Source organism: Brooklawnia cerclae, from assembly GCF_011758645.1.
Classification (GTDB): Bacteria; Actinomycetota; Actinomycetes; order Propionibacteriales; family Propionibacteriaceae; genus Brooklawnia; species Brooklawnia cerclae.
Genome location: NZ_JAAMOZ010000001.1, coordinates 1 through 57,671, shown reverse-complemented (window position 1 = coordinate 57,671; position 57,671 = coordinate 1). Strand labels below are relative to the sequence as shown.

Sequence of the window (57,671 nt, the reverse complement as noted above, 5' to 3'; positions counted from 1 at the left end):
CGCCGGTTGAGCCTGTCGAAACCGACACGAGCCTGCCCCCTACGCCGGTTGAGCCTGTCGAAACCGACACGAGCCCACCGTGGACAGTCGTGGTCTCGACATGCTCAACCGTCGCTGGGTGTTGCGTCGCGCCCGCGGTGCGTGTACTTTCAGGGTCAGCAGTTCGGAACCGTTTCCGCAAAGACGTGGCGGAAATCCGGCTGCCACGCCTGGCCGCGGTGCAGCGCCCGGGTCGATGTCCTCAAGCCAACGAAGGAGTGCCACAGGACGATGAACAAGCACAGAGCAGTCAGAATGCTGGCCGCAGGCATTGTGGCGATCTCCCTGAGCGGGGCGCTCGCCGCGTGCGGTTCGGGCAGCAGCTCCGATGACTCGGCCGGGAAGGTCTACTACCTCAACTTCAAACCGGAGCAGGCCCAGGACTGGGAGGCGCTGGCCGCCGCCTACACCGACGAGACCGGCGTCGACGTGACGGTCCAGACCGCCGCGTCCGGCACCTACGAGACCACCCTGAAGTCGGAGATGGCCAAGTCGGACGCGCCCACGCTCTTCCAGGTCAACGGGCCTGTCGGGCTGGCGACCTGGAAGGACTACGCCGCCGACCTCACCGACACCGCCATCTACGAGCACCTCAGCGACCAGAGCATCGCGCTCACCAGCGACGACGACAGTCAGGTGCTCGCGATCCCCTACGTCATGGAGACCTACGGGATCATCTACAACAAGGCGCTGCTGGACGAGTACTTCGCTCTCCCGGGCGCCGCGGCGACCTCGGTCGACCAGATCACGAGCTTCGATACCCTGGCGGCCGTCGCCGAGGGCATCCAGGCCAACAAGGACACCCTCGGAGTGGCCGGGGCCTTCACCTCTGCCGGCTTCGACTCGTCGTCCGACTGGCGGTTCAAGACCCACCTGGCGAACATCCCGCTGTACTACGAGTACAAGGACGACGGCGTGACGGGCCAGCCCGCCACCATCAAGGGCACCTACCTCGACGGGTACAAGGACATCTTCGACCTGTACATCAACAACTCGACCACCGAGCCCTCGCTGCTGTCGAGCAAGACGATCGACGATGCCACGTCGGAGTTCGCTCTCGGTCAGGCCGTCTTCTACCAGAACGGCACCTGGGCCTACAACGACATCAAGGGCCAGTCGGTGCCGGACGACGACCTCGGGATGCTGCCGATCTACATCGGCGCACCCGGCGAAGAGGATCAGGGCCTGACCACGGGTTCGGAGAACTACTGGGTGATCAACAACAAGTCGTCCGAGGCCGATCAGCAGGCCACCAAGGACTTCCTCGAGTGGGTCATCACCTCTGATGCGGGACGCGACTCGCTGGCCAACACGATGGGATTCGTGACGCCGTTCGACACCTTCGGCGACTACCAGTCGACCAACCCGCTCGTGCTGGCCGACGCCGAGTACCAGGCAGCCGGGAAGACCGCGGTCACCTGGAACTTCACCACGATGCCGTCCGAGCAGTGGAAGAACGGTGTCGGGCAGGCCCTGCTTCAGTACGCGCAGGGCACCGGTGACTGGGACGCGGTCCGGTCGGCGTTCGTCGACGGCTGGGCGACCGAGTACGAACTCGCCCACGCCAACGCCTGACGGCGGCGGCTACTCCCACCAGCGCGTGGGTGCGGGAAACCCGGGGGGTCCCGCACCCACGCCACACCGGCAAGGACGTGGATAGATGAAAAGAACCCTCATCCGCTGGGGCTGGCTGTTCACCGGCCCGACGCTGATCGCCTTCATGATCGGCTTCGTCGTGCCGTTCGTCCTGGGCGTGTACCTCTCGTTCACCCGCTTCACCACGGTCACCAACAGCACGTGGGTGGGGTTCGACAACTACCTGGGCGTCTTCGCCGACGGGACCTTCGTCCACTCGCTCTGGTACACGGCGGCGTTCGCCATCGTCACCACCGTCGTCATCAACGTCGCCGCGTTCGCCGTGGCCTACATGCTGGTCAAGGCGTTCCGGGGGGCGAACCTGTTCCGTTCGGTGTTCTTCATGCCCAACCTGATCGGCGGCATCGTGCTCGGCTACATCTGGATGCTGCTGCTCAACGGCCTTCTGGGGATCTGGGCGCGCTCGATCACGTTCAGTGCCACGTACGGGTTCTGGGGCATGGTGGCGCTGATGTGCTGGCAGCAGATCGGCTACATGATGGTGATCTACATCGCCGGCCTGCAGTCGATACCGGGCGAACTCATCGAGTCCGCGGAGATGGACGGAGCGTCCCGGTCACAGACCCTGTGGAACATCATCATCCCGTTGGTGATGCCCTCGATCACGGTCTGCACGTTCCTCACGATCACCAACGGGTTCAAGATGTTCGACCAGAACCTCGCGCTCACCAACGGCGCCCCGTCGCGGCTGTCGGAGTTGCTGGCGTTGAACATCTACAACACCTTCTACGCACGCACCGGCTTCGAGGGGGTCGGCCAGGCGAAGGCGGTCGTGTTCCTGCTGATCGTGGCCGTGATCGCGCTGATTCAGAACCGCCTCGCACGCTCCAAGGAGACCCAGGCGTGAACAAGCCCAAGCATCCGCTCCTGTGGACGATCGTCTTCACGATCGTCTCGATCGCCTACATGTATCCGATCGTCCTGGTGATCATCAACTCCTTCAAGGGCAAGGTCTTCATCTCGTCCGAGCCCTTCAGCCTTCCCGACGCCGAGACGTTCGTGGGCTGGGAGAACTACACGCGTGGCGTCGCGCTGACCGACTTCTTCTCGTCCTTCGGATGGTCGCTGGTCATCACGCTGGGCTCGGCGGCCTTGATCCTGCTGTGCACGTCGATGACGGCGTGGTGGATCGTCCGGGCCGACACCCGGTACGCGAAGACCCTCTACACGACCTTCCTGCTCAACCTCGTCGTCCCCTTCCAGATGGTGATGTTCACCCTGTCGTGGCTCACCGACTTCCTGGGGCTGGGCAACCCGTTCGGGCTGTGGATCATCTACCTGGGCTTCGGCGCGGGCCTGGCGGTGTTCATCTTCACAGGCTTCGTGAAGTCCATCCCCCTCGAGATCGAGGAGGCCGCGACCATCGACGGCTGCGGGCCCGTCCGGACGTTCTTCCAGGTCGTCCTGCCCATCATGAAACCCGCTGTCATCACGGTCGGCATCCTCGAGGTCATGTGGCTGTGGAACGACTACCTCCTGCCCTACCTCACCCTCGACCTGAAGCACTACAAGACGATCCCGATCGCGGTCCAGTACCTCAAGGGCGGTTACGGGTCGATCGACATGGGCGCGATGATGGGCATTCTGGTCCTGGCGATGATCCCGGTCATCGTCTTCTACCTGGTGTCCCAGAGACACATCATCAGCGGAGTGGTCGCCGGCGCCGTGAAAGGCTGAGAGAGACTTGGTGGCGTCGGTTCGCCGCCGTGCCGGGTCTCCCGGCACCGATCCCGCACCCGATAGGGGTTCAGCTTGGCCAGCATGACGATCAAGGAACTCGCCCATATCTGCGGCGTCGCGGTCTCGACCGCTTCACGGGCGATGAACGACCGCACGGGCGTCAGTCAGGAGACCCGCGCGAGGATCCTCGAGGCCGCGGCCCAGCACGGATACGTTCCCAACTCCAGCGCACGCAGCCTCAAGATCACCTCGACCCGAGCCATCTCCGTGATCATCCAGGGCGAGCCGAGCAGGCTGCTCATCAACGTGCTCCAACTGCTGGAGGAGGAGTTCGCGGCCGCGGGATTCACCACGACCCTCACGCACGTCCCGGTGCGCCGCGCGCATGCCGCGACCGTCGAGCGCATCGTGCGCGAGGGCAAGTTCGGCGGCGTCGTCTTCCTCGGACGATACGGCGACGGGGAGCCCGCAGGCTCGTCCGAGCTGACCCGGCAACTGGCCGAGATCGACGCGCCGATGATCTTCTGCACGACATCCGACTACTCGGGAACCTCCTACCCCCACTCCTCGGTCTCGGTGGACGACTACGCCGGCGGCCTCGAGCTGACCAATCACCTGACCGCGCTCGGGCACCGCCGGATCGCCTTCGTCGGCGGAGATTCCGAGCAGGGACGCGGGCACGCCTGGGCGCTCCGCCTCGCCGGCTACCGCAGCGCCCTGGAGAGCAAGGGGATCTCCGTCGATCCCGGGCTCGTCATCGCTCCGTCGCTGCCCGCCCAGCTGTACACCGTGGAGAACGGGTACGAGTCCACGCGCGCCTGGCTGTCGCGGGGACGCGTCGATGCGACCGCGCTCATCGCCAGCTGCGACGCGGTCGCCGTCGGAGCGGCCCGGGCCCTGCACGAGGCGGGTATCGCAGTCCCCGCCGACTGCTCGCTGATGGGCTTCGACGGCCTCGACATCGGCCACTACCTCGTCCCCCGGCTCGCCACGATCGCCCAGCCGCTGTCCGAGATCGCCGCCGCCACCGCCCGGGTGCTGCTGGCGACGATCGACGACCCGGCGCGACCCACCGAGCAGGTGCGCATCCGCGGCAGGTTCCTACCGGGCGAATCCGTGACGAAACCGCACCCTGCGGCCGTGTGAAGCGTTCGAAAGCGGTAGACCGCCTCGTACATTCGCCGGATCGGCGTTGAAGCGGGAGCGACGTCCTGCAAGAATGGCGATATTCGTATACGGAAATATGGCCACAAGGAGGAGTTCGTGGACATCGGGATACGTGACTTGCGGGACGGTCTGAGCCGGCACCTGGCTTCCGTTCGCAACGGGCACACCATCACCGTCACCGACCACGGCCGCCCCGTGGCACGGATCGTCCCCATCGGCGCGCCCACCAAGCTGGAACAACTGATCGCCGAAGGCAGGGTGACCCCCGCACGCCAGCACCCCCGTCCGCTGCCGCCGCCCATTCAGGCAGCCGGGACGGTCAGTGACCTCGTGAGTGATCAGCGGCGGTGATCGTCTACCTCGACACCTCAGCGGTCGTACCGATCCTGATTGCCGAGCCTTCCAGTGAGATGTGCCGCCGCATCTGGGACGGCGCCGACCGGCGGGTCAGTTCGCAGTTGGCCTACGTCGAGGTTGCCGCGGCTCTGGCCATGGCCGAGCGTCGAGGACGCCTGACAGCCGAACAGCACGACCAGGCGTGGGCCAACTTCGTCGCCCTCTGGCCGGATATCGACGTCGTCGACCTGACGGACGAGCTGGCGGCCCGGGCAGCCGACCTGACGCGCCCGAGGGCTCTGCGTGGCTACGACGCTGTGCACTGCGCGTCGGTCGTCATGATCAACGACGCCGATGTGATCGCCGCGAGTGGCGACGCGCAACTGCTGACGGCATGGCAGGACCTCGGCGTGACCACACTCGACACGCATCAGGACTTCTCATCCCCACCGGGCGGCCAGACCCGTCGCCACTAGCGGCGACGGGTACACGCGAAACCGCGACGACCGACCGCTACGCGAGGTTGGTGACGAGCAGCAGCTCGCCGTCGTCCGAGACCTCGACGTCCACCCGGCCGGCCCCCGCAGCCACGAATCCCGACTGCGCCTGCCCCAGGTGCACCTGTGAGCCCCCGGCGCGAAGCGTCGCCTCGCCACGCGTGACGAGGGCGACGGCGAACCGCGGACTCGCGGGCAACGGATCGGCGCCGGGCCTCACCCGGAACACCTCGAACGTGGGCGCCACCTCGGCCGACAGCAGCCGGTCGAGCCCCGGTGCCACGGGCTCGGGACGATGGAAGTACCGTTCCCGAACCTGGGCGGTGGTCAGGTTGGCGTAGTCGAAGACGTCCATGCAGAAGTCGAGGTCACGGCCCATGAAACGCGCCGGCGGGGGCACCTCGATGCCCTCGCGGACGAACTCGCAGCGCACCACCCAGTCGCTGGGCTCCATGATCTCGACCAGCGTGATGCCCTCCCCGATGGCATGCGCCACGGCCCCCGGGATGTGGACGATGTCGCCCACCCTGACCGGCACGGGATCGAAACAGGCATCCATCGCAGCGATGTCCTGTGTGACGACGATCCGCCGCCACTCCTCGCGCGAGGACAGGTGCTGAAACCCCAGCCTGATGTAGGCATGCTCCGGGTCGCGGGCCGCCAGCACGTAGTAGGCCTCGAACTTCCCCCACTCCGAGTCCAGCCGCGCCCTCGAGAACTCCCTCGTCGGGTGGGCCTGCATGTGCAGACGCATGGACGAGTCCAGCAGTTTCGTGAGGAATCCGAGACTGTCGCCGTACCGCGCGCGATGCCCGGCGCCGAGGAACCATCCCGGGTCGGAGGCGATGAGGTCGGCGAACGCCACGGGTTCGCCCCCCGGGACGCGGACCCGCGCGAGCCCCTCACCGGGGATCTCGGGCAATCCCGGGTTGCGCGCCTCGACGAGCGATCCGACCCAGTCCTCGGGACGGTCGCCGTCGACGGGACGGGACGCACCCAGCAGCCGGTCGATGCCGGCACCGCCCCGGTAGTTGCGGCGCACCCGGTTGGGCTCGAACACGCAGAGGGCGGGTGAAGCGGTCATGAGACCTCCTGAAGCGCCCGCAGCACCGTCGCGGGGCTGTCGAGCATGAGGGCGATGGCGAATTCGAAGACGACCGGGGAGCATTCCAGCCCGGCCTTGGCCTGGGAGAAGGCGACCGCTCCCACCTCGGCGACGGACTCGTCCAGCTGAAGTTGGCGATACCTCTTGAACACCCCCGCTCGTCCCTGAGGCGGGCGATGAGCCGCCTCGTGGACGTGGAAGAGTTCGTGGGCCAGTGCGACCTCGGTCACGCGACCGGCGAGTTCCCGTGCCTCCACCACGAGCGACGGGTCCGCCTCCGGCCCCGCCCACCACTCCTCCAGGCGGGCCAGCAGCCGCACGTTGACGTCGATGGAGCGCGTCGCCTCGTCGAACACGGCCAGATACGGATAGGCGGTGGGCTCGGGCTCCTCGACATCGGCGACGGGCACCTTCTCTGAGGCCAGCGCGTCGCGCACGGAAATGCCGCGGAAGGCCTCGTCGGCGTCGGCGGCCGACCGGATCCCGCGTTCGATCAGTGCGAGCCGATCGGCGGCGGGCAGACGCCTGGCCGGCCCGGACTTGCGAAGAGTCCAGGCCAGCCAGGCCACCGGGTCGGTCTCCCGTACCCGGTGCAGCAGTTCCGCGGAGTCACTCACCGCGTGGTCACAACTCGTTGCGGGCGGCCACCACGATCACCGGCTCGTCCGGTGCGATGTCCTCGAACTCCGAGGCGAACAGGCCGGTGACCTGATCGAGCTCGGGCAGGCCGGAGTAGTCCACCAGCCGGCCACCGGCGATGATGTACACATCCGGATTGAGCACCATCTGCATCGAGTAGTTGCCCGTGTTGTTCCACGCATGGACGATCGCCTCGCTCGCGTCCTGCGGCGTGACGGTGTCGGCCTGGGCGTTGGCCCGCTGCACCTTGATGAAGCCCCGGGAGTCGACCACACGCAGGGCCTGACGTCCTGCCTTGTCGGCCGTCAGCACACGGAAGTAGCCGTTGTCGGCCGTCACGTCGACCTGCGAGGGCGCCACGCCCATCGATTCGGCCGCCAACTCGACGGCCTCCTCGCGGCTGCAGTTCTTCGACAGGTCGGTGGTGCGCACCTCTGTGGAGCCCATCGCGATCGCCGTCACGGTCTGGGCCTGGTCGTCGATCTCGATGAACAGGTCGATCGTCTCCTCGACGGCGCCCGCCCTGACGGCCAGTTCCCTGGCCTCCCGTTTGAGCTGGACGATGTCGTCCGGCGTGGGATTCGGGATCGTCCGTTGCACCATCTCGCGCACCATGGCCAGCGCGACGCCGATCGAACTGATCACCTCGGCGTTCTCGGGTATCTGATACGGGTGACCGGTGAGCTTGCCGGTGTACTTCAGCAGGGTGGACGCGCCGCCCCCGGCCCCGACGAGCACGACCTGGTCGGGTTCCAGCTTGTACTTGGCGAGCAGTTCGTCCACGACCGGGATGATCTTCTCGCAGCTGCGCCGCAGGATCGCCTCGGCGGTCTCCTCGATCGACGCCCCGATCTCGTCCGCGAGCAGCTTGACCGCCGCGCGGCTGGACTCGTAGCTGCCCCTCGAGTAGTCGCCCTCGTCCAGCAGGCCCGCGGCGTTCGCCGCGCACGTGTTGGTGATCGCGCAACTCGACCCGTCGTTCAGGCGGATCGCCACGTAGTCCTCCGGGTCGCCCGGCCTCGGCTGGAAGCGGTAGAGGCTCGCCCCCTCGAACAGCGAGGGCTCCGTGAAGGCCGCATACGGCAGATCGGCGATGTGCGCACTCCTCGGGCCTACGTCGACGATCTCGTGGTCACCGGCCCGCACCATCGAGCCACCCGCCACGCCAAGCACACGCACGTCGAGCGAGTTGACATAGGTGCGGTGGCCACCGATCACCGAGTAGTCGACGGCCGGGCGGGCGTCCTTGATCACGCCGATGTTCGTCGACGTGCCCCCGACCTCGAAGTAGACGCCGTTGGACGCCCGCAGGTACATGAGAGCACCGACCACCGACGCCGCGGGGCCCGACAGCATGGTGAGAATGGGCTTGTGGCGCATCTCCTCCACCTGCATGACGCCACCGTCGCCGCGCATGATCATGAGCGGCACCGTGATGCCCGCTTCGCGGACACTCGCCTCGGTGCTGTTCGCGGTCTCCAGCATCTTGGGCAGGATGGACGCGTTCAGCGCGGCCGTACGGGTGCGGGTCTTGAGCCCGTACAGCTTGGTGATGTCGGACGCGGCGGTCGCGCCCATCCCCTTGGCTTCCGCGGCGTCGGTGATCAGCTTCTCCTCCGTGGCGTCGTCCACCCCGAACGCCTTCGACGCGACGATCACCTGCGCACCCTGCTCGGCCATGTGGTCGACCAGGGACGGGGCGGTCTGCCCCGTGACGTCCTTCACCAGGGCGTAGTCGCTGAGCACATGGATCGATTTGCCGGTGCCCAGATCGATGTCGTCGATCCGGGTCTGGCGCTTGCTCATGAAACCCTCGATGCCACCCTTGCCCATTCCCAGGACGCCGACCGTGGCCACATCGCCCTCCAGGAGGGCGTTGGTCGCCTGCGTCGTCGAATGGGCGATGAAGATCACTTCGTCGGGTGAGATGTCACCGTTGCGCAGACACTCCTGGAAGGAGTCGACGACGCCCTGGGCCACCCCGCGGGGATGGTGGTGGGTGGTCATCACCGATCCCTTGGAGATGAGCTGGTTCGTCGCGTTGTCGATGGCGACGGCCTTGGTGTGGGTTCCCCCGACGTCGATGCCGATGCGGACTTTGCGGTCAGTCATGGATTCCGGCTCCTCACACCGCCAGCGTGAAGTACGCCAGCAACTCCATGATGATGCACATCAGCCAGCCCCATGGGAGACCGGTCTTGATGTACGTCCTCGGCTCGACCTTGGCGTAGCTCAGACCCCACATGCCCCACGACTGGGTCGGGCAGGTGTTGGCGACGATGGCCACGGGCGGGATGAGGAACAGGCCGAACAGGAACCAGTCGGAGAAGATGCCCAGCGCCTGCAGCACCGCGACGGTCGCGGCGCCGGAGCCGTAGATCATCAGCGGGCCACGGAACAGAGCCAGCGGCGCCAGGATGCCGAACGCGATCACCAGTGCCAGCATGCTGTGCGGGATGATGCCCCCGAGCAGATGAGAGAGGATCGGCGAGACCTGCGTGGCGGCGGCCTGGAAGATGTTGACGCCGTACAGCATGCCGATCAGCAGGCCCGACTCCGAGATGCCGTCGTGCAGTGTCTTCTGCATGACGTCCACCACGCGCTTGTAGCTGGTCATGTTCTTGGTCAGCAGGATGCCGGCGAAGATGCCCAGGATGAACGCAGGAACCGGCTGCCACTTGAAGACGGCGACCATGACGATCGGGATGAACGGCACGATGAACGAGTAGACCGGCACCTGGCTGGACGAGTCGGTGATCCTGGCGGCCCAGGCGTGCCGTGCGAGCCCACGCGTCTTGGCGCGCACGCTGTGGAAGACGAGGAAGACGATCGTCAGCAGCACGTGGATCGCCGTGGCGATCAGCGCGAACCGGACGTAGCCGTTCTCGTTGTAGTTGACGTTGAAGAACGCGTAGAACTGGCTGACGTACGCGATGTTGAGATACATGCCCCCGGCCACCGAGAACATGTAGGACGACAACGCGACGTGCTTGGGAACTCCCATCGAGAACATGATGGGCAGGACGATCATGCCGATGGCCATCACGGACCCGACGCCGAAGGCGCTGGTGAAGATGGCCGTGCACACGACGATCAGCAGGATGGAGGTCAGGAGGGCCTTGTCGCCGGCCAGTTCCACGACCTTCTTGATTATCGATCCCGCGATCCCGGTGTCGACGATGATCTTGCCGAACCAGGCGCCGAAGACGATGATCGCGATGGTCGCCCCGTAGTTCGCGACCGATTTCTGGAACACGTCGGTGACGACCGTCCCGATCGGGACCCAGCCGATCACGCACCACAGGACGGAGATCGCGAGGAACCCGAGGAGCAGGTTTCCCCCTCGGAAGCAATAGACGATGAGGCCGATGAAGGTCAACAGCAGCAGGATTCCCTGCACGGTGGCCAAGGCAGAACTCCCTCCACGAGACAACAGCGCCGCGCCGGGTGACCCTCGTGGTCACGTGTACGGCGGGCGGCGCCGCCACAGCGATGTGTGATTCAGTTTGGATGCTACGACTGCCATATCAGTTCGGTCAATCGGGCCGGCTCCCCGCGAGAGCACCCCGTCGCGGGCCCGGAGATGACTGCGCCATCCATGAACCGGCAGGCACAGACCGTCGGCACCATGCGAGTATTCGGAGGTGGACAACAACCGCCGGGGCGTCTGGTACGGCTTCATCGCGTATTTCCTATGGGGCATGTTCCCGCTCTACTTCCAGTTGCTGACCCGGTCGGGCGCATTCGAGATCGTCGCCTACCGGGTGATCTGCTCGCTGGTGTTCTGCCTGCTCGCACTCGCGGTGCTCCGGCAGTGGCGGCAGGTGCGCCGGGTGCTCGCGAATCGGCGCGCGACCATCGTCCTCGCACTGGCCGGCATCCTCGTCGCGGGAAACTGGACGCTCTACGTCTGGGGTGTGAACAACGGCTTCGCGATCGACGCCGCCCTCGGTTATTTCATCAATCCCCTCGTGAACGCCACCTTCGGGGTGGTGCTGCTGGGTGAGCGGATGCGTCGTCTGCAATGGGTGGCCTTCGGCATCGGGACGCTGGCCGTCGTCGTCCTCATCGTCGCCTACGGCCGTGTCCCCTGGGTGGCCATCGGCCTGGCGCTGACCTTCGGCCTGTACGGTCTGCTCAAGAAGCGGGTCGGGGCCGCGGTTCCCCCGCTGGCCGGGCTCACCGTGGAATCGTGCGCGGCCACCCCGTTCGCCATCGCCTACCTTGCCTGGCTGGCAGCGGTCGGCCAGGGCACGGTGAACCCGCTCAGCGGCTACGGGGCGCTGATGGCGCTGGCCGGCCCCGTCACGGCCATCCCCCTGCTGCTGTTCGCGGCGGCCACCGCACGCGTCCGGCTGTCGACGATGGGCATCCTGCAGTACGTCGCCCCGATCCTGCAGTTCCTCATCGGATGGCTGATCATCGGCGAGCAGATGCCCCCGGCGCGCTGGCTCGGGTTCTCGATCATCTGGGTCGCCTTGGTGATCTTCGTCGTCGATGCCCTCCGCGACCACAGCGCGGGACGCGACGTCCACGCCGACTGACCCGGCCCCAGCCATCGTCGGCCACAAAGGTCTGGATGCCTGAACCCAGTTGAACTTAGGCTGTGCGCGTGAAACGGAGCATCTTCACGCGTCGCCGCATCGCGCTGGGGACGGCGGCCGTGGTCGTCGTCGGGCTGGCCGGCGCCACCACCGCGTACGCCACGTACTTCTCGGGCCGCGGGCTGCCGGGTGTGACCGTGGCCGGGACCTCGGTCACGGGGCAGACGGCCGAGCAGGCCGCCGCCGCGCTGTCGCAACGCGCCGCGGACGTCGGCATCGACGTGACGCTCGATGGCCGGACGACCACGTTCACACTGGCCGATCTCGGCGCCGTCGTGGACGCCGAGGCCACCATCGCCAACGCGTTCGAGGCCAACGGCCAACTCGGCAGCCGCCTGTCGGCGCTGACCGCCGGCCGTGACGTGCCGATCGTGGTCAGCTTCGACGACTCCAGGGCGCAGCAGGTTGTCGACGGCCTGGTCGGCGATGCCAGCGCCCCGGCGAGAGACGCGACCGTGTCCGTCGCCGCCGACGGTGCGTCGTTCGCCGTCACCCCTGCTCAGGCAGGCATCAGTGTGGACGCAGGGCCGCTGATCGAGGCCGCGACCGCGGCTGCGGCCACCCTGACGTCGACCGACGTCGTCCTGTCGCCCACATCGGTCGAGCCGCTGGTGTCGACCGAGAAGGCGCAGAAGGTGGCGGACGCGGCCAACGGCCTGGTGTCACTGGACGTGGCCGTCGACGGAAGAGGCGAGATCCACGCCGCGTCGGCCACCGAGAAGGTCGGCTGGGTGGCACTGCCTGCCCTCGACACCGCCGACCCGCAGCCGGCCGTCGACGGGGCACGCGTGGGCGCCTGGATCGCCTCGGTCGGCGAGGCCACCGAGATCGCGCCCGTCGCGGGCGTCCGCAACGTGAACGAACGCGGCGAGGTCGTCTCGATCTCGCAGGAGGGCCAGACGGGTTACGCGGCCACCAACACCGACGCGGTGACCAGCGAGGCCGTCGCCGCCCTGCAGGCAGGAGTCCCGTATTCGGGTGCGCTCAGTTACGACGCGACCGAGCCGACCTACGAGGACCGCCTGATCGCCGAAGGCGCGCAGAACCTCGTCTACCAGGCCGCGCCGGGCGAGAAATGGCTCGACGTCGACCTGAGCTCGAACTCCGTGACCGCCTACGAGGGTGCGACAGTCGTGTCCGGCCCGATGGCCATGGTCCCGGGGATGCCGGAGATGCCGACCCCCACCGGCACCTTCCGCGTCTATCTGAAGTACGACGTGCAGACGATGCGCGGCACCAACCCGGACGGGACGCCCTACGTGGCCCCGGGTATCCCCTGGGTCACCTACTTCACCGGATCGATCGCCTTCCACGGCGCACCGTGGCGCGACTCGTTCGGCTGGAGCGGCCCGGGAGGATCGCACGGCTGTGTGAACCTGCCCGTCAGCTCCGCGAAGTTCATCTACGACTGGGCCCCGATGGGCACCGTCGTGGTGAGCCACTACTGACCCCGCCAGTACGCCCGGCTCCTCCGCCGGGGCGTGGACGCCGGCCGCCCGGGTCGACTCGCCGCACCCCGCCGACGGTCAAGACTTGACCGTGATGTGCCTCATATAAAGCCGCCCGCATGAACCGGACGCCTGCTAGATTCTGAGCGACCCGTTCGGTCGGACCATTCTCTTCGCTCGAGAGTTCCGAAAGCGTGTTGTCATGGAACGACGACGTTCCCCAAGGCTCCTGGCCGCGTCGGCAAGCCGACCACCGCTGCCCCGCACCGCCACGTCGTGGCCGACAGGGAACCGCTTCCGCCGAATCCTCGTGCCCGAGACGGTGGCACCCCTACCAGATCGCTCGCGGCATACCCACGGACGGACCAGTGGCACCGGTTCGACGACGGGTTGCTCCCACCGGCAACGAAGCCGGATCACCGGAGCACACCCCTCACAGTTAGGAAACTCCCGTGGGAATATCCACCGCGGCACTCGTGTCGCTCATAGCGCTGGCCGTCATCGTGATCATCTCCTGCTTCCGGGACATGAACGTCGGCATCCTCGCGATCGCCGCCGGCATCGCCATCGGCATGGCGTTGCTCGGCATGAAGTTGTCGGAGACCTTCGCGAGCTGGCCGATCAGCCTGTTCATGACGTTGACCGGCGTCACCTTCATGTTCTCCTGCGCGCAGGTGAACGGCACGATGGAGAAGCTGACCGCCCATACCGTGCGGCTGGCAAGGACGAACACCGCGTTCATCCCCCTCACGCTCTTCCTCCTGGTGACCGCGATCACCACGATCGGGCCGGGCAACATCGCCACCGTCGCCCTGCTGGCACCCACCGCGATGGCGATCGCCGGACGAATCGGGTTGCCCGCCTTCGCCATGACCCTGCTGATCGTCGGGGCGGCGGACGGCGCCGCGTTCTCACCCATCGCGCCGACCGGGATCATCTCCAACAGCCTGATCGCCGCCATGGCCCCGCAACTCGGGATCACCGAGGACCAGCTGCCCGGGATCGGCTGGAAGATGTACTTCAACTCCGAGATCGCCCAGAGCGTCGTCAACCTGGGAGGGTTCTTCCTGCTCGGCGGCGGGGCCTGGATGCGCAAACAGAAGAGCGGCGGCATCGACATCGACGAGATCGCCCCGAAACCCGAGCCGTTCACCCCGAAGCAGTGGTCCACCCTGGCCGGGATGGTCGTGCTCATCGTCATGGTCATCTTCTTCAAGTGGGACGTCGGGATGACCGCCTTCTTCATCAGCGCCGCGTTCCTCCTGCTGGGCATCGCCGACGACTCGCAGGCGATCAAGGAGATGCCCTGGGGCGTCATCGTCATGGTCTGCGGCATGTCGCTGCTGATCGGCATCATGGACCAGGCCGGAGGCCTGGCGGTGATCGCCAACTCGATCGGCGCCATCTCCAACCCCATCACCGTCACCGGCGTCCTCGCCCTGGTCAGCGGTGTCGTCTCGGCCTATTCCAGCTCGTCGGGCGTGGTCATGCCCACGTTCCTGCCGATGGTCCCGGGCATCATCCAGGAGATCGGGGGAGGGGACCCGATCTCGCTCATCTCGTCGATCAACGTCGGCGCCCACCTGGTCGACACCTCTCCCCTGTCGGTCTTCGGCGCGCTGTGCCTCGCGTGCGCCGCCGAGCACGAGGACAAGGCCAAGCTCTTCCGTCACCTGCTGTTCTGGGGCCTGTCGATGGCGGTGGTCGGAGCGATCATCTGCCTCGTCTGCTTCGGAGTGCTCGGGCTGTGACGGCCTCGATCCGGTTGCCCCGGGCGCATCCGCGCGGGGCAACCGGGTAGGCTCCCGGCAGTTCGCGCAGAGCAAAGGTCGTAGCCTCGTCGGGTGTCGGGCCACGAGGCGTCTGACCGCCGCATAGGCTATGGCCATGCTGATCAATGCGTACTCGACGCGGCGCGGCAGCTGCACCCACAGCTTTGCCGACCCCGCCGAGCGCGCACGTTGGACCGCCGGGGACGGGCCCGACCAAGCCTTCGAGGACCACCTGCGCGACTTCGAGGACTACGTCGAGGCGGCGGCCGCCGGAAGTGTCACGGTGGGCACCGACGCTCTCCTACGGCATGTCCGCGACGTGCAGCGCTGGTACTCGTTCACCATCGACGCGGACGATCCCGACCAGCTCTCCGACCTGACCAGCTGGGCGAAGCAGGCCAACGCCGTGCTGGTGATCGACGGTGCGGTGCTGGACGGACGCGGTCGTCCGCTGCTGCCCGGCCCGCACGGGGACGCGTCCGGCGAAGTACCCGTGGTGCCCGAGGCCCGCGAGCGCGGCGAACGGGTTCGCCAGTGGCTCGCGAGCGCCAGGAGCATCCCCGTGCCGGCGGCGGTTCCCCCGGTGCGCGCCGAGAGCGAGGTCGTCCCCCGATCCGCCGAGGCCGTCGGGCTGCGCATTCTCGCCCTCGTCCTCGTCTCGGACTTCGCGTCCTCGCTGGCCGGGGGGAACCCGCTCGACCCCGAGGCCATGCAGTGGTCGTTCCCGCAGGGGTTCGCCGCCATGAGCCCGGCCGAGCGCGACCTCTTCGAGCAACGGGACGAGCAGCAGGCCCTGCAACTGACCTGGAGAATCGAATCGGCCCTCGAGCTGCTGTGGGCCATCGATCGCACCACGCTCGAATGGCCGTCGCACAGCTGCACGACCGATCAGGTGAAACAGCTCGTCCTGTCGGCCGGCGAGACGGCCTTCCTCGAAGAGCTGGAGTTGCGTCCCGTCGGCGAGTTGCTGGACGAGTACGAATGCCTGCACTCCATGGGATGGGCACTGACCGAGCAGCAGCTGTACGGCGGCACCGTGGTGCCCGACACCGACGGCGAGGTCGTCGCCGAGCGCCTGGCCGCGATCAGCTGGCTCACGAACGGCTCGCTGGCCTGGGACGACGCCGACACCTGGGATCGCCTGCTGCAGGGCCCGCTGGCCTGAGGCTCCGATCCGGGACGCGGGCAGACCTCTCGCCCGGGCCCACCGGGCCCAGCTTCGCTCTTGTTCACGCGCACCCCCACCCCGTTCACGCACCCCCACCCCCGTTCACGCGCCCTCACCCCGTTCACGCGGCCCGCCTGACCTCGCGCGGGCGCCGTCACTTCCCGCGGGTCGTACAACGCCCGCGGGAGCACACAGCACCCGCGTGAAGAACACGAGACCCGCGCGAGGTCAGGCGGGCCGCGTGGAGAAGGCCAGCTGTCCGGCTGCGCAGCGCCGGGATCACCTACAGCCGCCAAAACCACCTGCAGCCGGGGCCACCCCCACAGCCGGCGCCATCAGGCCACCGTCTACAGCCGACGCCGGCTACAGCCGAGTTCGCCTACAACTGGGGAAGGTGCAGGCGGCGCAGCACCGGGTTGAGCAGATCGAAGTACTCGGTGATGTGCATGATCCTGGCCGCGAGCGTGAACACCGCCACGAACACCAGCGCACCCAGGCCGAGAGCGAGCGCCTGCCAGGCCCATGCCTCGCCGAACGACAGCACCAGGACGCTCGTCCCCCAGGCCGCCAGCCCCCCGATCACGGACGCCAACCCCAGCCGCACGTAGAGCCGGAGCACGTCCGACAGGCCCAGGCCGCCCACTTGGCGCCGCGCGTACCACACGAACACGAGCGCGAGCGTGGTATTGCTCACCAGCATCCCCAGGCACAGGACGGCCATGCCGTTGTGCGCGGGCACGGTGAGTGACAGCAATGCGAAGGTGACCTGGATACCGGTCGACAGGCACTGCATCCACAAGTTGGTGCGGCCCTGCTCGGTGGCGAAGCAGTACTGCTGCTGCAAGGTGGCGATCGTGTACGGCAGAGTGCTGGACGCCATCACCATCAGCAACGCAGCGGTCGCCGACGCCTCGTCACGGTCGAGGGTGAAGTAGATGACGCTGACGATCGGTCCTGCGAGGCTGATGAGCACCGCGCTCGCTGGGATGATGCCGACGGCAGGCAGAGTGAGGCCCTTGCGCAGGAGCGCCTGCATGCCGAAGGCATCGTCCCCCGGCTCGTCGCGACGCTGCCAAGCGCGCGCCAACTGTGGGAACAATGCCGTCAGCAGCGAGATCCCGATGAGGGAGTACGGCACCTGGAACAGGCTCAGCGCATTCTGGTAGGCCGCATAGCCGGGTACGTAGATCTCGTCCCCGGCATTGATCGGAAGGTAGGTGGCCACCTTCATGATCAGCAGCCCGCCGCCCTGGGCGATGACGAGCGCGAGGAAGGTGAGCCCCGCGAACCGTCCCACCTGCCCGAAGCCGTAGCCCCGCAGACCCCAGCGCGGCGACCACCGGAAGCCGGTCCGTCGCAGGAAGGGCAGCAGGACGATCGTCTGGATGAGGATGCCGAACGTTGCCGTACCCGCCAGCACCCAGACCATCTCGGAGGTCCAGACCGTGGGATCGTCCTGCTGACCCCACAACCGCAGGAAGACGATCTCGCCGATGATGGCCACCACGTTGTTGGCCACCGGCGCCCACCCGTACGCTCCGAAGCTGCCGCGCGCGTTGAGGATGTTGCCCAGCACGGCGAAGACACCGTAGAAGAGCACCTGGGGCATGCACAGGAACGCGAAGGAGATGGCCAGGTGCAGCCCCGGCCCACTCAGCGAGGTGAACACCCGGATGAACACGGCCGCCCCGGCAGTGCAGAGGGCCGCCACCGCAATGACAAGCATGAACGTGGCTGTCAACAACCTGTCGACGTAATCCTTGCCGCCGTCCGGCCGCTTCATGGCCTTGGTGATCTGGGGTACCAGGATCGCGTTGAGGATGCCTCCCGACAGCAGCACGAGGATGAAGTTCGGCAGAGTGTTCGCAGCCTTGAAGGCATCGGCGGCCACCGACTGGCCGAGCACCCATGCCTGGAGGGTCGCGTTGACCATGCCGAGGACGCGGCTGGCCAGCGTCCCCGACGCCATGAGGATGGAGTTGCGTCCCAGATTCTTGCGATCGGCCTTGTCGATCGACTCGTCGAGCGACTCGGGGACCTCCGTGCCCTCGGGCTCGCCGACAGGGGCCTCACCGGTGTCGACGGCACGTTGCGCGACCGAGGGATGCGGCCCGGAATGCAGGGGCCGGTACGCCCGCGAGCCGATGTCGTGCCGGACGACGGGCGCGGGCGGGACGAAGTGGGCGATCGTCGGGTCGATGACGGGCAGATAGGCCGTCTCGTCCGGATCGAAGTACCCCTGGTTGAAGTAGTCGGCCCGTCGGGCGGGGGGCCCCGCGTGCGACCCTCCCGGCGTGGCTCCTTCCCGGAAGCCGCGTCGGGGGGGCGTGGGGGGCCCTTCGGTCACCGCCCCGTTCCCGCGTAGACGACAGCCTCCTCGGCCCCGTCCAGGCCAAATTCGGTGTGGGCGGCCTGTACGGCCGCATCGACGTCCGCCGCGTCGACGACGACCGATATACGGATCTCCGAGGTGCTGATCATCGATATGTTCACACCCACTCTCGCGAGCGCTTCGAAGAACCTGGCCGTCACACCGGGGTGCGTCCGCATGCCCACGCCGACCACGGCGACCTTGCCGATCTGGTCGTCATAGCGCAGCTCGGCGAAGCCGATCTCGTCGCGGGCCGCGTTCAGCGCGTCCACCGCCCGCTTGCCGTCGGTCTTCGGGATGGTGAAGGTGATGTCGGTGGCGCCGGTCGCCACCTCCGAGACGTTCTGCACGATCATGTCGACGTTGATGTCGCTCGCCGCGATGATCCGGAAGATCGCGGCTGCCTTGCCCACCTGGTCGGGCACGCCGGCGACCGTGATCTTGGCCTCGGTGCGATCGTGGGCGACCCCGCTGATGACTGCCTCTTCCATGGCGTTCCCCTTCTTCAGATCGGCGTGACCGGTCACGATCGTCCCCGGGTTGTCACTGAACGAACTGCGCACGTGCACGGCGACCCCCTCGCGCCGCGCGTACTCCACACAGCGCAGGTGCAGCACCTTGGCGCCGCACGCTGCCAGTTCCAGCATCTCCTCGTAGCTGATCTCGGGGATCCGGCGGGCACCCTTGACGATGCGCGGGTCGGCGGTGAACACGCCGTCCACATCGGTGTAGATCTCGCAGACCTCCGCCCCCAGCGCGGCGGCCAGAGCGACGGCCGTCGTGTCGGACGCGCCGCGGCCGAGCGTGGTCACGTCCTTCGTCGCCTCCGACACCCCCTGGAACCCGGCCACGATGGCGATGTAACCCAACGACAGTGCCTTCTCGATGCGGCCGGGCGTGATGTTGATGATGCGGGCGTTGCCGTGCTGGGCGGTCGTGATGACCCCCGCCTGGCTTCCCGTATAGCTGAGCGCCCTCGCCCCGAGATCGTTCAGCGCCATGGCGAGCAGCGCCGCGGACTGCCGCTCGCCGGTGGTGAGCAGCATGTCGAGCTCTCGCGGCTTGGGATCGGGGCTCACCTGCTGCGCGAGGTCCATGAGATCGTCGGTCGTGTCCCCCATCGCCGAGATGACGACGACCACATCGTTGCCTGCCTGCTTGGCGGCAAGGATCCGCCGGGCGACACGCTTGATCGAGTCAGCGTCCGCAACAGACGAACCGCCATACTTCTGGACGATCCGTTTGCCGGTTCGCTCGTTCTCCGCCATTCGTTCCTCCTCGACAACGGGAGCAACTCTATCCGGTCGGCCGCGGGCGACTCACTATCGCTGGGCGTTGCGTGGCCGGATGGCCCGAACATCGCCCCGGGTAGGCTGAAGCAATGGATCTGCCCATCGAGGACGCCGACCGCGATCGCGTCATCGCCGGGCTGCGCGCACAACACGCCGCCGGACAGCTGGACGCGGGTGAACTCAACAGGCGCGTCGAGATCGCGCTGAACACCGCCGATCACGACGAGTTGGATGCCCTGACCGATGGCCCGCCGCCGCTGTCGTCCATGACCTGGACGCCGAACCCGAATCAGCAGGTCGCCCCGTACACGGCTGGTGATGCCTACTATCCGCCGGTGAACCCGCACCGGACGAGCCGTCGGGCGATACGGCGGGAGCGGGCTTGGCAGCCCTCGGTGATGTGGATCGTCTCGCTCGTCGTTCTTGCGGTCGTCACGATCGTCGTGCTTCGATCCGGCGGGTTCTTCTGGGCGCTGATCCTGCTCTTCCCCTTGTGGAGGAACGTCTCACGCATGCGTGGCCGCGGTTCGGTCAATCCGCCCCATCTCCCTCCGCCTCCCAGGGGCGTCCAGGACCGGTTCGACGCCGACGGCGGCTCGACGGCTTCCTGACCGGGCGTCCAGAGCCTGGACGCGTCGTCCGCCCGGAATCGCCCACCGTTTCCCATGGAAGGCGGCCCGGGACGGGTCGGCTCGCGGACAAGCACCGATGCGCGGTAGGTTGGTGAGTCCCATGGCGATCGCGCCGTCGACGCCGACGCGGTGATCGAGCGATGGGCTGAGTGGATCGGAAGGACCTGACATGACAAACCCACTGCGTGGGATGACCGCGCTCGCGATCGTGGGCGCCCTGGCGCTCGCCGGCTGCGGCTCGGATTCCTCCTCCGGCTCGTCGAGCTCCGGGACGGTGTACCGGATCGGCATCACGCAGATCGTCTCGCACCCGTCCCTGGACGCGGCGCGCGAAGGCTTCAAGCAGGCACTCGCCGACGCCGGCATCGAAGCCGAGTACGACGAGCAGAACGCCCAGGGCGATCAGGCGACCGCCACCTCGATCGCCAGCAAGTTCGCCTCGCAGGATCTCGACCTCGTCCTCGCCGTGGCGACCCCGACCGCCCAGGCCGCGGCGCAGGCCATCATCGACACGCCCATCCTGTTCACGGCTGTCACCGATCCGGTCGCGGCCGACCTCGTCGACAGCAACGAGACGCCCGGGGGCAACATCACCGGCACCACCGACATGAACCCGGTGGCCGAGCAGATCGCGCTGGTCAAGCGGCTGAACCCCGACGCGAAGACGGTGGGCATCCTCTACTCGTCCGGCGAGGTCAACTCGCAGGTGCAGGTCGAACTCGCCCGCGAGGCGGCCGACGAACAGGGCCTCACCGTCGTCGAGAAGACGATCACCACCACCAGCGAGGTGCTGCAGGCCGCGCAGACCCTCGACGTCGACGCCATCTACGTGCCCACCGACAACAACGTGGTGGCGGGTCTCGACACGGTCATCCAGGTCGCCGAGGACAAGCAGATCCCGCTCATCGCCGGCGAGACCGACTCGGTCGCCAAGGGCGCCCTGATCACCTACGGCCTCGACTACACCGAGTTGGGCAGGCAGACCGGCGAGATGGCCGTGAAGATCCTCACCGAGGGCGCCGACCCGGCCACACTGGCCGTCGAGAGCCAGAAGACCCCCAAGCTGGTCATCAACACCACTGCCGCCGAGCGGATGGGCGTCACGGTGCCCCAGGACCTGCTCGACGAGGCGGACGAGACGGTATCCTGACGGCCTGACCGGGCACAGGAAACCAGAAAGGCACTGGTAGTCGATGATCGCGGCGCTCGATTTGGGCCTCATCTTCGGACTGATGGCCCTCGGGGTCTATCTGACGTTCCGGATCCTCGATTTCGCCGACCTCACCATCGACGGCAGTTTCACCACCGGCGCGGCGACGGCGGCGACCCTGCTCGTGGCGGGCTGGCCGCCGATCCTCGCCACCCTCGCGGGCACCGCCGTAGGGCTGGTGGCCGGGCTCGTCACCGGGCTGCTGAACACCAAGGGCAAGATCCACCCGCTGCTCGCCGGCATCCTCACCCAGATCGCGCTGTACTCCATCAACCTGCGCATCATGGGCAAGGCGAACGTGCCGCTGCTGCGCATCGACACCCTCTTCACCCCGTTGCGGGACGCCGGCCTGATCGGCACCTTCGCGTCCGTCGGCATCCTGGCCGCGGTGCTGGCGTGCTTCCTCGTCGCGTTCGACTGGTTCTTGTCGACCGACCTCGGGCTGGCCCTGCGGTCGACCGGCGACAACGAGGGCATGGCTCGCGCCCAGGGCATCAACACCGATGCGATGAAGCTGCTCGGGCTGTCGCTCAGCAACGGTCTGGTCTCGTTGTCGGGCGCGTTGTTCGCCCAGTACCAGGGCTACGCCGACATCGGGATGGGTATCGGCCTCATCGTCGCGGGTCTCGCGTCGGTCATCATCGGCACCGCGATCTTCACCTCCCAGCGCATCTGGGTCGTCACCCTGGCCGTGGTCGCAGGCTCGGTCATCTACCGGGCGATCATCCAGGCGGCACTCATGATCCCGTGGTTCGACCCGAACGACATGAAGCTGCTCTCCGCGATCATCGTGGTGGCCGCGCTGCTGCTGCCCCGCTGGGACGTCTTCAACCAGATACGGGCGCGCGCCCGCGAGCGCGATGCCGGGTTCGACCCGTGGGGTACGCCGGACGCCGAGGAACTCGACTCGGGCGACGCGCGTCCGCCGTCGCACGGCTTCGTGAAGAAGGCAGGTCGCAAGGATGCCTGAGACGACCGTTTCCGCCCGGACGCGCCCGATGCTGGAGGTGCGGAACGTCTCGAAGGCGTTCTTCCAGCACACGATCAACGAGAAGATCGCCCTGCGCGACGTCACACTCGAGTTGGAGCCGGGCGACTTCGTCACCGTGATCGGCAGCAACGGTGCCGGGAAGTCGACGCTGCTGAACGTGGTGGCAGGACGCTATCGTCCCGAACTCGGCTCGGTGTGGATCGACGGGCTCGACGTCACCAAACATCCCGATTACAAGGTGGCTCGCTACGTCGGGCGGGTCTTCCAGGACCCGATGGCCGGCACCTCGCCCCACCTGACGATCGAGGAGAATCTCGCGATCGCCTGGGCACGCACGCGGGGACGCGGCCTGCACCTCGGCGTCAGCCGTGCACGCAAGGCCGAGTTCCGCGAGGAACTCAAGAGCCTCGAGCTCGGGCTGGAGAATCGCCTCACGGCCCGGGTCGGGCTGCTGTCCGGCGGGCAGCGGCAGGCGCTGAGCCTCGTCATGGCCTCGTTCACCAAACCGCGCATCCTGCTGCTGGACGAGCACACCGCTGCCCTCGACCCGCAGCGCGCCGCGCTCATCACCCGGCTCACCCGCGAGATGGTCGAGCGGCACGCCCTGACCACGCTCATGGTCACGCACAACATGGAACAGGCCCTGGAACTCGGCAACCGGCTCATCATGATGCACGAGGGCCGCATCATCCTGGAACTGGCCGGGGACGACAAGCGCGCCGCCACCGTCGCCGACCTGCTGGCCCAGTTCGACCAGATCAAGGGCGCCCAGCTGTCCGATCGGACCATGCTCGGCTGACCACCACCGGATCGTGGAAGATTGTGGTTCGACTACGCACCACGATCTTCCACGTTGTTCGCCAACAACGCACGTCGAGCCTGTCGAAACGAACACCGTCCCTTCGACAAGCTCAGGGACCAACAACGCTCGTTGAGCTTGTCGAAACGAACACCACCCAAGGACCAACAACGCACGTTGAGCCTGTCGAAACGAACACCGTCCCTTCGACAGGCTCAGGGACCAACAACGCACGTCGAGCTTGTCAAAACGAACACCGTCCCTTCGACAGGCTCAGGGACCAGCAACGCTCGTTGAGCTTGTCGAAACGAACACCACCCAAGGACCAACAACGCTCGTTGAGCTTGTCGAAACGAGCACCGTCCCTTCGACAGGCTCAGGGACCGCGTTCACCCTCAGGGGCCGACACTCAACCGAGCGCGGCGCGGGCCTCGTCCGGCACGTTGGTGATGATCGCATCGATGCCCTGCGCCGCCAATCCCCGTACCTGCTCCGGATCGTCCACCGTCCACGCGTGGACGCGCACACCTGCCTCGTGGGCACGGGCGATGTCGTCGTCCCAGATCGACCCGCCGTACGGGTGCAGCGCCGCCGCTCCGAAGGACGCCGCGTAGGCCCAGGGCGCGACGAGCGGCTCCACGTAGAGGACGCCGAGAGGCGCGCTCGTCCCGAGCTCGCGGAGCGTCACGAGGCTGCGGTGGTTGAACGACGAGAACACGATCCGGTCCTCGAAACCGGCGGCGCGCACCTCGTCCAGCACCAGAGCCTCCATGCCCTCGTAGCGGACGACCGAGTTCTTCAACTCGATGTTCACCACCAGGCCGCTCGGCCCCAGCAGGTCGAGCACCTCCCGCAGGGTCGGGATCCGGGCGTCCGCGAAGCCCTCGAAGCCGTTGTCGAAGCGCAGTGCGCGCAACTGGGCGAAGGTCAGATCGGCGATGGCGCCGGTTCCGTCGCTCGTGCGGTCGACCGTCTCGTCGTGGCAGACCACCAGCACCCCGTCGGCGCTGCGCTGCACGTCGAGCTCGACCCCGTCGGCGCCCAGCTCCACCGCGAGCGAGAAAGCGGCGAGCGTGTTCTCGGGCGCGCGGCGTGAGGCCCCTCTGTGGGCCCAGATCCGGGGCGTCCCCGTCGGCCGGATGTCGTTCACAGTTCCCCTCCGAACCCGAGCACCGTGGTCAGCTCGGCCTTGATCGCCTCGAGGCGGGCCGCGGCGGCCTGCCTGGCCAGCGGTACCGTCTCGCGCGAGCCGGTCGGCTCGACGACCTCCAGGTAGCACTTGAGCTTGGGTTCGGTGCCCGACGGCCGTGCCACCACGCGATCGCCGCGCGCCGTCTCGATGCGGTAGCCCGGGGTCGGCGGCAGACCGAGGTAGCCATCAGCGAGGTCGAGGAACTCGACCACCTGCGAACCCGCGAGCTGCGTGGGCGGATCGGCCCCGAGCCGCTCCAGACCGCGGGCGATCAGTGACAGATCGCGGACGCGGAACGTCAGCGGGCTCGTCGCGTACACCCCGTGGGCGACCGCGAGGTCGTCCAGGATGTCGAGAAGGCTCTGCCCCCTGTGTTTGGCGTCGGCAGCGATCATGCAGGCGACCAGACCCGCGGTGACGCCATCCTTGTCTCGGACGACAAGGGGGTTCACGCAGTAGCCGATGGCCTCCTCGTACCCGTAGACCAGGCCGGGCACCCGTGCGATCCACTTGAAGCCGGTGAGCGTCTGCGCCGATCCCACCCCGTGTGCAGCCGCGATGCGTCCCAGCAGGGACGACGACACGATCGATCGCGCCAGTACCGCGTCCGGGTCGCCCGCATGCGCACGGGCGAGATAGTCACCGAGCACCGCGCCGATCTCGTCACCGGTGAGTTGCCGCCAACCGCCGTCGGCATCGGCGTCGGGCACCGCGAGCGAACAACGGTCCGCGTCCGGGTCGAGGGCGACGACGAGGTCCGCGTCCACGGATCGCGCGAGTTGTTTCGCGAGGTCGAGCGCCCCGGGCTCCTCAGGGTTCGGGAAGGCGACGGTCGGGAAATCGGGGTCGGGGGCGGCCTGCTCGGGCACGAGATGCAGGTCGTGCACCCCGGCCTCGGCCAGCACCCGGGAGGCCATCTTCGCCCCCACCCCGTGCATCGCGGTGAGGACGACCCGCAGTTCACCCATGCCTCGGGCCTCGAAGGGATGCAGGACGCCGAGCTGCGCCCGAAGGGCGGCCGCCGCGCCGGCATAGGCGTCCATGACCTCGTCGGTGAGCACCTGCCACCCGCCGTCCGCCACCGGGACGGTGTCGGGAGCTCCGGCGGCCTCGATGGCCGCCATGATGTGCCCGTCGATCGGGGGGACGATCTGCGCGCCGCGGGCGTCCGGGCCGGTCATGCGCCCACCGAGGTAGACCTTGTACCCGTTGTCGGCGGGCGGGTTGTGGGACGCGGTCACCATCACCCCGGCGTCGGCTCCCAGGTGGTTGACGGCGAAGCACAGCACCGGGGTCGGGGCGCGTTCGGGCAGCAGGCTCGCGCGTCCACCCGCCGCGACCACGACTCCCGCGGCGGCGCGCGCGAACTCGTCCGACCTGTGCCGTCCGTCGTAGCCGATGACGACGTGGAAGTCGTCGCCGACGTGCTCGCGGAGCACCGCCGCGAGCCCGGCGGTGGCCGTGGTGACCACGGCGGTGTTCATGCGGTGCATCCCCGCCCCGACCGCCCCGCGCAGCCCCGCGGTGCCGAAGACGAGCGGGCCGCTCATGCGATCGGCCAGGTCGGCCGCAGCCTCGGGATCGCCCGCACCGGCCAGGTCGACCAGGGCTTGGAGCTCGGTCCGATCGCGCGCGTCCGGGTCGTGGCCGATCCACTCGCGGGCTGCCTCGGCTGCGTCCATCGTGGTCTCCTCCGGTGACGGGGCGGTTGTCAGCGGCTGCTTTCGCTTCCCCGGGTGATGCTACCCGCGACGGACGCCGGCCTCAGCGCGAAGCACCCACCCCCGCGCTCCGGTCGGTCAGGTGCCCCTTCTTGATGTACAGGCGCCGCTCCGCCCGGGCCGCCACCGCGCTGTCGTGGGTGACGATGATGAGGGTCACGCCCTCGGTGCGCCACAGGCCCTCCAGCACGTCCATGATCTCGTCCCTGGTCTCCTCGTCGAGGTTGCCCGTCGGCTCGTCCCCGAGGACGACCTGGGGATTCTTGACCAGGGCCCGGGCGATGGCCACGCGCTGCTGCTGGCCGCCCGACAACTCGGAGGGCAGGTGCGAGGCGCGGTCGTCCAGGCTGACCCGTTCGAGGGCCGCCATCGCCCGCTGCTGGCTCTCCTCCCGCGTCACCCCGAGCGGGACGAGGGCCATCTCGACGTTCTCGACCGCCGTGAGCGTCGGGATCAGGTTGAAGCTCTGGAAGATGAACCCGATCCTGGTCGCGCGCACGTCCGCGAGTTGCCGGTCGTTGGCCTGCGAGATGACGGTGTCGCCCAGCGAGATCTCGCCGCCCGTGGGGCGATCGAGGGCGCCGAGCAGGTGGAGCAGGGTCGACTTGCCGCCGCCCGTGGGCCCCTGGATGGCGACCAGTTGGCCGTCCGGGATGCTCAGCGTGACCCCGTTGAGCGCGGCGACCACGCGGTTGCCCTGACGATAGGTGCGCTTGACGTCGCGCAGTTCATACATGGTGGAGCCTTTCGGTGTGCATGACGTGGGTGGTTCGGCCGCGATCGGTGCGCGGCATCAGGCGATCGATCGCAGAGCCTCGGCCGGACGCAGCCGGGAAGCACGCCAGCCGCCGACGGCACCGGCGATCAGGCCGCCCAGGACGGCCAGCGCGATCGCCAGGAGGATCACGGTCGGGTTGAGGGGCGCGGTGAGTGTCACGTCGCTGGCCGTTACCGCCGTGGTGGACATGCCACCTCCCATGCCGCCGCCGAACGCCCCGCCGGTCGGCATGCCGGTGGGCTGTGACCCGGCGTCCGCCTGGCCCGTCCCGCCGCTGGCCCCACTCGCGGAGAGCGTGATGCCGACCGCCGAGATGACCAGGCTCGCCACCGCACCGATGATGGTGCCGACCGCGGCCCCGATCAGGGACTGCGCGAGGGACTCACCCGCGACCTGGCGCACGACCCGGCCGTTGGACCAGCCGATGGCCTTGAGGGTGCCGAACTCGCGCGTCCGCCGGGTGACCCCCGAGATGGTGAGCAAGGCCGCGATGAGGATGGCCGCCGCCAGGACGATCACCGACAGCCAGGTGCCCAGGTTGGCGATCATGGACGACGCGGTGCCCAGTGAGCCGGTGATCGTCTCGGCCAGATCCGACTCGGTGTTGACGGTGGTGTCCGGCAGCGCGGTCTGCAGAGCGGCCTGCACGGTGTCGATCGCGGACGCCGAGGACGCCTGCACGTAGATGGTGCTGACCTGGCCGTCGAGGCCCGACAGGCTCTGCGCGACGTCGAGGGGGATGTACACGTTGGACGCGCTGTCGGAGCTCGTGGACGTGCTCGACACCACCCCGACGATCTCGAAGTCGGTGTCGGCGATGGTGATGGTGTCACCAACCGCCAGATCGGAGCTCGTGGCGTAGTTGCTGTCGAGCAGGGCGACGTAGGTCCCCGCGTCGGAGCTCTCCAGGCCGCGTCCGGACGACACCTCGATGGAGGCGAGCGGGCCGAGCGCCTCGGCCGAGGGATCGACGCCGAGCACGGAGAAGCTGTCGACGTCGAAGGCACTGCCACCGGCTCCGTTGAATCCGCCGCCCGGGCCACCACCGCTCGAACCAGGATCGGTGCCGCTGGTCGGGGCACTCGAGGCGTCCGAGCTGGAGGAGTCGGGCAGCTCACCGTTGAACGTCGTGTTGGTCAGGCTGAGCGTGGCGGACGCGGCCGCGACGCCGTCGATGGCCTGCGCGGTGTCGAGCGCGCTCGCATCGAACGTGCTGCCACCCATGCCCGTGCTGAGCCGGGACTGGCTGATGACGGTCGAGCCGTCCTGGGTCTCGCCCTCGTCCGCGCCGAACTCGAAGCGGCCGGGCCCCTGCCCCTCCTCGCCCTCGGTGGGGGCGGCTGCGGCTTGCGTGATGGTGATGTCGGTCCCGACTCCGTATACCGATTCGAGGGCGGTCGCCTGGGCGCTGCGCACCCCGGCGGCGAGACTGTTGACGACGATGACGAGCGCGATGGCCAGGGCCATCCCCACTGCCACGATGACGGTTTGTTTGCGGCGATTCGACAACTCGCGGCGTAGATAGGTCCAAAACACGCGCCAGACGCTAGGCACGGCGCATGTGGACGCGGTTTGTCGTGGCTGTGCGCCAGCTGTGAGTGGGCCAACAGTGGCTGAATCCCAGCCGACCACCGGCCGCACCCGCCGTCTCGGATCGCACTCCTCACTGGGATACCGGGCTGCCTGAACGGAGGCCGGATCACTCGCGCGGGCGCCGTGTTTTCGCGCGGGTGTCATACGGCCCGCGTGAGTTCACGGCGCCCGCGCGAAGAACACGCGGCCCGCCTGGACGGCGCGGGGTTCCGAAGTCCGGGGACGACGGCGCGCGAACGGCTGCCGGGCTTGTCAGCGGCGTGAGAGGAGAATCTCGCGTCATCCGGGGACGCGGCGATTGTTAAGCTTTCATCACGGGCCGTTCACGAATTGTTTGCCCGCTGAACCGGCATGTTACTGTCTGGCCGAAGCTTCGAGGAGCATTCACAAAAAGCCACGACAAGGAGGGAACCGTGGGTTCCAAGTCTCGATTCACCAGGTTCGCGGGTGCAGCCCTGCTCAGCGGGTTCGCGCTCGTAACCAGCGCCTGTGGAGCGCCGCCGGAAGACACCGCCGCCAGCTCAGCGTCGAGTGGCAGCGACAGTGCCGTCAAGGCATGCGTTGTGTCCGACGCCGGCGGCTTCACCGACAAGTCCTTCAACCAGTCCGCCAAGGCCGGCCTCGACCGGGCCGTGAGTGAGCTCGGCATCGAGTCGGCGACCGCGGAGTCGCACGGAGCGGCCGAGTACGCACCGAACATCAGCAACCTGGTCGCCCAGGACTGCACCATCATCTTCGGCGTCGGCTACACGATCAACGACGCCATCCGCGACGCCGCCCGCGCCAACCCCGACATCGACTTCGCGCTCATCGACTCGCGCATCACCGAGGACAACAACGTCATCGAGCTCGACAACGCCAAGCCTCTGGTGTTCAGCACCGCCGAGGCCGCCTACCTGGGCGGTTACCTCGCCGCGGGCATGACCCAGACCGGCAAGATCGGCACCTGGGGCGGCATGCAGATCCCGTCGGTGGCCATCTTCATGGACGGCCTGGCCGACGGCATCGCGCGCTACAACCAGGACAAGGGCACCAGCGTCGAGCTCCTCGGCTGGGACAAGGCGACCCAGAACGGCTCGTTCACCGGTGACTTCACCGACACCGCCAAGGGCAAGCAGCTGACGACGAACATGATCGCCCAGGGTGCCGACATCATCCACCCGGTCGCGGGCAACGCCGGCAACGGCGCCCTCGCCGCGGTCAGGGAGGCCGCCGGAACGTCGGTGATCTGGGTCGACTCCGACGGCTACGAGTCGACCTCCGACGGTGACATCATCATGACCTCGGTCATCAAGGAGATCGACCAGGCCGTGTACGACACCATCAAGGCGCACGCGGACGGCGACTTCTCCAGCGAGGCATACGTCGGCACCCTCGCCAACGGCGGGGTCGGGCTGGCCCCTTACCACGACTACGACTCGAAGGTCTCCGACGACCTGAAGGCCGAGATCGAGTCGCTCCAGAAGGAGATCGAGGACGGCACCACCACGGTCGAGACCACCAACCAGCCGTGACGATGTGACACGATTCGGGTGGGCCCCAGGCGGGGTCCACCCGAATCGCTGTTCTCAGCGAATCAGCCGATCGTAGTCGGGGGAACGGGAATGCTGCTCGAGCTCAAAGGCATCACCAAACGCTTCGGATCGCTGGTGGCCAACGACCGGATCGACCTGCGCGTCGAACCCGGCCGGATTCACGCGCTGCTCGGCGAGAACGGTGCCGGCAAGTCGACTCTCATGAACGTGCTGTACGGGTTGTATCAGCCGGACGAGGGCGAGATCGTCATCGACGGCACCGCGATGAGGTTCTCCGGGCCGGGCGACGCGGTCGCGGCCGGCATCGGCATGGTGCACCAGCACTTCATGCTGGTGCCCGTCTTCACCGTGGCCGAGTCGGTGGCGCTGGGATACGAGCCCACCGGATTCGCCGGCATCATCAACCGCGGGGTGGCACGCCGGAAGGTCGTCGACCTGTCGGAGAGGTTCGGCTTCGACATCGACCCCGATGCCCTGATCCAGGACCTGTCGGTCGGGGCCCAGCAGCGTGTCGAGATCATCAAGGCACTGTCCCGCGACGCCCGTACCCTCATCCTGGACGAGCCCACCGCCGTGCTCACCCCCCAGGAGACCGACGAACTCATGGCGATCATGCGCCAGCTGGCCGACTCCGGCACATCCATCGTCTTCATCACCCACAAGCTCCGCGAGGTGCGGGCGGTCGCGGACGCGATCACCGTCATCCGCCGGGGACGCGTCGTCGGGCAGGCATCGCCTTCCTCCACCGAGACCGAGCTGGCGTCCCTCATGGTCGGACGCGCCGTCAACCTCGACATCGAGAAGACCTCCCCGGTCGATCCGCCCGAGGTGTGCCGGCTGGACGACGTGACCGTCCTGGACGAGACGGGCCGCGCGGTCGTGGACCATGTCAGCTTCACCGTCGGCGCCGGTGAGGTGCTCGCGGTGGGCGGCGTCCAGGGCAACGGGCAGACCGAACTCGCCGAGGTGATCCTCGGTGACCGCACGCCCACGGTGGGCACGATCACGATCGGCGGCCTCGACGCGACCCATCGGTCGATCAAACAACGGCTGGACGCGGGCATGGGCTACGTGCCGGAGGACCGTCAGGCCGACGGGCTGATCGCCACCTTCAGCATCGCCGAGAACCTGGTTCTCGACGTCCACGACCGGCCCCCGTTCGCGAAGGGGGCCGCGCTGCAGCTGGGCGAGATCCACAACCATGCCGAGAAGCTCCGGGACGAGTTCGACGTGCGGGTCGGCGACATCGACGATCCGATCTCCACGCTGTCGGGGGGCAACGCGCAGAAGGCGATCCTCGCCCGGGAGCTGTCGCGCGACCTCGAACTGCTGGTCGCCTCCCAGCCGACCCGGGGTGTGGACGTGGGCTCGATCGAGTTCATCTATCAGCGGATGCTCGCCGAGCGGGAGTCGGGCACGGCGATCGTGCTCTTCTCCAGCGAGTTGGACGAGATCGACGCGCTGGCCGACCGGATCGTGATCATGTACCGGGGGCAGGTCGTCGGCACGGTTCCGCGCGGCACGCCACGCGACGTCCTCGGCCTGATGATGGCCGGGGTGCCCTACGAGGAGGCCGCGAAGGCCGGGCAGGCCGACGACGAGCCTCCGGAGCCACCGCTCCCGCCGGGGGACGACGTGTCCGGGAACGACGAGGCCGACGGCAGCGCGGCCCAGAACAGCCAGGGAGGTGCGCTGTGACCGACACGCCGCTCACCCACGAGGCCGAGAAGACCGGCGGGCGGGCGCCGAAGCCGTCGTCCGACCGCGAGGACTTCTCGGTCGTGCTGCGCGAGATCATGAGTTCGCAGGGCACCGTGATCGTCTCGGCCATCGTCCTCGCCCTGGTGATCGGGGCGCTGCTCGTCACCGCGTTCGACACCACGGTCGCGACGACGGCGGGCTACCTGTTCGCCCGGCCCGGCGACTTCTTCGACGCGGTCGGCACCGCGATCGGCAACTACTTCACCTCGCTGTTCCGTGGGGCCATTTTCGACTACCAGGCCACCACGGCCGTGGGCATGTTCCGCCCCATCACCGAGACGCTGACGAACTCGGTGCCGCTCATCCTCGCGGGCCTGGCCGTCGGGGTCGCGTTCCGTGGCGGGCTGTTCAACATCGGTGGCCAGGGCCAGATCATCATGGGGGCGATCGCGGCGAGCTGGGTGGGATTCGCCCTCGACATGCCGCCCGTCGTGCATCTGCTCGTCGCACTCGTCGCCGCCGCGATCGCCGGGTCGCTGTGGGGGCTGATCGTCGGCATCCTGAAGGCGCGGGTGAAATCGAACGAGGTCATCTGCACCATCATGCTGAACTTCGTCGCCGGCTTCCTCCTGCAGTTCCTGCTGAAACAGCCCTCCTTCATGGGCGTCGGCGGGTATGCCGGCAAGTCGATGAACGTGGACGCGTCCGCCGCCTATCCGCTCCTGCTCGGCTCGTCGTTCCGCCTGCACTGGGGCTTCGTCCTCGCGTTGGTCGTGGCGGTCGGTGTGTGGTGGTTGATGGAGCGCTCGACGCTCGGCTTCAAGATCCGTGCGGTGGGAGCCAACCCCAGCGCCGCGCACACCGCCGGGATCAACGTTCCGGTGGTCATCACGCTGATCATGGCGATCTCGGGCGCCCTGGCAGGGCTGGCCGGCACCGCGCCGGCGCTCGGCACCGAGAAGTTCCTCACCGCCGGTGTCGCCGCCAGCTACGGGTTCGACGCCATCACGGTGGCCCTTCTGGGCGGCTCGAAGCCGCGTGGCATCGTCGGGGCCGGCATCCTGTTCGGCGCGATGAACGCGGGCGGCTCGGTCATGCAGGCGGCCGCCCACATACCCGTCGACATCGTCCAGGTGTCGCAGGCGGTCATCGTCCTGCTCATCGCCGCACCACCGCTCGTCCGATGGCTCCTGCGCCTGCCGCAGCCGGGCGACCGGCATACCGCACGGGCCGCGGCGGCCCCGAAGGAGGCACAGGCATGAGCAGCACCACGGCCGTCGTCCGGCCCTCCGACGCCGGCTCGCCCCTGGCGACCGCACCCGGCGTGCTCGCGCCCGTGCAGTGGCGCTGGCCGATCACCGGCCTGGTGCTGACGCTGCTCACCGTCGCCATGGGCGCACGGGCAGCGGGCACCTCGGTGTTCGCGATGACGGGAGCCACCCCGTGGTTCACCTTCCCCGACATCGTGGTGCCCTCGCGGGGCTTCATCCTGGTGATGGCCCTGCTGGCGTTGATCGTGACGGCCGTCGTCACCTGGCTCGCCGTGCGCCGCAGGCCCGTCCCGTTCTGGGCGGTGGGTCTGGCCGCCACGTTCTTCGTCCTCGGATTCCTGGCCTGGGTCGTCGCCGGCACCGGCGCGACCATGCCGGTCGTCCGGCTGTTCGCCGGAGCGCTCGCCTTCGCGGTGCCGCTCGTCTTCGGCTCGCTGTCCGGCGTGGTGTGCGAGCGGTCCGGGATCATCAACATGGCGATCGAGGCGCAGATGCTGTTCGGTGCGTTCGCCGCGGCGGTGATCGGCTCCATCGTGGGGACGCCGTGGATCGCCCTGATCGCGGCGCCGGTCGCCGGGATCCTGGTGGCGCTGCTGCTCGCCGTCTTCACCATCACCTACCGCGTCAACCACATCATCGTCGGCGTGGTGCTCAACATGCTGGTGCTCGGGCTGACGTCGTTCCTGCTCGCCAGCGTCCTCACAGGGCCCGACCGGGCGCACTTCAACCAGGCCCTCAGCCTGCCCTCGATCCCGATCCCGGTGCTCTCGGGTATCCCCGTGATCGGGCCCGTGCTGTTCGACCAGAACATCCTCATCTACCTGATGTACGTGGTGGTGGTCGTCCTGGAGGTGATGCTCTTCCGGAGCCGCTGGGGCCTGCGGACGCGGGCCGCCGGCGAGCACCCGCGTGCCGCCGACACCGTGGGCATCAAGGTCAACGCGCTGCGCTGGCGCAACGTGCTGCTCGGCGGCGCGCTCGCCGGCATGGGCGGGGCGATGTTCACCGTCGGGCTCGGCCTGGCCTTCAGCAAGAACATGGTCGCCGGCAACGGCTACATCGCCCTGGCCGCCATGATCCTGGGCCGGTGGAATCCCCGCGGCGCCGTCGGGGCGGCCGCGTTCTTCGGGTTCGCCACCAACCTCGGCTACATCATCCAGACCCTGAACTCGCCTATCCCGACCGAGTTCGTCCTCATGATCCCCTACTTGGCAACGGTGTTCGCCGTCGCCGGATTCGTGAAGTCGGCCAAACCGCCGGCCGCGGAGGGGATCGCGTACCCGTGATCGTCCCGACCACCACCACCCACTCGCACTACCGAAAGGACCACTGACCGTGGCAACGCCGCACATCTCCGCCGAGCCGGGCGACTTCGCCCCCGCCGTCCTGCTCCCGGGCGACCCGAAGCGCGCCGAACGCATCGCCAAGCTCCTCATGCCGGACGCACGGCTCATCAGCGACGTACGCGGTGCGCTGGCCTTCACCGGCACGGTCGACGGCCAGCCGCTGTCGGTCATGGGATCGGGCATGGGAATGCCCTCGGCGACCCTGTACGCCACGGAGCTGTACAAGTTCTACGGGGTGGAACGGATCATCCGCGTCGGCACCTGCGGCGGCATCGCGCGCAAGGTTCAGGTGGGTGACGTCGTCATCGCCCTGGGCGCCCACACCGACTCCAACATGAACCAGCAGCGCCTGCCCGGGCTCAACTACAGCGCCGTCGCCAGCTACGACCTGGTCCGCGCCGCCGTCGACGCGGTCGAGGGCGACCAGCGGGTTCACGTCGGCATGATCACCTCGCACGACCACTTCTACTTCTCCAGCCACGACGAGACCTGGCTCCCCCTGCTCGACCAGTACGGCGTGCTCGGGGTCGAGATGGAGTCGGCCGGCATCTACGGTGCCGCCGCCGAATTCGGCAAGCAGGCCCTCACCGTGCTCACCTGTTCCGATCACCTGCTCGATGCGTCCCACAACATGAGCGCCGAGCAGCGCGAGACCAGTTTCCAAGGGGCACTGCGGCTCGCCGTGGCCGCTGCACACAGCTGAGGGGCACGCGAACACCGGCTCCCATGGTGGAACGCACCGAATCCACCCGCATGCGGGCATGGAAGAATCGAGGGGTGTTCATTCTCGTCGGAGTGACAGGCGGCGTCGCCGCGTACAAGTCCGTCCAGTTGGTGCGCTCGATCGTCCTCGAGGGGCACGACGTACACGTGCTTCCCACCGAAGCGGCCCTGAGGTTCATCGGCAAGCCCATCTGGGAGGCGATCAGCCGCAACCCCGTCACGACGTCGGTCTTCGAGGACGTCGCGAAGGTGCGCCACGTCTCGCTGGGTCATTCCGCTGACCTGGCAGTTGTGGCGCCGGCCACCGCCGACTTCATCGCGAGACTGTCCGCGGGGCTCGCCGACGATCTGTTGACCACCAGCCTGCTGGCGACCACCGCCCCGCTGGTGATCGCTCCGGCCATGCACACCTCCATGTGGCAGAACCCGGCCACGGTCCACAACATCGAGGTGCTGCGGCAGCGCGGCGTCCACATCGTCGGGCCGGACGACGGCGCACTCACCGGCGGGGACGCCGGCCCGGGACGCATGGTCGAGCCCGAGACCATCCACGCGTACGTGCGTGCCCTCCTGGCGCGTGGCACCGACCTGGCCGGGGTCCGCGCCGTCGTCACCGCGGGCGGCACCCGCGAGCCCATCGATCCCGTCCGGTACATAGGCAACCGCTCGAGTGGGCGCCAGGGTGTCGCCGTAGCGCTGGCCGCCGCCGACCGCGGGGCACAGGTGACTCTGCTCGCGGCCCACACCGACACCGAGGTGCTCACGAAGGCGACCGCACACCCCCGCGTCGCCGTCGTCCGGGTGAACACGGCATCCGAGTTGAGCGATGCGGTCGCCGCACACGAGGCCGACGCCGACGTCGTCGTGATGGCAGCCGCGGTGGCCGACTACCGAGTGGCGAACTCGTCCGACCACAAGCTCACCAAGGAGGAGACCGGCGACAGGATCACCCTCGATCTCGTCGCCACCGAGGACATCCTGGCGGGCCTGGTGGGACGCCGCCGCCCGGACCAGACGATCGTTGGTTTCGCAGCGGAGACCGAGACCGACCCCGATCTGCTGCTCGACCGGGCACGCCGCAAGCGGCAGCGCAAGGGAGTCGATCTGCTGGCGGTCAACGAGGTCGGCTGGCACAAGGGCTTCGAGTCCGACGACAACACGCTGGCGTTCATCGATCGCGACGACACGATGGTCGGCACCGTCACCGGGAGCAAGCGCGAGGCAGCCGATGCCTTGTGGGACGCCGTCCTCACGGTGCGTGGACGCGACTGACTCCCCCGCTCGCACCATCGACGAGCCCCGACGGCAGGCGACATCGATTCCCCGGATTTCACCGGTTCTAATTTGTAGAAATCAAAATAGACGTATGGTCGTGTCATGCACACGACCACAGCCGAACCATCGTGGACGGCTTTGCTCCACGACCACGGCCTGCGTGCAACAGGCCCTCGGCTAGCGGTTCTGCGATCGCTGTGGGAGCATCCGCACACCAGCGCCGACCAGATCGTCCAGGACGCCCGGCTCCGGCTGGAAAGGCTCAGCGCCCAGTCGGTGTACAACGTGCTGGCCGATCTGTCCCAGTGCCACCTGATCCGTCGGCTGGCGCTGCCCCAGGGCCCGGGCATCTTCGAGATCGATCTGCACGACAACCACCACCATGCCGTGTGCACCCGCTGCGGGCGCGTGGTGGACGTGGCCTGTGCCGTCGGCCACGCCCCATGCCTGACCCCGTCCGACGACCACGGCATCGCCATCGAAGTCGCCGATGTGCTGTACAGCGGCCTGTGCGACGACTGCCGACACGAAATCGCCACAACCAACCCCGAGGAGCAAACACCATGACCGAGAACCCGTCCCAGCCGGACCACTCGACCGGTTCAACGACCCAAGCAGGTATCCCGGCGGTCAGCGACCGCAACTCGCTCACCGTCGGACCAGACGGCCCGATCGTCCTGCACGACCACCACCTCATCGAGACCCTCGCGCACTTCAACCGCATGAACGTGCCGGAACGCCGCCCCCACGCCAAGGGCTCGGGCGCGTTCGGTGAGTTGGAGGTGACCGAGGACGTCTCGGCATACACCAAGGCCGCCGTGTTCCAGCCGGGGACGAAGACCCGCACACTGCTGCGCTTCTCCACGGTGGCCGGTGAACTGGGCTCGCCCGACACGTGGCGCGACGTCCGGGGTTTCGCGCTCAAGTTCTACACGACCGAGGGGAACTTCGATCTCGTCGGCAACAACACACCGGTCTTCTTCATCCGCGACCCCATGAAGTTCCCGCACTTCATCCGGTCGCAGAAACGCCTGCCCGACTCGGGCCTGCGCGACGCCACGATGCAGTGGGACTTCTGGACGCAGAACCCGGAGTCCGCCCACCAGGTCACCTATCTGATGGGCGACCGCGGCCTGCCGCGGACGTGGCGCGAGATGAACGGCTACGGCTCGCACACCTACATGTGGGTCAACGAGGCGGGCGAGAAGGTCTGGGTGAAGTACCACTTCGTCAGCAGGCTCGGCTTCCACACCATCGGCAACAGCGAGGCCGACCGGATCGCCGGAACCGACGCTGACTTCCATCGTCGTGACCTGTTCGACGCCATCGCCCGGGGCGAGTTCCCGCAGTGGGACCTCTACGTGCAGATCATCCCCTACGAGGACGCCAAGACCTACCGGTTCAACATCTTCGACCTGACGAAGACCGTCTCGCAGAAGGACTACCCGCGTATCAAGGTCGGCACGCTGACCCTGAACGAGAACCCGACGAACCACTTCGCGCAGATCGAGCAGGCGGCGTTCTCGCCGGCCAATCAGGTGCCGGGCGTCGGCCTCTCGCCCGACAAGATGCTGCTCGGCCGCACGTTCGCCTACGCGGACGCCCAGCGCTATCGCATCGGGACGAACTTCCAGCAGCTGCCGGTCAACAAGCCGGTCAACGAGGTGCACAGCTACAACTTCGACGGCAACATGACCTACGACCACCGGGGCGCAGCAAGCACCTATGCACCGAACTCGTTCGGTGACCCGTGGTCGGACGAGGTCGGCGCGATCGACACCTCGTGGGAGTCCGACGGCGACCTCGTCCGGCAGGCGGCCACGCTGCATTCCGAGGACGACGACTTCGGTCAAGCCGGCACGCTGTACCGCGAGGTGTTCGACGACGGCGCCCGCGAGCGGTTCGTGGAGACGCTCACCGGTCAGGGCAAGCAGATCGCCGATGACACGGTGCTGGAGAACTTCTTCGGCTACTGGACGCAGGTGGACGCCGACCTGGGTGCCAAGCTGCGCACGACTGTGAAGGGCTGACGCGGCTCGCGAAAATCATTGCGGAAGGTTGCGCGGCGAGTATGCCCCGCAACCTTCCGCAATGTTGTGTCTGTCCGCCCTCAGGCCTTGGTCACCCGCACCGAGAACCCGGCCTCGGAGTCCGTGACCCAGCCCTCACCGGGTTCGCCGCGCACCATCGAGGTGGCGAGGACCTCGTCGGCGATCTGCCGGGCGTGCTCGACGACCGCCGCCGTGAACTCCTCGTCCGAAGCGGCCCACTGGAGCGAGATGCGGTCGCTCACGTCCAGGCCCGAGGCCTTGCGCGTCTCCTGGATGAAACGGATCGCCTCGCGGGCCAGTCCGGCCCGAACGAGTTCCGGGGTGAGCTCCAGGTCGAGCGCGATGGTCTGGCCGTCCTCCTCCACCACCGACCAGCCCTCACGGGGCCGTTCGGTGATGAAGACGTCCTCGGGCCGCAGCGCCACCTCGCCGACTCCCTCGACATCGATGGACACCTGTCCCGACGAGGCCAGCTCCGAGCTCAGCATCGCGGCGTCCGCGGCTGCGATGGCTGCCGCCACCACCGGGGTCTGTTTGCCGTACCGCTTGCCGAGCGCCCGGAAGTTGGCCTTGGCCGTGTAGTCGACGACGTCGCCGGCAGCGGTGAACGCGTCGACCGCTCCGACGTTGAGCTCGGCAGTGATCTCGCCGACCAGTTCGTCGTCCAGCTGTGCCCGGGCCGCGGACCCGACAAGAGCCCTCGACAACGGCTGACGCGTCTTCACCTTGGCTTCGGCGCGTGCTGCGCGTCCCAGCTCGACCAGCCTGCGGGCAAGTTCCATCGACTCGCCGAGCTTCGCGTCGATCAGTGACTCGTCGGCGACCGGCCAGGTGGTCAGGTGCACCGAATCAGGGCCATCCGGGTTCGTAGGGACGAACAGGTCCTGCCACACGCGTTCGGTGATGAAAGGCGTCAGCGGGGCCATGAGCCGCGTGAGCTGTTCCAGCGTCTCGTGCAGGGTCCACAGCGCCGACGGGTCGCCGTCCCAGAACCTGCGCCGGCTGCGCCGCACATACCAGTTCGACAGCTCGTCGACGAACGCCTGGATGAGCCCGCCCGCGTGCTGGGTGTCGAACTTCTCCAGGTCGGAGGTCACCCCGACGATCAACTGCTGGATGGCCGAGGTCAGCCACCGGTCGAGCACATGCCGGTCGGCGACCGGCGGGGGCGTGCCCTCGGGACGCCAGCCGTTGGCCCTCGCGTACAGGCTCTGGAAGGCGACGGTGTTCCAGTAGGTGAGCATCACCTTGCGGACGGTCTCCTGGAGAGCGGTGTGCCCCACGCGCCGGGCCGACCACGGTGAGCCCGAGCAGGCCATGAACCAGCGCACCGCGTCGGCGCCGTGCTCCTCCATCAGTGGGATCGGCAGCAGGATGTTGCCCAGGTGCTTGGACATCTTGCGGCCGTCCTCGGCCAGGATGTGCCCCAGGCACAGCACGTTGCGGTAGGACGACTGGTCGAACACCAGCGTGCCCACGGCCATGAGCGTGTAGAACCAGCCGCGGGTCTGGTCGATGGCCTCGCAGATGAAGTCGGCCGGGTAGTGCTTCTCGAACTTCTCCTTCGACCCCTCCACGTACGGGTAACCCCATTGCGCGAACGGCATCGAACCGGAGTCGAACCATGCGTCGATCACCTCGGGGACGCGCCGGTAGGTGCCCGGGGTGCCGTCGATGGTGAAGGTGATGTCGTCCACGAAGGGACGATGCGGGTCGAGATCGGAAAGGTCCTTGCCCGCGAGCCTGCCGAGTTCGTCGCGCGAACCGACGCACACCATATTCGACGGGTCGACGTCGTTGCGCCAGATCGGCAGCGGGGTGCCCCAGTACCGCGATCGCGACAGCGCCCAGTCGATGTTGTTGCTGAGCCAGTCGCCGTAGCGCCCGTGCTTGATGTTGTCGGGGTACCAGGCCGTCGCCTCGTTCTCACGCAGCAGCGCGTCCTTGATCTGCGTGGTGCGGATGTACCAGGAAGGCTGGGCGTAGTAGATCAACGGAGTGTGGCAACGCCAGCAATGCGGGTAGGAGTGCTGGTAGGGCAGGACCCGCCACATCAGGCCGCGGGCGGTGAGGTCGTCCATGAGGGGCTTGTCGGCGCTCTTGAAGAACATGCCGCCGACGATGCCGACCTCGGGCGAGAACGTGCCGTCCTTGCGGATCGGATTGACCATCTCGAGGCCGTAGGCACGGCAGACCGCCAGGTCGTCGGCGCCGAAGGCGGGAGCCTGGTGCACCAGGCCGGTGCCGTCCTCCGTGGTGACGTAGTCGGCCAGGACGACGTAGTTGGCCTTGTGTTCGAACTGCACGAGCTCGAAGGGACGCTGGTAGTCCCAGCGCTCCATGTCACGCCCCTGGACGGCGTCGACGATCTCCCAGGCGGGCTCGTCGTCCGCGGTGGCCCCCAGCAGGGACGCGAACAGCGGCTCGGCGACGACGAGTTCGCCCCCCGCAACGCTCCCTGAGCCTGTCGCAACGCCCCCTGAGCCTGTCGAAGGGCCCCCTGAGCCTGTCGCAACGTCCCCTGAGCCTGTCGAAGGGCTCCCTGAGCTTGTCGAAGGGCGAACCCGCACGTAGGTGACGTCGGGGTGAACTGCCACGGCGGTGTTGCTGACCAGCGTCCACGGGGTCGTCGTCCACACGAGCAGGGACGCGCCCGCCCATGGGCCGCTGGTCAGCGGAAACCTCACATATACCGACGGGTCGGTGACGTCCTCGTAGCCCTGGGCGACCTCGTGGTCCGACAGAGTGGTCTCGTCGCGAGGGCAGTACGGGGCGACGCGGTGGTCCTCGACGAGGAGGCCCGCGTCGAAGATCTTCTTCAGCGCCCACCACTCGGATTCGACGTAGTGCGGGTCCATCGTCCAGTAGGCGTCGTCGAGGTTCACCCAGTAGCCCATGCGGCGGGTGAGTTCGGTGAACTCGTCCACGTACCGGGTGACCGAGGTGCGGCACAGTTCGTTGAACTTCTCGATGCCGAAGGCCTCGATCTCGCTCTTGTGATCGATGCCGAGTTCCTGCTCGACGGCGAGTTCGACGGGCAGACCGTGGCAGTCCCAACCGGCCTTGCGGTCGACGCGGCGTCCTTGCATGGTCTTGAACCGCGGGAAGACGTCCTTGAAGACGCGAGCCTCGATGTGGTGGGTGCCAGGATGGCCGTTCGCTGTGGGCGGACCCTCGAAGAAGGTCCACGACCGGCCGTCGCGGGTGGCCTGCCAGCTGCGGTTGAACGTGTCGTGGCGGGCCCAGAGCCCGAGGACCTGGTGGTCCATGGCCGCCAGGTCGATCTGCGCGGGCACCGCACGGTACTGCCCGGACGCCTGCTTGACGCTCTCGCTCATCGTCATCCCTCGTCAAAAGCCGATTCAAGGGACGAAAACCCGTGTGCGGGCGTCCGCGGTACCACCCTTGTTGGGACGCGCTGAGCGCCCCCACTCGATAGCAGCCCTGCGGCCGGTTCTAATGGGCCGGGTCGTCGTCCCGGCTGTTCTTCCGGCGGCTCCGGGGTGATGGCCCCATCACGGCCTCGCAGCAGCGTCCCCAATTGTAGGCGACGCCCCCGTGTGCGGAAAACCCGGCCATCGCTCCTGGTGAGGGGGCGGAGGAAAGGATTTTTTCGTTCGTTGTAACGAAATGGCGGCCGAAGTCGTCGTACTAGGTGAGGCCGAAAACGGCGACGCGCCGCTGGGGGGTGTGCGCGCACCGGTTTTCCAAGCCCCGGCCGCGACTGGCATCCGCCGGATGGGTGCGTTGTCAAGGTCGGTTGTTGGTGGACGCTCGGGGGGAGCGTCCACCAACACGTGCAGTGGTGAACGCCCGCATTCCGAAGGGTCGGGGGGCCCGGAGGCATCACCACCGCGCTGCGGGGCTTGGAACGGCCGAAGACCCCAGCGGCAGGGGAGGCTATTGTGGGGGTGCGATTTTCGCTGCACATCAGTGCACAGCTATCGCCCCGCCGATTGCCCGGCCTGAACCCGTCAGGAGGCTGCTCGTGGGTGCGCCTGACGGCTACCAGGAGTTGGTGCGACAGGAGACGCCAGCGCTCTTCCGTCGCGCCCTTCTGCTCGCCCACGACTGGCACCTGGCGGAGGATCTCGTCCAGGAGACGGCCATGACCGCGCTCACGAAGTGGCGCCAGGTGCGGGCTGCCGACAACCCCGCCGCCTACCTGCACACCATCCTGACGAATCACTTCCTCACCCGCACGCGCAAGCACAGCTACCTCGAGTCGCCGACCGAGATCGAGGTGCCGGGTTCCGTCGACCCCTGGCCGGGCATCGACGCCGAGATCGAGGTCGCGAACGGGCTCGCCTGCCTCACCCCCCTCGAGCGCGCCGTGGTCGTGGCGCGCTACCTGGACGATCAGCCGGCCAGCAAAGTTGCCGAGCAACTGGGACGACAAGAGACCTGGGTGCGTGTGACCGCGCACCGGGCACTCGGAAAGATGCGGACACAGCTATCCCAACCCGAGCCCGAGGATGCCGACGAGCGGACCACCGCCCGTGGCCGCCGTGGATTCGCCCGACGAACGACGCGGGGGGATTGACATGGACATCAACGACCTCCAGCGGCTCCGGGACATGCCGGCCCAGCCTTCGTCCTTCAGCAACGCGCTGGCCGCCAAATCGATCAATGCCGCCGTTCAGCACCACAGTTTCGTGCGGGTGCGCACGATCGGTGCCGCTGCCGCAGCCGTGGGCGTCGTCGCTATCGCGGTGACCCTTACTGTGGACATTGTCGCTTTTTGGCGGTGTTTTGTGATCGCTTAGTGACGGGTGTGGCTGGCCGGCAACTGACGGAAAGCAGAGGTAGTCGGCTCTGTGTGTTAGTTGGTCAGAGTAGGGAGCCGAGGTCGGAGCCGAGGGAGGGGTAGGTGGCGGTGGTGGATTTGAGTTGCCGGGTGGTGAGACCCAGTTTGATGGCGATGCCGAAGGTGTTGATCAGTTCGGAGTAGCCGGGGCCGAGCAGGTGCGCGCCAAGGATCTGATCGGTGTCGGTATCGATGATGATCTTCGCGGCGGCGGTGGTTTCGGCGACCCGGTAGGTGGAGTACCAGTTGCTGGTGTCAGTGAAGCGAACGGCGGTGTTGTGGCTTGTGGCGGCTTCTTCTTCGAGGAGGCCGACCCGGTTCAGCTCCGGGATGGTGAACACGGTCGTGGGGACCCCGGTGTAGTCGGGTGCTGTGGTGGTTCCTTTGAGCATGTTCGACGCGGCGACTTTCCCCTCAAACACGGCCACCGGAGTCAGGGGACGTCCCGCGGTGTCGGCGGCGTCTCCTGCGGCATAGACGGCGGGGTTGGTGGTGCTTTGCAGGTGCCCGGCGACGGTGACTCCACGTAGGCTGCCGGCAATACCGGCAGCGTCCAAATGGAGGCCATCGAGGGCGGGGACGCGACCTGCTCCATGAACGACGAGGTCCGCGTCAAGACGGGTGGTCGTGCCGTGGGTGTTGATGCTGATCTGGAACCCGGCGGGGGTGGCCTCGATGGCGGTGACGTTGGTGTTTCGGTAGACGTGGATGCCGGCTTGCTCGGTGCGGGAGGTCAGCAACTCCACCAGGTCGGGGTCGAACTCGCGCAGGGGTCGCGGGCCGTGGTCGATGATCGTGCACTGCGCGCCGGTGCGGGCGGCGATGTGCGCGAACTCGAACGAGATGAAGCCGCCGCCGATGAACACGATCCGCTGCGGTAGAGCATCGAGGTCGAGGAATTGGGTGCTGTCGATGAGGTGTGCCGCACCGGGGAACGTCAACGGCCTCGGGGTGGCCCCGGTGGCGATGAGGAAGCGGTCGGCGTGGTGGGTAGTGCCATCGATGGTGAGGGTGTTCGGGCCAGTGAACTCGGCGTGGCCGTGAAAAGTGGTGGCACCGTTGCCGGTGAGTTCGTCTTCCATGCCTTTCGGGACACCGTCGGTGAAGCCGCGCTTGCGCCGCATCAGGGCCGGCCAGTCGACACGGAGGCCGCCTTCTGTGATGCCGGTGTCGTTCATCAGCCGGGCGGCATCGACGATTTCGGCGCCGCGGCGGAGGATCTTTTTCGGGTCGCATCCCCGGAGCGCGCAGGTACCGCCGTAGGGCAACGCGTCGACAATCCCGACCCGCCAGCCCTGCGCCGCACACTTGTTCGCAGCGGACGTGCCCGCCATGCCTGCACCGATGACCAGCAGATCGAACGCGTCACTCACCGGATACCCGCTTCGACGGTCCTGATGGCGTCCCGGATCTGCTCTGTCGTGGGCGACCCGGCAAGACCTGCCGGTGTCAAATACACCCGGCACGACAGGCCGGGCGGAGCTTCTGGCGCGGGAAACAGCGGCACACCGTCGGCCAGGAGAGTCGGGGACCCGCGGAAGTCGAGAGCTTCCGCTTCCTCCTGCGTCTCGATGAGCTGCCGGCTCACCGTGACGTCGGATCGTTCCGCGGCGATCACCGCGAGGCGATCCGCGGCCGTCTCCCAGTTCGGGCACCCATCGAAGTACTGCAACGTGATCTGCATGCATCGACCGTAAACGTTGCAGCCCGGTACAAGGTCAAGTGGTGAAATGGGGGTATGCGCATTGGAGACCTCGCCGCCACCACGGGAGTCAGCACCCAGACCCTTCGTTTCTACGAACGCGAAGGGCTACTTTCTGCACCGAGTCGACAAAGCAATGGATACCGGGTCTATGACGATGAGGTCGCTTCCCGCGTCGGATTCATTCGCGCCGCTCAATCTGCCGGATTGACGCTGGCCGACATCGCCGGAGTCCTCACTCTCCGGGAAGACGGGCAGGCGCCCTGCTCGCACGTGCACTCGCTGCTCGATGGCAAACTCAATGAAGTCAGGGTCCGTCAACAAGAACTCGCCCGTCTCGAAACAGAACTCGTCGACATGCTCACCACCAGTTCGGCCGTCGACCCAGCGACGTGTGGTCTGCGCCGTTAGATGGCGGGGTTTTGTCGGTGGTATGTGGCGGTCAGTCAGGTGACTCCGATGACGAGGGTGCTGGCGGCGGCTTCGATGACGTCATCGGTGATGGTGTCGAGCTCGTTGATCTTCAGTATGCGCTCGACCTGGGGGAAGAGGCGTTCCAGGAGCCGGAAGTTCCCGCGAGTGATGCGGGCAATGGCGGCGATGGCTTGGGCGTCGGTGAAGTCCGCGGGGTCGAGTGTCTTGCCGAGGGTGACCCAGTGCCGTTGCAGGACGAAGAGCAGTTCGTCATTGCCCAGCGGTCGGTATTGGTGAGCGAAGCCGACGCGGCTGTAGAACTGCGGGTAGTGGCTGAACTGTTTCTCCAGGCCGGGCATGCCGATGAGGATGAGGGCGATGTTGTCGCGGTCGTAGCGGTCGCGCAGGAGTTCCAGAGCCGTGGCGCGGAGTCGTTCGGACTCATCGACGATGATCAGTTGCACGTAGTTCTCGAAGTGTCGCTTGCGTGACGTCACTATCGGGCCCTGACCGACGGGGTGCAGGTGCTGCTCGATGCAGATGTTGGTGCGGGTGACGACCTCGTGGAGCTCCTCCTGCAAGGTCCGTGGGGTGGTCAGGACGCTGGGGGTGTAGAGCACGGTTCGGCTCTTGGCCAGCGCGGCGTAGACATTCGCGTCATCCTCGGTGCGAGGACCCCAATCGGTCAGCAGGTCGTGGGTCTGGTCCCAGCGGGCGTAGCGGCGCGCGGACAGGGTCTTGCCCACGCCGGCGGGCCCGAAGCACAGGCCGATGGTGTGGCCGCGGCGTACGGCGTTGGCGAACTCGGTGAAGCGGCGGTGTTCCTTGGTCACGATGAAGCGCTGGTTCACCTCAGGTCCTCCTTGTAGACCTTCAACTTCCGTCGCGGCGCCGGCGGCGCCTTGGCCGGTGGGGTCGGGGAGGTGTGGGTGGCCACGACGGCGATGCGTTCGTTGATTCCTTCGCGGAGGGCGCGGCGGCGGGCGTTGCGGGCGGCTTGAATCTCTTTGAGGCTGACCTTCTGGCCGTGGTGGTCCTGGTTGACGGCCTTGCAGATGAACTCCTCGTGGTCGAAGACGCGGATCTCGGTGATGTCCCTGGGGTCGTAGCGGATGAGGACCGATCGCCCGACGTAGCCGGCCAGGGTCGGGGAGATGTAGCGCAGCCCCTGGAAGCGGATGCCGTCGCGGCGCACGATCCTGGTCTTGGCCACGGTCAGCAGCAGCCCGTCGAGGTCTTCCAGGCTCTCGGGCATGCGCGGCAGCCAACCCTCCCCGATCCACGCAGCGCGTGGTGAGGTGCCGATCTCGCTGTGGGGCCGGTCGTTGTAAGTGGTGACGAACGATTCCAGGGCGGTGTCGAGCTCTGCCAGTGACAGCTTCGGCGTGGGCCAGGGGTGCCCCCTGGTGATGTGTCCGGCGAGATCTGCCAGGAGCTCGGTGTTGACGGTGCCGAAGAACCTCTCGACCTTCCCGCGGCCCTGCGGGCGAGCGACGGTGGAGTGGATCAGCCGAATGTGCAGATCTACGGCGGTGGCGGTGACCTGGTGGCTGATGAAGTCGCTGCCGTGGTCGACGTAGAGCACGTCGGGGATGCCGCACATCGGCCAACTCAGGTCGCTCTTGTGCCAGATCGCCTGCCGCAGCGCCAGGGCGGTGTTCATCGCTGAGGGTGCGCCGAGGAAGACGGTGTAGCCGCAGATCGCCCGGGAGTGGTCATCGATGATCGTGGTGAGCCATGGCCGGGCAGGCTTACTGTCGGCGCCCACCACGAGGATGTCGAGCATGGTGTGGTCGGCCTGCCACATCGCGTTGGGGCGCTCGGCCCGTCGGCGCAACGCCAGCTCGTACTTGTCGCGATACGACGCCGGCCCTTCCAGGGCGAGGGTGACCATGCCCGGATCGAGGCCGGCGACGATCGCCCGCACCACGCCATAGGAGGGCACCGGCCATCCCTGCTCCTCGCAGATGGCACTGACCTTGCGGTGGACGGTGATGATCGCCGGGCGCGGCTTGCTCAACGCCAGCCCTTCGACCAAGGACACGAGCTCGGCGGGCAGGCGATGGCTGCCGGCATCAGCGCGTCTTCGCGCACCGAGGCCCGCGTAGCCCTCGGCACGGTAGCGGCCGTGCCAACGCTCCAGCGTGCGCAGCCCGACACCGGTGTCCCGGGCCAGGGCGGCGAGCGGGATCTGGTCCTCGACGTGAAGCCTGAGGATCTGCCAGCGCCCGGCCGCGTCCATGACCTACACGGCGCTTCTCGACTGCCGTGGTTGCACCACTGGGGCGCTGTTGCGGTTCAGAGCACGGTAGATGGTGGCGCGGCTGACGCCCAGCACCGCACCGATCTGCGCCACCGTCATCTCGTTCTCCTCATACATCCGCCTCGCCGCCTTGACCTGATCCGGCGACAGGGCGGGCGGTCGCCCGCCTTTGCGGCCACGGGCCCGGGCGGCGGCCAGTCCTGCGTGGGTGCGCTCACGGATCAGGTCCCGCTCGAACTCGGCCAACGCGGCGAAGACATGGAACACCAGCCGCCCACCCGAGGAGGTGGTGTCGATCGTCTCCTGCAGGGAGCGGAACCCCACGCCGCGCTCGGACAGAGTCTGCAACTGGTCGATGAGATGCCGGATTGAGCGACCCAGCCGGTCCAGCCGCCACACCACCAGCGTGTCCCCCGGACGCAGCTGGTCCATCAGCTTCTCCAACTCGGGCCGGTGGTCCAGGGAGCCCGAGATCGTGTCGACGAAGACCCGGTAGCAGCCGGCTGCGGTCAGCGCGTCGATCTGCAGCGAAGCGTCCTGATCGGTCGTCGACACACGCGCATAGCCCAGCAGATGCCCCATGGCGTTGACTGTAGCGATACTCATCCAGCACGGGAAGTATCGAGCCATAGAATCCGGCACTGAGTTTCGTTACAAACGCCATGGGTTGAGAACCGCGAAGTGTCAAGCATCCGGAAGAGTGCGACGAGCCCTCGTCGTCGCTGTAGCGGAATCGTTCGTTAACGGTACGACGCGATAGTGCGGGCGCGCGCCTGGAGCCTCCACGCGTTCTTCGCCAAGCCACCCGCGACGGCCGCCGCACTCCGCCGCGAGTCATCAACGATTCCCGCCCGGATCGCGATCTCCGCCGGGGGACGGTGTCGGTCCGCCAACCTCGGCGAAGAACTGCGTTCTGAGGCTGCCTGGGGATCTCAAGGCGGTGGCACAGTGGGCGGTGTCGTCGGGAGAGTGACGGTGAAGGTGGCTCCCTGACCGGGGCCGTCGCTGGTGGCCCTGATGTGTCCGCCGTGGGCCTCGGTTAGGGCTCGGGCGATGGTCAGGCCGATGCCGCTGCCGCCGTGCTGGCGGGAGCGGCCGGGGTCGGCGCGGTAGAAGCGCTCGAAGACGCGTCGGAGGTGCTCGGGGGCCAGGCCGTCGCCGGTGTCCGCCACCGCGAGTTCGACAGCGCCAGCGCCGCTGCGGCGGCCGGTGAGCGTCACGGCGCCAGGTGCGGCGGTGTGCCGGAGGGCGTTGTCGAGCAGGTTGGTGAACACCTCCTGGATCCGGTCCTGGTCCACGCGCACGTCAGGCAGGCCCGCGGTCACGTCGGTCCGCAGGCGCACCCCGGCCCTGGCGTACGCCGCCCGGGCAGCCTCCACGGCGGCATCCACCAGCTGCGCGGGGGCCATGGCTCGCAGGTGCAGGTCGAGCCGGCGTTCCTCGGCTCGGGAGACGGTGGCGAGGTCGTCCACGAGCCGTTCGACGCGCGCCAGCTCAGCGTGCAGGGTGCGGACCGCGTCGGCGTCGAGCTGCAGCACGCCGTCGGAGAGGGCGTCGATGTATCCGCGCAACGCCGTCAGCGGTGTGCGTAGTTCGTGTGCGACGTCGCGGAGCATCTCAGCGCGAGTGCGCTCGGTGACGGCGAGGTCGTGCGCCGTCTGGTCCAGCGCCTTGCCCAGGGCCTCCAGCTCCGGGCCGGTGCCCCTGACGCTCACCCGGGCGGTGTAGTCTCCGCCGGCGATGCGGTCTGCCGCGCCGGCCATGGCCTGGATCGGTCGGACGACCCGCCGTGTCACGAACCAGCTCACGGCCAGCACAGTGACCAGGGAAGCGAGCACGGCCACGGCGAGGGAGGTCCCCGTGGCCCCGAGGAAGGCCGCGATGATGTGCCGCTCAGAGGCGGCGCCCACCGGCTCGGGCATCTGGCTCAGGTGGTCCTCGAACAGCCCGGGGGCGAGCATCAGGGTGACGCCCAGGAGGGTCAGCGCACCTGTCACGACGACGAGGCCCTGGGCCAGGAAGAGGCGCGGCCCGAGGCCCACGGGCCGGCGGGTCATGTGCCGGCTCCCATGCCGTAGCCGAAGCCGCGTACGGTGCGGATGTAGCGGGGAGACTGGGCGTCGTCGCCGAGCTTGCGCCGCAAGTTCGCCACGTGGACGTCCACGACGTGGCGGTCGCCGAACCACTGCCCGCCCCAGACCTGTTCGAAGATCTGATCCCGGCTGAGCACGTGCCCGGGACGCTCGGTCAGGACGTCGAGCAGGTCGAATTCGGTACGCGTCAGCTCCAGGCGCTGACCGCCGCGGAGGGCCTCACGGGTCACCGGGTCGATGGTGAGGTCCCCGACCCGGCGCACCGGCTCATCCCTGGCCGTGCCGGCGCGTGGGCGCCGGAGCATCGCACGCACCCGCGCCACCAGCTCCGGCGCCGAGAACGGCTTTGTGACGTAGTCGTCCGCCCCCGTGGAGAGCCCGATCACCCGGTCGAGCTCCTCGGTGCGGGCGGTCAGCATGATGACGTAGGCGTCGGAGAACGTCCGCAGCCGCCGACACACCTCTAGTCCGTCGATGCCCGGGAGCATCAGATCCAGCACGACGACGTCGGGCTCCCGGTCCCGCGCGAGGTCCAGCGCGGCGTGCCCCTCGCCGGCGACGGCTACCTCGAAACCCTCCCGTTCGAGGTAGCCGGCGACTACCTGGACTGAGAGGTCCGGCGCTGGCATCCCGTTTCCGTTGGGATCCTGCGAGTTATGGGTGCCTGACTCGCTCAACGTAGCAGAGCACAGCGCTCCTAGTCCAGATATCAACGACGGCGATCCTCGGAAATTGCGAGGGTCGCCGTCGTCGTGTGCGGGGTGGGTGCCTGGCTGGTGCGCCCGTCGTCGCTCTCCTCGCTCGCCGCGCTGTCGTCGCTCACCCTTTGGCCGCCGCCTCGCCGTCGCGCGCGTCGTCGTCGCTCGCCCCCTGGGGGGTGACCCCCGAGCTCGCCGGCCTGCCCGACCGGGTCGCATAGCAGGTGGAAATGCGTCTGACCTGAAACGTACGGGGGGACTCGCCTCCACCCCACACCGTTCGCGCCGGGGCGGCCGAGCTGGCCGGCGACGCTTGCGTTAGAGCGTCGACTCGAAAGAGAACGCGACCTCCGAGCCGACCCCACTCTCCTCGGAGTAGCGCCAGCCGTCCCACTCGTCACCGTCCCTGAGCTCGTCGACCGAGCCGGGGAACCCGGTCTCCTCAGCGAGGCACTCGACGCCGAAGTACATCCCAGCCATGATGCCGAAGCCGTCGAGGTCGCCCTCGGCGAACTCGCCCGATGTGTCGAGGTTCTCGGCTATGTCGTCGCCGCCGGCCATGGTCTTTGCGGCGTCGCCCTTGACTTCAATGTGAACTGTGTTCCCATCGAGGCGGAACAGATCCGTCTTGGCGTCGGGCTTGTGGCAAGCGTCGTAGGCGGCTTGGGCTGCGTCGTTCGCAGCGGAACTGCACGCGGTGAGCGCGAGGACGCACGCCATAGCGGCGCCGGCGCCCACCAATCGGAGAGCGGCGTGACTCATGGTTACTCCTAAGTGCATGGCATCGATCGATGCCGGTCGTCGTCCCGCGATGGTCGACGCTGATACTTCGATTATCGGCTGGTCGGGGCCAAATTTGAGGCGCCGGGAGATGACCCCGGCCCACGCCCGGCCCGCGGACCGCGACTCATGGCGGCTTGCGACGCTGCGACCGCTCCCAGGTGAACGTGGCAGATACGAGCCACTGAGGTGCGATAACCTGCAGCCCAATCATCCTCTCGAAGGCGGGGTCATGGCGCGGTTGCCCTCGGGGCCCCTGGGGTACCAGGCCCTCAAGCTGGAGATCGCGGGTGCTTCGCGGGCAGGCGGCACCGGTGCGGTGCACAACGTCCGCCTCGCTGCGTATGCGCGCGAGAAGTCAGAGGAGCGGCCGTATGGAGTCGTCAACGACTTCATCGCCTCAAGGCTCGGTCTCGCCATTGGCGCGCCGGTGCCACCAGGGGAGCTCGTCGCGATCGGCTACGGCGCTACATACGGCTACGTGTCGGTCGGGTTCGGAGAGAACGGACAGAACCCTCCTCCAGCGGACTTGGACGCTCTCGTGGGAGATCGCCTGTGGGAGGCCACCGGGATCGTTGCCCTGGACCACTGGGTGTTCAACGGCGACCGCCACGACGACAACCTTGGTTACCTGCCAACGCTCGGTGTCGCTGCCTTCGACCACGACTGCGCACTCATTGGTCCGAAGCCGCCGGATCCCCTCAAGTCGCTGGAGGACCACCGACACAAGCCGCTCCTCGGACACCCTATTGCGCGGATCCTCCCGACCATCGAGTATCTAGAGGAGTGGTTGGAGCGCATCAAGTCAGTCCGCGATGAGGAGATCAAGCGCATCGTGGGCACCTGTCAGCTGGCAAGACTCGTCGATAGGAACCTCGCGGAGGCGCTGGTTGACTTCATTGTCCATAGGAGGGACTACCTTCGAATCCTCGTAGAGGCTGCGCGAGACGACTTCGCTGTGGTGACGCAGTGGACGATTCCGGAGAGGGGCTGAGATCCACGATGACATCTTGGTACCTGCTGAAGCACCGTCCTGACGTCCTCCGTAATGAGCCTGTGAATGTTGGCGTCATCGTCATGGGTGACGATGGGTTCGCCGCGCGCTTCATCGGTGAGGACGACACGGGGAAGATCGACGGTCGTTCACTCCCTCGTGCATTGGGTGGTTCGGAAACCTACAAAGCCTGGGTGACGTTCGTCCGGAAGGAAGCCGAGCGAAGGCGACTGGACGAAAGGGTCGAGCGCCTGAGGCGTCGGCCCGACAATTACTTGCTGGAACGGTGCGGCGAGATTTGGGATGAAGCCTGGGCCCGTGACCCTGCAAGTTGTGCCAATGAGTTGTTCAAGGAGTTGGTAGGCGAGCCCCGTCCGCACGAAAAGTCAGTCGATGAGCTGGCGGAGGAGACCCTGAGCGAGATCCGTCTGCCCTACGGGCACCGAATCGAGCGCGATGTACCCATCGGGATCGAGATCAAGGGCGTGCGCCGGTCGTACACCTTTGACTACCGCTACCAGCACGGCGCCACGACTCTGATGGAAAAGTTGTCGTTGCGGGACTCCGCGAAGCGGAGCGAAACTCGCGTGAACGACCTGCTATTCCGCATCGATAACGTAGGGCGGGCAACGTCGATCGATGACTTCGTCGTTATGTATGTCCCAGGTGGCGCAGAGTGGGAAAGGCAGGTCAACCTGATCGAGAAGTACGCCAATACGGTTGATCTCACGGAAACCGAAAGCGCCTCGAATCTGGCGGCTGCTATGGGAGTGCCGGTCCTAAGCGTGTGAGCTGTTAGCCGGGCTCCTCCTAGGTCGGGCGCCGCCCGGCACTGGGCAGCGGGCGGAGCGGCTGGCCCTGCTTCTCTTGGTGTTGATGGCTGGCGCAGAGGCCGCACGCAGCGGCCCGGTTCGTGCAGCCAGAGAACGCGCAAGCGTCGCCTTCACGCGGTCGCCTCCCAGCTCTGCACGAGCGTGCGGATGCGTTCGGCAGCGTCGGCGCCGGAGACCTCGAACGCCTCGATCTCGTCGAGTGCGGCGTGCGTGTCGGCCCATCTGTCCGAGCCCTCCTCGTGGGCGTCAGCCCACTCCTGGCGCATCGCGGCCAGCCATCCGTCGCGGGTGAGGCCCGGGGACAGTCGGGGGAGCGGGTGGACGGGCGCGCTGCGGGGGCGCTTGCGACGCATCAGACCACACCCTTGATGCCGTAGGCGCCCCGGGCGGCGCCGCGCCGCTGCGGGCGCTTCTCCTCGCCCTCGTCGCCGGTGGGCAGGCGGAGGGACGCGATGAGACGCGAGAGCACGATGGCCTGCTGGCGGGCCTCCACAAGGTACGGGCTGGCGACCTCGTCGCCCTTGGCGCTCGTCACCGTGAGGGGGGCGTCGCGCTGAGCGGCGGCGAGGGCGTCGAGGCGGTCGGCGACGCGGCAGGCTTCGACGAGCAGCAGGGCCTCGTGCTCCTCGATCTCGAACTGGTCAGCGATGGAGTGCCACAACTTCTTGCCCGAGGTGCCGAGCCCGGCGGGCGTGCGGCGGTTGGTGGTCATGGATCTTGTCCTCTCGGTTTGGTGCCAGGGGGGCGAGGGGCCTATAGCCGCCTCGCCCGCCTGGCGGTCAGTCGAACAGGGCGGCGAGGTCGCCCGTGTCGGGGCCGGCGTCGTCGAACAGGCCGGCGAGATCGCGCAGCTCCTCGCGCTCGGGCGTGGCGAGGCGCTCGACGACGGCACTGGCGGTGACGAGGGCGTCGCGATCGGCGGTGGTCAGGTCGTGGTTGGCCGTCAGAGCGTGGAGCGCGGCGGCGACGGGGGAGTCGGTGCTCATGGTGGGGATCTCCTCAGTGGTAGTAGGACGGGATGAGTGCCGGCGTGTGTCCCTTGGCGTGCTGGGTGATCCGGAAGCCCTCGCGGAGCTCGATGGCGTAGAGCTCGTCCATCTGGCCAGCCGTAGCCATGTGGCGGCGCACGGTCAGGCTCGGCGTGATCTCGCGGACGTCGATGGTGAGGTCGAGGAAGCACGCCTCGTTGGCCGTGATCCACGCCTCGGCCGCCTCGAACGCCTCGGCCGCGGGGCCGTGCCACGGGAGGTTGCGCACGATGTAGTTGGGGTTGCCGGCGAGCTGGTCGATGGCCCGGTCCCGGGCGGCCAGCAGGCGCTCGAACGCCGCGCGGGCGGCCCGGACGGCGCCGACCGCCTCCTCGTAGAGGCCGGGCACCGCCGCGCCGTCCTTGAGGCCCTGTGCCTCGCTATCGGCGTCGATCTGGCGGTCCAGGGCGGCGCGCGCCCGCTGCGCCTTGGCGAGCAGGGCGTCGCGGGTCGCGCCGAGCTTGAGCCGGCCGTCCTCGAAATCGGGGCGCTTGGCGGCCTTGGGCTGGCGTCCGTCCTCGACAGCGGCGACGGCCTCCTCGTGGATCTTGGCCTCGTAGTCACGCTCGGCGTCGTCGACGGCCTGGAGCTTGTGGAGGGCGTCGAGGTAGTCGTCGATGGTGCTCTCCAGCGCGTGCACCGCCGCCGCGCACTCGTCCGTCTCGGGCGGGCGCCGCGTGAGCATGAGCAGCTTCTCGGCGGGGCCGGCCAGCGTGTGCCGGTACTCGCCCTCGGTGACGAGCTTGATCTGTGCGGACATGGTCGGGTGCTCCTCTACTTCTCCCCGGCGGGGCGGTCCCGCCGGGTGGTCTGGTGGATCTGGCGCGCGAGGCCCTGGAGGGCCCGGTGAGCCCCGGGCGGTACGTCGAGGGCGCGGAGCACCTCGGCGGCGGGAAGGGCGGCGACGTCGGCGCGCAGCAGGCTGATCGGGCCGTCTGCGTCCGCGTGGGTCAGCACGTCGGCGACGGTGAGCCTCACTCGAACCGCCCCCGCACGAACGCCTCGGCCGCGGTGAACTCGCCGGCCGCGAGGGCGCGCAGGGCCACCTCGACGGCTCTGGCGCCCGAGCGTGGCGCGGGCACCACCCAGCGGGAGCGATAGACCGCGCCCGGCTGGCCGCACGCGGCGACGCCCACCTCGCGCACCGCTGAGGCCTGCTCCTGGGTGGTGCCCGCGACGCCGTCGATGACGACGGCCACAGGACGCCGCCACTCCTCGGGCACGCGGAGGACGGGGCGCGGCCGGGGCTCGATGGTCGGCTCGGCGGCACGGTGCCGGACGCGCGAGGGACGCTCGCCCGCGAGCAGGACTGCCGCCCGCAGTACCTCATCGCTGGCAGTGCGGACGGCCTCGCGTGCCTCCTCTGGCGCGAGTGCGAGCAGGCGGCGTGCCGCCTCGTCACGGGCGTTCACCGCGTACCGTCCTCGGCGCCCATGTTCAGGAAGGCCGGCGGGGTAGGTGTCGGGGCCGTCCACAGCTCGCCGGTCGCCCCGCTCGGCAGGACGGCGAGCGCGGCGGCGGTTGCCTGGGCGGCCTGGGCGTAGACCTGCGCGGCGGCGGCGTACTCAGGATCGAGCACCGGGCCGGCGTCGGCCGTGCGGCCCTCGGTGATCAGGACATCGAGCGCATCGAGGTAGCGGGTGAGCCGCTCCACGAGCTGGTCGGTGCCGGCCACGGCGGCGGGCGTCTTGCTGGTCATCTTGTTGCTCCTCGTGTAGTCGATAGCCGTGTGGGTTTGCGGGTATTGAGGGTTATGGATTGGTCCCTCTCACTCGTTCCCTGTCACTGCTCCCCCCCGTCAGGGCTTCGGAGAAACCCTCCAAACCCGTAAACCCGCACGCCTGGGACGGCTGGAGAGTCTCGACGCGCCACGACTTGCCCTTGCGGTCCTCGCCGGCCTCGATGACTCGATAGCCGCCCGCCCACTGGTTGCGGTGGTTGGCCAGCCAGCGACCGAGGGACTTGGCGACGTCCTCGTAGCGGGCGTGCCGGGGAGCAAGGTCGCCCGGCAGGTCGCTGCACCGGATAGTGGCCGTGTCCTTGTTGTCGAAGGCGTCGTTGCGCCGCGTCTTGTCCACGACGTCACGCGCCCGCCACGCGCCGGCGCCGAGCACCTCGTGGACGGCCGCCAGGAAGGTCGCCCACTCCTGGGAGTCCTCGCCGTCGTCGGCGGGCTTGGTCTCCTGGGCATCGAACGTTCCGTCGATGCCCGCATGCCGGAGCATTGCGCCCACGCTCTCGCGGACCTGAGCGAAGGTGTCGGCGCGCGACTCGGAGGGAAGCCCCGGCCGGCCGTCGGCGTACCAAGCGCGCACGATCGTGAGCAGAGCCCAGAGCAGCTCGCCCCGATGGTCCTCGGCCCAAGCCTTGAGGTCGGGGATGCGGAAGCCGGTCCGCATCTCCGGCTGGGGGACGCCGGGGTCGATGCGGACGTGGATCATGCGCCGCACGAGGTCGCCGCCGAGAGAAAGGTTGTTCCCGGTGAAGATGAACAGCCGGTCGTTGACGGTCTCGATGCGCTCGCTGGCACCGAGCCGGCGGATGCCGTAGGTCTCCGACGTCAGCACGCCTGCGAGCACCGGCGAGCGGAGCGTGCCGGTCACGTTGTCGAAGTGGACGACGGGCGCCGTTGTCGTGTCGAAGATGGCGCCGAGCTCCTTCTCGAACTCCGCCTCACTCGATGGCGTATCGATGCGGAGCACGGCGCCGTGCAGAATCCGGTATGTGGCGGCCAGCAGAGACTTGCCCGAGCCGCGCTGGGGGGCCTCGATCACAACCCCCGCGAAGGGACCCGGGAGGGCGTTGCGGAGCAGCGGCGAGGCCAGCGTGCCGAGAAAGTTGGCGCGGTCGCTGGGGGTGACGAAGTCGAAGTCGTGCACCATCTCCAGCAGCAGGGCACGGGCGCGGTCGACCTCTCCCCGGCTCGGGTGCTCGGAGACGCGCTCCACCACGAGCCCACGGTCGGGCAGGTAGAGGAACCCTGTTGTGTCGTCGTAGCCCGGCACGTCTAGCACCGTGCCGTCGCGCCGGACCATCGGCGTGTGGGTCACGCCGCGCAGAGTGCGCACGCCGCGCAGGTCGTCGAGCCCGTCGACCGCGGTCCTGGCGGACGTGATCGGGAACAGCGAGGGCTTCTCCCGCGGCGTGCGGTCTGCTCCCATGACCACCCGGAAGCAGTCGAACCGGCCGTGCACCATCGAGGCGAGGTGGCCAGCCGTCATGATCCGCACCCGCGCCGGCCCGTCGCGCTCGTCGGCGGGCGTGTAACCCTCCTCACCGATGCGCGGCACAAGGACAAGGAAGTCGCCGCGCCGGAACGCGCCAGCCAACGGGCCGCGACCGAGGTTGCTCGCGAGCCACCTCGCCGCGGTGGAATCGTTGCTGACGTCGAGCCTGGGGAGAGTCCGGCCAGCGGCGGCCTCGATTGTCGTCGCGGTCACCGCCGCTCCCGCGGGTGCCCCGTTCGT

54 protein-coding genes are annotated in these 57,671 nt (G+C 68.0%); 27 read left to right on the top strand and 27 right to left on the bottom strand.

The window, feature by feature from the left end; genetic code table 11:
• Window positions 1-270 precede the first annotated feature (270 nt).
• From FB473_RS00270 to FB473_RS00245, 6 genes are all read left to right on the top strand, one after another.
• Window positions 271-1,614: an ABC transporter substrate-binding protein gene (locus FB473_RS00270; RefSeq protein WP_167163757.1), complete on the top strand. Its 1,344-nt coding sequence runs from the start codon at window positions 271-273 to the stop codon at window positions 1,612-1,614.
• A gap of 85 nt (window positions 1,615-1,699) precedes the next feature.
• Entirely contained in the window at window positions 1,700-2,542 is an 843-nt protein-coding gene (locus FB473_RS00265) for a carbohydrate ABC transporter permease (protein WP_167163755.1), read from the top strand.
• A complete protein-coding gene (locus tag FB473_RS00260) occupies window positions 2,539-3,372 on the top strand; it encodes a carbohydrate ABC transporter permease (protein WP_341769987.1) in 834 nt (277 codons plus the stop codon). Before FB473_RS00265 ends, FB473_RS00260 begins: the two co-directional genes overlap by 4 nt.
• 84 nt (window positions 3,373-3,456) lie before the next feature.
• Entirely contained in the window at window positions 3,457-4,521 is a 1,065-nt protein-coding gene (locus tag FB473_RS00255; RefSeq protein WP_167163753.1) for a LacI family DNA-binding transcriptional regulator, read from the top strand.
• A 117-nt stretch (window positions 4,522-4,638) separates the two neighbouring features.
• Window positions 4,639-4,893 (top strand): type II toxin-antitoxin system prevent-host-death family antitoxin, encoded by a 255-nt coding sequence (locus tag FB473_RS00250; protein ID WP_167163751.1) that lies wholly within the window; start codon window positions 4,639-4,641, stop codon window positions 4,891-4,893.
• On the top strand, window positions 4,890-5,354 hold the full coding sequence (locus FB473_RS00245) for a PIN domain-containing protein (protein WP_167163749.1): 465 nt from the start codon (window positions 4,890-4,892) through the stop codon (window positions 5,352-5,354). Before FB473_RS00250 ends, FB473_RS00245 begins: the two co-directional genes overlap by 4 nt.
• A gap of 37 nt (window positions 5,355-5,391) precedes the next feature.
• Here the strand turns inward: FB473_RS00245 and FB473_RS00240 are convergent, their stop codons facing one another.
• From FB473_RS00240 to FB473_RS00225, 4 genes are read right to left on the bottom strand one after another with little or no spacing between them, the layout of a single operon-like run.
• A complete protein-coding gene (locus FB473_RS00240; RefSeq protein ID WP_167163747.1) occupies window positions 5,392-6,459 on the bottom strand; it encodes a mannose-6-phosphate isomerase in 1,068 nt (355 codons plus the stop codon).
• On the bottom strand, window positions 6,456-7,097 hold the full coding sequence (locus FB473_RS00235; RefSeq protein ID WP_167163745.1) for a hypothetical protein: 642 nt from the start codon (window positions 7,095-7,097) through the stop codon (window positions 6,456-6,458). The genes FB473_RS00240 and FB473_RS00235 overlap by 4 nt, the downstream gene beginning before the upstream one ends.
• Window positions 7,098-7,104: 7 nt before the next feature.
• Window positions 7,105-9,231, bottom strand: coding sequence for a hydantoinase/oxoprolinase family protein (locus FB473_RS00230; protein ID WP_167163743.1), 2,127 nt, complete (start codon window positions 9,229-9,231; stop codon window positions 7,105-7,107).
• 13 nt (window positions 9,232-9,244) lie between these two features.
• Window positions 9,245-10,528, bottom strand: a complete 1,284-nt coding sequence (locus FB473_RS00225) for a citrate transporter (RefSeq protein WP_167163741.1) — start codon at window positions 10,526-10,528, stop codon at window positions 9,245-9,247.
• Between the two features lie 235 nt (window positions 10,529-10,763).
• Between FB473_RS00225 and rarD the strand changes: the two genes are divergently transcribed.
• The 4 genes from rarD to FB473_RS00205 all read left to right on the top strand — a co-directional run bounded on the left by rarD (window position 10,764) and on the right by FB473_RS00205 (window position 16,108).
• On the top strand, window positions 10,764-11,663 hold the full coding sequence (gene rarD, locus FB473_RS00220) for an EamA family transporter RarD (RefSeq protein WP_341769985.1): 900 nt from the start codon (window positions 10,764-10,766) through the stop codon (window positions 11,661-11,663).
• A 68-nt stretch (window positions 11,664-11,731) separates the two neighbouring features.
• A complete protein-coding gene (locus FB473_RS00215; protein WP_167163739.1) occupies window positions 11,732-13,171 on the top strand; it encodes a L,D-transpeptidase family protein in 1,440 nt (479 codons plus the stop codon).
• Window positions 13,172-13,623: 452 nt separating this feature from the next.
• Complete coding sequence (locus FB473_RS00210) at window positions 13,624-14,922, top strand: SLC13 family permease (RefSeq protein ID WP_167163738.1); 1,299 nt, start codon at window positions 13,624-13,626, stop codon at window positions 14,920-14,922.
• 136 nt (window positions 14,923-15,058) lie between these two features.
• Window positions 15,059-16,108, top strand: coding sequence for a DUF4272 domain-containing protein (locus tag FB473_RS00205; RefSeq protein ID WP_167163736.1), 1,050 nt, complete (start codon window positions 15,059-15,061; stop codon window positions 16,106-16,108).
• 382 nt (window positions 16,109-16,490) lie between these two features.
• Here the strand turns inward: FB473_RS00205 and murJ are convergent, their stop codons facing one another.
• Both murJ and FB473_RS00195 read right to left on the bottom strand, forming a co-directional pair.
• Window positions 16,491-18,458, bottom strand: a complete 1,968-nt coding sequence (murJ, locus tag FB473_RS00200; protein ID WP_341769983.1) for a murein biosynthesis integral membrane protein MurJ — start codon at window positions 18,456-18,458, stop codon at window positions 16,491-16,493.
• A complete protein-coding gene (locus tag FB473_RS00195; protein ID WP_167163734.1) occupies window positions 18,455-19,750 on the bottom strand; it encodes an aspartate kinase in 1,296 nt (431 codons plus the stop codon). Before FB473_RS00195 ends, murJ begins: the two co-directional genes overlap by 4 nt.
• Before the next feature lie 113 nt (window positions 19,751-19,863).
• On the opposite strand from FB473_RS00195, the gene FB473_RS00190 reads away from it, so the two are divergent.
• The 4 genes from FB473_RS00190 to FB473_RS00175 all read left to right on the top strand — a co-directional run bounded on the left by FB473_RS00190 (window position 19,864) and on the right by FB473_RS00175 (window position 23,406).
• Window positions 19,864-20,385 (top strand): DUF1707 SHOCT-like domain-containing protein, encoded by a 522-nt coding sequence (locus FB473_RS00190; protein WP_167163732.1) that lies wholly within the window; start codon window positions 19,864-19,866, stop codon window positions 20,383-20,385.
• Window positions 20,386-20,575: 190 nt separating this feature from the next.
• Complete coding sequence (locus FB473_RS00185; RefSeq protein ID WP_243863435.1) at window positions 20,576-21,556, top strand: ABC transporter substrate-binding protein; 981 nt, start codon at window positions 20,576-20,578, stop codon at window positions 21,554-21,556.
• A 43-nt stretch (window positions 21,557-21,599) separates the two neighbouring features.
• Window positions 21,600-22,586, top strand: coding sequence for an ABC transporter permease (locus tag FB473_RS00180; protein WP_167163730.1), 987 nt, complete (start codon window positions 21,600-21,602; stop codon window positions 22,584-22,586).
• Window positions 22,579-23,406 (top strand): ABC transporter ATP-binding protein, encoded by an 828-nt coding sequence (locus FB473_RS00175; protein ID WP_243863434.1) that lies wholly within the window; start codon window positions 22,579-22,581, stop codon window positions 23,404-23,406. The genes FB473_RS00180 and FB473_RS00175 overlap by 8 nt, the downstream gene beginning before the upstream one ends.
• A gap of 409 nt (window positions 23,407-23,815) precedes the next feature.
• Here FB473_RS00175 and FB473_RS00170 read toward each other — a convergent pair whose 3' ends face one another.
• From FB473_RS00170 to FB473_RS18335, 4 genes are all read right to left on the bottom strand, one after another.
• Window positions 23,816-24,556: a glycerophosphodiester phosphodiesterase gene (locus FB473_RS00170; RefSeq protein WP_341769982.1), complete on the bottom strand. Its 741-nt coding sequence runs from the start codon at window positions 24,554-24,556 to the stop codon at window positions 23,816-23,818.
• Entirely contained in the window at window positions 24,553-26,280 is a 1,728-nt protein-coding gene (locus tag FB473_RS00165) for a phospho-sugar mutase (protein WP_167163728.1), read from the bottom strand. Before FB473_RS00165 ends, FB473_RS00170 begins: the two co-directional genes overlap by 4 nt.
• 82 nt (window positions 26,281-26,362) lie before the next feature.
• Window positions 26,363-27,055 carry an ABC transporter ATP-binding protein gene (locus FB473_RS00160; protein ID WP_167163726.1) on the bottom strand — a complete coding sequence of 231 codons (693 nt, stop codon included), beginning with the start codon at window positions 27,053-27,055 and terminating at the stop codon, window positions 26,363-26,365.
• A 57-nt stretch (window positions 27,056-27,112) separates the two neighbouring features.
• Window positions 27,113-28,633 carry an ABC transporter permease gene (locus FB473_RS18335; protein ID WP_167163724.1) on the bottom strand — a complete coding sequence of 507 codons (1,521 nt, stop codon included), beginning with the start codon at window positions 28,631-28,633 and terminating at the stop codon, window positions 27,113-27,115.
• A 470-nt stretch (window positions 28,634-29,103) separates the two neighbouring features.
• Here FB473_RS18335 and FB473_RS00150 point away from each other — a divergent pair, with 470 nt between their 5' ends.
• The 8 genes from FB473_RS00150 to FB473_RS00115 all read left to right on the top strand — a co-directional run bounded on the left by FB473_RS00150 (window position 29,104) and on the right by FB473_RS00115 (window position 38,571).
• Window positions 29,104-30,204: a BMP family ABC transporter substrate-binding protein gene (locus FB473_RS00150; protein ID WP_167163722.1), complete on the top strand. Its 1,101-nt coding sequence runs from the start codon at window positions 29,104-29,106 to the stop codon at window positions 30,202-30,204.
• A gap of 90 nt (window positions 30,205-30,294) precedes the next feature.
• The gene (locus FB473_RS00145) at window positions 30,295-31,923 is read left to right on the top strand and encodes an ABC transporter ATP-binding protein (protein ID WP_167163720.1); all 1,629 of its coding nucleotides are present in this window, start codon (window positions 30,295-30,297) and stop codon (window positions 31,921-31,923) included.
• Window positions 31,920-33,188 (top strand): ABC transporter permease, encoded by a 1,269-nt coding sequence (locus tag FB473_RS00140; RefSeq protein ID WP_341769981.1) that lies wholly within the window; start codon window positions 31,920-31,922, stop codon window positions 33,186-33,188. The genes FB473_RS00145 and FB473_RS00140 overlap by 4 nt, the downstream gene beginning before the upstream one ends.
• On the top strand, window positions 33,185-34,483 hold the full coding sequence (locus tag FB473_RS00135) for an ABC transporter permease (protein WP_167163718.1): 1,299 nt from the start codon (window positions 33,185-33,187) through the stop codon (window positions 34,481-34,483). The genes FB473_RS00140 and FB473_RS00135 overlap by 4 nt, the downstream gene beginning before the upstream one ends.
• A gap of 49 nt (window positions 34,484-34,532) precedes the next feature.
• A complete protein-coding gene (deoD, locus tag FB473_RS00130) occupies window positions 34,533-35,246 on the top strand; it encodes a purine-nucleoside phosphorylase (protein WP_167163716.1) in 714 nt (237 codons plus the stop codon).
• A 23-nt stretch (window positions 35,247-35,269) separates the two neighbouring features.
• Window positions 35,270-36,538, top strand: a complete 1,269-nt coding sequence (coaBC, locus tag FB473_RS00125; protein WP_208390373.1) for a bifunctional phosphopantothenoylcysteine decarboxylase/phosphopantothenate--cysteine ligase CoaBC — start codon at window positions 35,270-35,272, stop codon at window positions 36,536-36,538.
• Between the two features lie 105 nt (window positions 36,539-36,643).
• Window positions 36,644-37,108 (top strand): Fur family transcriptional regulator, encoded by a 465-nt coding sequence (locus FB473_RS00120; RefSeq protein ID WP_167163714.1) that lies wholly within the window; start codon window positions 36,644-36,646, stop codon window positions 37,106-37,108.
• On the top strand, window positions 37,105-38,571 hold the full coding sequence (locus FB473_RS00115; RefSeq protein WP_167163712.1) for a catalase: 1,467 nt from the start codon (window positions 37,105-37,107) through the stop codon (window positions 38,569-38,571). Before FB473_RS00120 ends, FB473_RS00115 begins: the two co-directional genes overlap by 4 nt.
• A gap of 80 nt (window positions 38,572-38,651) precedes the next feature.
• On the opposite strand, the gene FB473_RS00110 is transcribed toward FB473_RS00115, so the two are convergent.
• Window positions 38,652-41,930 carry an isoleucine--tRNA ligase gene (locus FB473_RS00110; protein WP_376837331.1) on the bottom strand — a complete coding sequence of 1,093 codons (3,279 nt, stop codon included), beginning with the start codon at window positions 41,928-41,930 and terminating at the stop codon, window positions 38,652-38,654.
• Between the two features lie 650 nt (window positions 41,931-42,580).
• On the opposite strand from FB473_RS00110, the gene FB473_RS00105 reads away from it, so the two are divergent.
• Together FB473_RS00105 and FB473_RS00100 are read left to right on the top strand one after the other, a co-directional pair.
• On the top strand, window positions 42,581-43,135 hold the full coding sequence (locus tag FB473_RS00105) for a sigma-70 family RNA polymerase sigma factor (RefSeq protein ID WP_167163709.1): 555 nt from the start codon (window positions 42,581-42,583) through the stop codon (window positions 43,133-43,135).
• A gap of 1 nt (window position 43,136) precedes the next feature.
• A complete protein-coding gene (locus FB473_RS00100; RefSeq protein ID WP_167163708.1) occupies window positions 43,137-43,358 on the top strand; it encodes a hypothetical protein in 222 nt (73 codons plus the stop codon).
• A gap of 64 nt (window positions 43,359-43,422) precedes the next feature.
• Here the strand turns inward: FB473_RS00100 and FB473_RS00095 are convergent, their stop codons facing one another.
• Window positions 43,423-44,772 carry an FAD-dependent oxidoreductase gene (locus FB473_RS00095; protein ID WP_167163706.1) on the bottom strand — a complete coding sequence of 450 codons (1,350 nt, stop codon included), beginning with the start codon at window positions 44,770-44,772 and terminating at the stop codon, window positions 43,423-43,425.
• The gene (locus FB473_RS00090; RefSeq protein ID WP_167163704.1) at window positions 44,769-45,083 is read right to left on the bottom strand and encodes a thioredoxin family protein; all 315 of its coding nucleotides are present in this window, start codon (window positions 45,081-45,083) and stop codon (window positions 44,769-44,771) included. Before FB473_RS00090 ends, FB473_RS00095 begins: the two co-directional genes overlap by 4 nt.
• A 54-nt stretch (window positions 45,084-45,137) precedes the next feature.
• On the opposite strand from FB473_RS00090, the gene FB473_RS00085 reads away from it, so the two are divergent.
• Window positions 45,138-45,512 carry a heavy metal-responsive transcriptional regulator gene (locus FB473_RS00085; RefSeq protein ID WP_167163702.1) on the top strand — a complete coding sequence of 125 codons (375 nt, stop codon included), beginning with the start codon at window positions 45,138-45,140 and terminating at the stop codon, window positions 45,510-45,512.
• 35 nt (window positions 45,513-45,547) lie between these two features.
• On the opposite strand, the gene FB473_RS00080 is transcribed toward FB473_RS00085, so the two are convergent.
• From FB473_RS00080 to FB473_RS00055, 6 genes are all read right to left on the bottom strand, one after another.
• Window positions 45,548-46,366, bottom strand: coding sequence for an AAA family ATPase (locus FB473_RS00080; RefSeq protein ID WP_167163700.1), 819 nt, complete (start codon window positions 46,364-46,366; stop codon window positions 45,548-45,550).
• On the bottom strand, window positions 46,363-47,757 hold the full coding sequence (locus FB473_RS00075; protein ID WP_167163698.1) for a Mu transposase C-terminal domain-containing protein: 1,395 nt from the start codon (window positions 47,755-47,757) through the stop codon (window positions 46,363-46,365). Before FB473_RS00075 ends, FB473_RS00080 begins: the two co-directional genes overlap by 4 nt.
• Before the next feature lie 3 nt (window positions 47,758-47,760).
• Window positions 47,761-48,360 carry a recombinase family protein gene (locus FB473_RS00070; RefSeq protein WP_167163696.1) on the bottom strand — a complete coding sequence of 200 codons (600 nt, stop codon included), beginning with the start codon at window positions 48,358-48,360 and terminating at the stop codon, window positions 47,761-47,763.
• A 350-nt stretch (window positions 48,361-48,710) separates the two neighbouring features.
• The gene (locus FB473_RS00065; protein WP_167163693.1) at window positions 48,711-49,835 is read right to left on the bottom strand and encodes a sensor histidine kinase; all 1,125 of its coding nucleotides are present in this window, start codon (window positions 49,833-49,835) and stop codon (window positions 48,711-48,713) included.
• A complete protein-coding gene (locus FB473_RS00060) occupies window positions 49,832-50,500 on the bottom strand; it encodes a response regulator transcription factor (protein ID WP_167163691.1) in 669 nt (222 codons plus the stop codon). Before FB473_RS00060 ends, FB473_RS00065 begins: the two co-directional genes overlap by 4 nt.
• Window positions 50,501-50,887: 387 nt before the next feature.
• Window positions 50,888-51,331, bottom strand: a complete 444-nt coding sequence (locus FB473_RS00055) for a hypothetical protein (RefSeq protein ID WP_167163689.1) — start codon at window positions 51,329-51,331, stop codon at window positions 50,888-50,890.
• A gap of 250 nt (window positions 51,332-51,581) precedes the next feature.
• Between FB473_RS00055 and FB473_RS00050 the strand changes: the two genes are divergently transcribed.
• The gene (locus tag FB473_RS00050) at window positions 51,582-52,343 is read left to right on the top strand and encodes a hypothetical protein (RefSeq protein WP_167163687.1); all 762 of its coding nucleotides are present in this window, start codon (window positions 51,582-51,584) and stop codon (window positions 52,341-52,343) included.
• Window positions 52,319-53,134 carry a hypothetical protein gene (locus tag FB473_RS00045; protein ID WP_167163685.1) on the top strand — a complete coding sequence of 272 codons (816 nt, stop codon included), beginning with the start codon at window positions 52,319-52,321 and terminating at the stop codon, window positions 53,132-53,134. The genes FB473_RS00050 and FB473_RS00045 overlap by 25 nt, the downstream gene beginning before the upstream one ends.
• Window positions 53,135-53,286: 152 nt before the next feature.
• Here FB473_RS00045 and FB473_RS00040 read toward each other — a convergent pair whose 3' ends face one another.
• The 8 genes from FB473_RS00040 to FB473_RS00005 form a co-directional block, all read right to left on the bottom strand.
• A complete protein-coding gene (locus tag FB473_RS00040) occupies window positions 53,287-53,529 on the bottom strand; it encodes a hypothetical protein (RefSeq protein WP_167163683.1) in 243 nt (80 codons plus the stop codon).
• Window positions 53,529-53,888 carry a hypothetical protein gene (locus FB473_RS00035; RefSeq protein WP_167163681.1) on the bottom strand — a complete coding sequence of 120 codons (360 nt, stop codon included), beginning with the start codon at window positions 53,886-53,888 and terminating at the stop codon, window positions 53,529-53,531. The genes FB473_RS00040 and FB473_RS00035 overlap by 1 nt, the downstream gene beginning before the upstream one ends.
• Window positions 53,889-53,955: 67 nt before the next feature.
• A complete protein-coding gene (locus FB473_RS00030; protein ID WP_167163679.1) occupies window positions 53,956-54,162 on the bottom strand; it encodes a hypothetical protein in 207 nt (68 codons plus the stop codon).
• A 13-nt stretch (window positions 54,163-54,175) separates the two neighbouring features.
• Window positions 54,176-54,964 (bottom strand): hypothetical protein, encoded by a 789-nt coding sequence (locus FB473_RS00025; RefSeq protein WP_167163677.1) that lies wholly within the window; start codon window positions 54,962-54,964, stop codon window positions 54,176-54,178.
• A 14-nt stretch (window positions 54,965-54,978) separates the two neighbouring features.
• A complete protein-coding gene (locus FB473_RS00020; RefSeq protein ID WP_167163675.1) occupies window positions 54,979-55,182 on the bottom strand; it encodes a hypothetical protein in 204 nt (67 codons plus the stop codon).
• Entirely contained in the window at window positions 55,179-55,616 is a 438-nt protein-coding gene (locus FB473_RS00015; RefSeq protein WP_167163674.1) for a hypothetical protein, read from the bottom strand. The genes FB473_RS00020 and FB473_RS00015 overlap by 4 nt, the downstream gene beginning before the upstream one ends.
• Window positions 55,613-55,903, bottom strand: a complete 291-nt coding sequence (locus FB473_RS00010; RefSeq protein ID WP_167163672.1) for a hypothetical protein — start codon at window positions 55,901-55,903, stop codon at window positions 55,613-55,615. Before FB473_RS00010 ends, FB473_RS00015 begins: the two co-directional genes overlap by 4 nt.
• 52 nt (window positions 55,904-55,955) lie before the next feature.
• On the bottom strand, window positions 55,956-57,671 hold a 1,716-nt coding region (locus tag FB473_RS00005), incomplete at its 5' end, for a hypothetical protein (RefSeq protein WP_208390372.1).

Coding starts and splice junctions, on each gene's coding strand:
- FB473_RS00165 (WP_167163728.1), bottom strand. CDS start 26,280: ATGGACGCAGCCGAGGCAGCCCGCGAGTGGATCGGCCACGACCCGGAC.
- FB473_RS00030 (WP_167163679.1), bottom strand. CDS start 54,162: ATGAGCACCGACTCCCCCGTCGCCGCCGCGCTCCACGCTCTGACGGCC.
- FB473_RS00110 (WP_376837331.1), bottom strand. CDS start 41,930: ATGAGCGAGAGCGTCAAGCAGGCGTCCGGGCAGTACCGTGCGGTGCCC.
- FB473_RS00075 (WP_167163698.1), bottom strand. CDS start 47,757: ATGGACGCGGCCGGGCGCTGGCAGATCCTCAGGCTTCACGTCGAGGAC.
- FB473_RS00050 (WP_167163687.1), top strand. CDS start 51,582: ATGGCGCGGTTGCCCTCGGGGCCCCTGGGGTACCAGGCCCTCAAGCTG.
- FB473_RS00085 (WP_167163702.1), top strand. CDS start 45,138: ATGCGCATTGGAGACCTCGCCGCCACCACGGGAGTCAGCACCCAGACC.
- FB473_RS00040 (WP_167163683.1), bottom strand. CDS start 53,529: ATGCGTCGCAAGCGCCCCCGCAGCGCGCCCGTCCACCCGCTCCCCCGA.
- FB473_RS00010 (WP_167163672.1), bottom strand. CDS start 55,903: ATGACCAGCAAGACGCCCGCCGCCGTGGCCGGCACCGACCAGCTCGTG.
- FB473_RS00180 (WP_167163730.1), top strand. CDS start 21,600: ATGATCGCGGCGCTCGATTTGGGCCTCATCTTCGGACTGATGGCCCTC.
- FB473_RS00160 (WP_167163726.1), bottom strand. CDS start 27,055: ATGTATGAACTGCGCGACGTCAAGCGCACCTATCGTCAGGGCAACCGC.
- FB473_RS00055 (WP_167163689.1), bottom strand. CDS start 51,331: ATGAGTCACGCCGCTCTCCGATTGGTGGGCGCCGGCGCCGCTATGGCG.
- FB473_RS00115 (WP_167163712.1), top strand. CDS start 37,105: ATGACCGAGAACCCGTCCCAGCCGGACCACTCGACCGGTTCAACGACC.
- FB473_RS00070 (WP_167163696.1), bottom strand. CDS start 48,360: ATGGGGCATCTGCTGGGCTATGCGCGTGTGTCGACGACCGATCAGGAC.
- FB473_RS00100 (WP_167163708.1), top strand. CDS start 43,137: ATGGACATCAACGACCTCCAGCGGCTCCGGGACATGCCGGCCCAGCCT.
- FB473_RS00230 (WP_167163743.1), bottom strand. CDS start 9,231: ATGACTGACCGCAAAGTCCGCATCGGCATCGACGTCGGGGGAACCCAC.
- FB473_RS00035 (WP_167163681.1), bottom strand. CDS start 53,888: ATGACCACCAACCGCCGCACGCCCGCCGGGCTCGGCACCTCGGGCAAG.
- FB473_RS00135 (WP_167163718.1), top strand. CDS start 33,185: ATGAGCAGCACCACGGCCGTCGTCCGGCCCTCCGACGCCGGCTCGCCC.
- FB473_RS00025 (WP_167163677.1), bottom strand. CDS start 54,964: ATGTCCGCACAGATCAAGCTCGTCACCGAGGGCGAGTACCGGCACACG.
- FB473_RS00175 (WP_243863434.1), top strand. CDS start 22,579: ATGCCTGAGACGACCGTTTCCGCCCGGACGCGCCCGATGCTGGAGGTG.
- FB473_RS00060 (WP_167163691.1), bottom strand. CDS start 50,500: ATGCCAGCGCCGGACCTCTCAGTCCAGGTAGTCGCCGGCTACCTCGAA.
- FB473_RS00090 (WP_167163704.1), bottom strand. CDS start 45,083: ATGCAGATCACGTTGCAGTACTTCGATGGGTGCCCGAACTGGGAGACG.
- FB473_RS00195 (WP_167163734.1), bottom strand. CDS start 19,750: ATGGCGGAGAACGAGCGAACCGGCAAACGGATCGTCCAGAAGTATGGC.
- FB473_RS00145 (WP_167163720.1), top strand. CDS start 30,295: ATGCTGCTCGAGCTCAAAGGCATCACCAAACGCTTCGGATCGCTGGTG.
- FB473_RS00120 (WP_167163714.1), top strand. CDS start 36,644: ATGCACACGACCACAGCCGAACCATCGTGGACGGCTTTGCTCCACGAC.
- FB473_RS00205 (WP_167163736.1), top strand. CDS start 15,059: ATGCTGATCAATGCGTACTCGACGCGGCGCGGCAGCTGCACCCACAGC.
- coaBC (WP_208390373.1), top strand. CDS start 35,270: ATGGTGGAACGCACCGAATCCACCCGCATGCGGGCATGGAAGAATCGA.
- FB473_RS00255 (WP_167163753.1), top strand. CDS start 3,457: ATGACGATCAAGGAACTCGCCCATATCTGCGGCGTCGCGGTCTCGACC.
- FB473_RS00065 (WP_167163693.1), bottom strand. CDS start 49,835: ATGACCCGCCGGCCCGTGGGCCTCGGGCCGCGCCTCTTCCTGGCCCAG.
- FB473_RS00265 (WP_167163755.1), top strand. CDS start 1,700: ATGAAAAGAACCCTCATCCGCTGGGGCTGGCTGTTCACCGGCCCGACG.
- FB473_RS00190 (WP_167163732.1), top strand. CDS start 19,864: ATGGATCTGCCCATCGAGGACGCCGACCGCGATCGCGTCATCGCCGGG.
- FB473_RS00240 (WP_167163747.1), bottom strand. CDS start 6,459: ATGACCGCTTCACCCGCCCTCTGCGTGTTCGAGCCCAACCGGGTGCGC.
- FB473_RS00185 (WP_243863435.1), top strand. CDS start 20,576: ATGACAAACCCACTGCGTGGGATGACCGCGCTCGCGATCGTGGGCGCC.
- FB473_RS00270 (WP_167163757.1), top strand. CDS start 271: ATGAACAAGCACAGAGCAGTCAGAATGCTGGCCGCAGGCATTGTGGCG.